Source organism: Aerolutibacter ruishenii (genome assembly GCF_007830115.1).
GTDB classification, from domain to species: domain Bacteria; phylum Pseudomonadota; class Gammaproteobacteria; order Xanthomonadales; family Xanthomonadaceae; genus Aerolutibacter; species Aerolutibacter ruishenii.
Genome location: NZ_VLKP01000010.1, coordinates 55,221 through 110,964, shown reverse-complemented (window position 1 = coordinate 110,964; position 55,744 = coordinate 55,221). Strand labels below are relative to the sequence as shown.

Below are 55,744 nucleotides of genomic sequence, written 5' to 3'. Positions count from 1 at the left end.
CTGGTGGGCTATGGCGCGGACCCGGCGTGGACGGTGGACACCGTACAACGACTGGTCGATGACGGCGGCGTGGCGGTACTGGGCAACCACGACGAAGCCGCCGTGCGCGGCGGCACCGAACACATGCATGCCGAGGCGCGCGCCGCGGTGGCGTGGACGCACCACCAGCTCGACGACGCGCAACGCGCCTTCCTCGCCAGCCTGCCGCTGTCAGTGGAGGACGAGGACCGTCTGTACGTGCACGCCAACGCGTGGGCGCCCGCCAACTGGGGCTACATCACCGGCGCGCGTGCCGCCACCCAGAGCCTGGCCGCAACCGGCCAGCGCATCACCTTCTGCGGGCACATGCACGAGCCTGCGCTGTACCACACCCGACCCGGCGGGCTGGACGCGGGGCACTTCACGCCGCGAAGCGACTTCCCCATCCCGCTGGCGCCGACGCTGCGCTGGCTGGCCATCCCCGGATCGGTGGGGCAACCGCGCGACGGCAACCCCGCCGCGTGCTGTGGCTGGATGGACACCGAACGCAACAGCCTGACCTGCCTGCGCGTGCCCTACGACCACGAGGCGGCCAGCGCCCGCATCCTGCGCGCCGGCCTGCCACCGGCGTTCGCGGCGCGCCTGGGCGAAGGCCGCTGACATGCCCGTGCGCGTGCAACCGGGCATGCAGATCGGCGGCTTCGAGCTGCTGGGCCCGCTGCACGAAGGCGGCATGGCCACGCTGTGGCGCGTGCGCCACCCCGACCACGCCGACGAACTGCTGATGAAGCTGCCGCGCATCGGCTACGGCGAGGCGGCCACGCACATCGTCGGCTTCGAGGTGGAGCGGATGATCCTGCCGGCGCTGTCCGGCCCGCACGTGCCGCGCTTCATCGCCAGCGGTGACTTCGAGGACCAGCCCTGGCTGGTGATGGAACATCTGCACGGCGACACGCTGCGGCCGTTGCTGGAGCACGCGCCGCTGCCGCCAGCGCAGGTCGCCGAACTGGGCATTGCTGCGGCCACCGCCATCCATGCCGTGCACCAGCAGCACGTGGTGCACCTGGACATCAAGCCCAGCAACCTGCTTCGCCGCGCGGACGGCAGCATCGCGCTGATTGACTTCGGCCTGTCGCACCACGCGCACCTGCCAGACCTGCTGGCCGAGCAGTTCAACATCCCCATCGGCACCGCGCCGTACATCGCGCCCGAGCAGGTGCTGGGCGTACGCAACGACCCGCGCAGCGACCTGTTCGCGTTGGGCGTGACGCTCTACCACCTGGCCACCGGCGAGCGGCCGTTCGGCAACCCGACCAGCCCGGCGGGCCTGCGTCGGCGGCTGTACCAGGACCCGGTGCCGCCGCGCGCGCTGCAGAAGGACCTGCCGCGCTGGCTGCAGGAGATCATCCTGCATTGCCTGGAGGTCGACCCTGACCACCGTTACGCCACGGCCGCACAAGTCGCGCACGCGCTGCAGCACCGTGACCAGGTACCGCTGACCGAGCGCGCCGAGCGTGCGCAGCGGGCCGGGCGCTGGACCCGCCTGCAACGCTGGTGGCGCAGCAAGGGCTACGAGCACGACCCGCGCGGCCGCCCCGGCCAGCAACTGGACGAAGCGCCGCTGTTGATGGTGGCCGTGGACCTGAAACACGACGACCCGCGCCTGACCGACGCGCTGCAACTGGCGCTGCAGCGGGTGCTGTCCACTTTCCCGCAGGCGCGGCTGGCATGCGTCACCGTGATGCGCACGCCGCGCATCGGCCTGGACAGCAACATCGATGCCGAAGGCCGCAACCGCCACGTCAAGCGTCTGCTGGCACTGCGCCATTGGGCGCGACCGCTCAAGCTGGGCGACCGCCCGCTGACCGTGCACGTGCTGGAGCACAGCGACCCTGCCGAAGCGCTGATCGAGTTCGCGCGCAACAACCGCGTGGACCACCTGGTGATGGGCGCACGCGGCATCACCGGCGTGCGCCGGTTGCTTGGAAGCGTCTCGGCGCGCGTGGTGGCCGAGGCGACGTGCACCGTGACGGTGGTGCGCGCGCCCCAGCCGGACGATGGCGCCCCCGCTTAGAACTTCATCCAGAAGCGGGCGAAGTAGCTGGCCCCGTTGATACCGAACTGCACGCTCTCGTAGATGTGGCCGTTGTCGGTCTCGTTCGGGTCCTGCCTGGTCGGGTACACATCGAAGATGTTGGACGCACCGACGGTGAACTTCGCCTTGTCGGTGAAGCTGTAGGTCAGGCTGACGTCCGCCGAGGTCTTGGCGTCGTAGTCCTGGTGCACGCCACCACCGGTCCACGTGCCAAGGGTCTGCTTGCCGAAGTGGATGACCTTCAGGCTCGGCGCCCACTTGCCCCAGGTGTAGTCGAAGCCGGCTACCGCCTTCAGTCGCGGCGCGGCGCCTTCGATGAACAGACGCTCGCGCTCGCTCAGCAGGGTGTCCTCGCGGCCGACCAGTTGCGGCGGCGTGTGCACCTGGGTGATCTCGGTCTTGCCGTAGTTCAGGCCCAGGAAGCTGGCCAGCTTGCCGCCGCCCAGCGCCATGTCGTGCGACACGGTCAGGTCCACGCCGGTGGTGCGGGTGTCCACCGAGTTGAAGAAGAACCGCGCCAGGCCGACACCCAGGTCATCCAGCACCGGGCCGATGTTGGGATCGGTGTTGTCGAACTCGCCGCTGAGCACCACGCGGTCGTCGATCTCGATGCGGTAGGCGTCCAGCGTCACCGACAGGTTGTCGCGCGGCGCCCAGGTCAGGCCCAGCGTGACACTGGTGGACTGCTCCTCCACCAGGTTGGGGATGCCCGCCGCCTGCGCCAGCGCGCTGTCGTTGGGCGCGATGACGATGTCGACCGGCTGCCCGCCAATGAAGTCGGTGATGGTCGAGGAGAAGTACTTCTGCTGCAGCGAAGGCGCGCGGAACCCGGTGCTGACCGAGCCGCGCAGCAGCAGGTTGTCGGTGGCGTGGAACGCCGCCGCCAGCTTGCCGTTGAGCGTGTCGCCAAAGTCGCTGTAGTCCTCGTAACGCACCGCGAACGCGGTCATGAAGCGGTCGGTGACATCCAGTTCGAAGTCGGCGTACAGCGCGGTGCTGTCGCGGCTGCGGTCGGTCACGTCGCCCGGCTGGAAGCCCGGGAAGCCCTGGCTGCCGGCGTTGCCGCCCTCGCCCACGCCGTCCACGTCCTGGTACGACCCCGGTTCGCCGGCGCGGATGCGGTAGCGCTCCTCGCGCGCTTCGGCGCCGAACGCCACGTTCAGGCCGTTGAGCACGCCGTCGAAATAACGCGACACGTCGAAGTTGGCGGTGTCCTGCTCGAACGAGAAGCCACCCGCGTCGAACTCGCTCGGACTGATGCCTGCACCACCGTTGGTCCGGTCGAGGTTGGCGATGGACGCATTGAGCGTGTGGCGGATGGTGTACTCGAACTCGTTGTAACCATGCGTGTACGACACATCCCAGTGCCACGCACCCGCGTCGCCCCGCAGGCCGATGATGCCGTAGCGGTCATCCAGCACGCCGTCGATGAAGGGCACGAAACCGTCGGGATACATCGCCTCGGAATTACGCGACGGGATGTCGTCGCTGCCGATGCCGCCACGCGCCCACGCCGCCGACGAGGCGTCGCGGTTCTGCATGCCCGCGGTGAAGTACACCTCTCCGACCTCGCCCAGCGGCGCGTCGCCGTTGAGATAGACCGTGCGGTTTTCCACCTTGGAGTCGCCGATGGTGCGCAGCGGGTTGAAGTCGGTGGCGCGATTGGAGCGGTCGCGATCCTGCCATTCCCCGGTGACCGACAAGCCGCCGCCCATGGCGAAGCCCACGCCGCAGTACGCCGAAGCCAGCAAGTTCTCGCCATCGCCCTCCGAATACTGCCCCCAACCCAGCACCGCCTCGCAGCCCTTGCTGCGCTTGAGCGCGATGTTCATCACCCCGGCGATGGCGTCGGAGCCGTACTGCGCGGCGGCACCGTCGCGCAGGATCTCGATGCGGTCGATGGCCAGCAACGGGATGGCGTTGAGGTCGGTGCCGGTGTTGCCTCGGTCACGCGCGCCGTAGATGTTGACCAGCGACACGGTGTGGTGGCGCTTTCCGTTGACCAGCACCAGGGTCTGGTCCGAGCCCAGGCCGCGCAGCGCAGCGCCATCCACCAGGTCGGCGCCGTCCGCGCCGGTCTGGCGCGTGGAGTTGAACGAAGGTGCGGTGTACTGCAGCGTCTGCGCCAGGTCGAACTGCGCGCCATGCTCGGCCGCGTCGGACATGGGCAATACGTCCACCGGCACCGGGGTGGTGGTGTCCGAGGTGCGGTCGATGCGGCGCGAACCGATGGTGCGTACAGTCTCGAACTGGGTGACCGCTTCATCCTGGGCCGCGGTTGGCGCGGCCTCCTGGGCGAAGGCGGTGGCGGCAACCGGCAGCGAAAGCGCGAGCGCGACGGCCCGGCACAACGTGGTGCGACGTGCGATGGAAAGCATTGGCGATGTCCCCAAAGTGATGTAACCCCCTGTTACACCCCCAATCTAGCCGGCAAATTCATCGCCCGTCCAATCCCCGTGGCCGGTACCCCCGCAGGCACGCCAGCAAGCGTCGCCCGCTGACGCCGTGACAGCGCCGGACATCCGGAGCAGGCTCAGTCGCCTCCACCGCGCCCGCGGCCCAGCACTTCGTGCTGGAACAGGCACATGCGCAACACGTCGTGGTAGCGCCCGTCGCTGAAGAACTCGTCCACCAGCACCCCCTCGCGGCGGAACCCGGCCCCCTCGTAGACACGAATCGCGCGCGCGTTGTCCACATCCACCAGCAGGTAGAGCTTGTAGAGGTTGAGCATCCGGAACGCGTAGTTGATCGCCAGCCGCGTGGCGACACGGGCATACCCTCGGCCCTGGTGCTCCGGCGAGACCATGATCAGGAACTCCGCACGCCGATGCAGGTGGTCGATCTCCACCAGTTCCACCAGCCCCACCCGCTCGCCGGCCCCGTCCTGGATGATGAAGCGGCGCTCGGACTGGTCATGGATGTGCTTGCGGTACAGCTCTTCCAGTTCGACGAACGACTCGTAGGGCTCCTCGAACCAGTAGCCCATGACGCTGCGGTTGTTGTTGAGCACGTGGACGAAGTGCAGGTCGCCGCGTTCCAGCGGGCGCAGGGTCACGATGGGCGAAGTCCGTTCCATGGCACTACCCTACACCCGCCATGCGGGACCCGGATGACGCCGCATCCGTGCCTCCTGCCGCCACCAGCGCCGACCGTGCATTGCCGTTGCGCTGGCGGACCCGCGGGCCGGCCACGCCATCACGCCGCCTTAGCCAATCGCTGCCTAGCCTGACGGCACCCCACACCGGCGAGTGTTGCCATGCCCCTGCTCCGACTGCGCGTCACTGGTAGCGAGGACGACGTCCGCGCCATCGGCAACCTGCTCACCAGCCTGGACGGCATCGAGCACGTGGAGGAGGTCGGCGACCTGATGCCGCACATGGACGACTTCGATTCGAGTTCGGCCGGGCTCAGCGACGTCAGCGGACCCGACATGCACGAGATCGAAATCGACGCCCCAAACCTGTCCACGGCGCAGAAGGTGCGCGAGGCGGTGGAGGCGCTGGCCTTCGAACTGGACGTACTGGTGGAGTTCGAGGAGGAGGACGAATAGCCCTGACCATCGGCGCATGCGGTGCGCCGTTGCTCCGGCTATCCTCGGGCAGTCGCGGCCCTGCCGCCTGTCCGAGTCCCCCATGCGCAATTCGCTCCTGCCCCTGACCGCGGCCGTACTGGCCGCCTCGCTCGCGACCGCCTGCCAGCCCTCTACCCCGCCTGCTCCCGCCACCGACACCGCGACCGCGTCCGCCACCAACGTGCAAGTGGACGAACAATTCGCCGAGCTGTCCAAGCGTTGGCTCGATGGCTGGCTGCCACTCAACCCGGTGGCGGCCACCCAGATCGGCGACCATCGCTTCGACGACCAGCTCGATGACCTCAGTGCCGCCGGCCGGCAGAAGGCCACGGATTTCAGCAGGCGCTTGCTGGCCGAACTGGACGCGCTGGACGCCTCCCGACTCTCGCGCGAGAACCAGATCGACGCGGCCATCCTGCGCAACCAGCTGCAGGCCGACATCTGGAGCATCGAGACATTGCAGGCCTGGGCCTGGGACCCGCAGGCCTACAGCGGCCTGGCCGGGGGCGCGATCTACAACCTGATGGCGCGCGAATTCGCACCGATGCCGCAGCGGCTCAACGCAGCCGCGGCGCGCATGGAGAAGATCCCCGCACTGTTCCAGCAGATGCGCGAGAACCTGGACCCGGCGCGCGTGCCGAAGATCCACGCCGAGACCGTGGCCAGGCAGAACGCGGGCGTGCTGAGCCTGATCGACACCTTCATCACGCCCAACGCCGGCCAGCTCAAGGGCGCCGAGCGCAAGCGCCTGGACGATGCCGTGTCCACGCTGCGCAAGGCCGTTGCCGAGCAGCAGGAGTGGCTGGACAAGACCCTGGTACCGGCGGCCAAGGGCAACTTCCGGCTGGGCCAGACCCTGTACGACGAGAAGCTGAAGTTCTCTCTCAATTCCTCGCTGTCGCGTGCCGAGATCAAGCAACGCGCCGAGGCCGAGATGACCCGCGTGCGTAACGAGATGTACGCCATCGCCCAGCAGGTGCTGAAGGACGAGCCGAACGCACCTTCGTTGGCGGACAAGCCCGATGCCGCGCAGCAGCAGGCTGCCATCGAGGCCGCGCTGGAACTGGCCTACGCCGAGCGCCCGGCGCGCGACAAGGTGGTCGACTTCGCCAAGCAGACGCTGGCCGACGCCACCGCCTTCACCCAGGCCAAGGACCTGGTCACCGTGCCCGCCGACCCGGTCAAGATCATCCTGATGCCGGAGTTCCAGCGCGGCGTCGCGGTGGCCTACTGCGACTCGCCCGGCCCGCTCGACAAGGGATTGGACACTTATTACGCGATCTCGCCGATTCCGGATGAATGGTCGCAGGCGCAGGTGGACTCGTTCCTGCGCGAATACAACAACCGCATGATCCACCTGCTGTCGATCCACGAGGCGATGCCGGGGCATTACCTGGAAGGCGCGCACTCGGTGCAGAACAAGTCGACCCTGCGCGCGGTACTGCGCTCGGGCCTGTTCGCCGAAGGCTGGGCGGTGTACACCGAGGACGTGATGGCCGATGCCGGGTACATGGACAACGACCCGCTGTTCCGCCTGGTGCAGCTGAAGTTCTACCTGCGCACCATCTCCAACGCGATCCTCGACCAGGGCGTGCACGTGGACAACTGGACCCGCGAACAGGCGATGGAGCTGATGACCAAGGGCGCGTTCCAGCAGGAACGCGAGGCCGCGGGCAAGTGGGTACGCGCGCAGCTCACCAGCGCACAGCTGCCGACCTACTTCGTCGGTGCGCAGGAGCACTTCGACATGCGCAAGGCGGTGGAAGCGGAGGAAGGCGCCAACTTCAACGCCAAGCGCTACCACGATGCGGTGCTTTCCTACGGCGCGCCACCGGTGCGCTTCGTGCGGCAGATGCTGCTGGACGAACCGATCAAGTGATCCGGAGGCAGCGCCCGTCAACATCCGGTGACTCGAGCGGCGACCTGTTCGCCGCTCCACCCGCGGATCGCGCTGACCATCCCGCACCGTCCGCGGATGGGCCTGCCCGCGGCGCTCCGCCCATCCGTGTCGGCATCGGCGGCTGGGTGTATGCGCCGTGGCGCGACAACTTCTACCCCAAGGAACTCGTGCAACGGCGCGAACTGGAGTTCGCCAGCCGCCATGTCACCGCCATCGAAATCAACGGCACCTACTACGGCACGCAGAAGCCGGAGACCTACGCCAGGTGGGCGGCGGAGACGCCGGACGGCTTCGTGTTCTCGGCCAAGGCGCCGATGCGGATCATGCAATCCAGGGCGCTGGCGAAGACCGGGCCGCAGGTGGAGGACTTCCTTGGCGGCATCGCGGCACTGGGCGATCGGCTTGGACCAATCGTGTGGCAGTTCGACAGCGGCGTTCGCTTGCAGCGCGACGACTTCGAGGCGTTCCTGGCCCTGCTGCCGACGCGGGCCCACGGCCGCCGCTGGCGCCACGTGCTGGACGTGCGCGACCCCGCGTTCGTCGATGCGGGGTTCATCGCCCTGGCCCGACGCCACGGCATGGCCACCGTGTTCACCGATTCGGACGAGTACCCGTCCTTCGCCGATGTCACCGCGGATTTCGTCTATGCGCGGCTGATGCGTTCACGGCCCGGCGAGGCCACCGGCTACCCCGCCGGTGAACTGGATCGCTGGGCCCGACACGCGCGCACCTGGGGCGGTGGCGGGCAGCCCGAGGACCTGCCCTGTCTCTCCAATGACGCGCCTCCCGAGGTACCGCGGGAGGTGTTCGTCTACTTCATCAGCGCCGCCAAGGAACGCAACCCGGCTGCAGCGATGGCCCTGCTGCAGCGGCTCACTTCGCTGCGCGTTGGCTGATCGCAACGCTGCCCAGGATCAATGCGCCCGCGATGCCCATGGTCAGGGTCAACGGCTCGCCAAGCAGCAGCCACGCCCACGCCACGCCGAACACCGGGATCAGGTAGGTCACCGTCGAAGCGCGGCTGGCGCCGATGCGCGCGATCAGCCGGTAGTACATGACGAAGGCCGCGCCGGTGCAGACCACGCCGAGCATCGCCGCCGAGAACCACGACGCCGCGGGGATCGGCGCCTGCGGCCAGGTGGCCACCGCAAACGGCAGGGTCAGCAGCGCGGACACGCCGAGCGTAGCCGAGGCCACCGCCGCCGCCGGCAGACCGGTCAGGTGGCGGCGCACCAGGTTGATGCCCAAACCGTAGAGCAGCGACGCACCAGCGCCGGCCGCCACTGCCCAGCCGATACTGGCCCCGGCCACCTTGCCACTGGCCAGCACCACCACACCCGCAAAGCCGACCAGCAGCGCCGTTGCCCGCCGCGAGCCGATCTTCTCGCCGAAGAACAGGAAGCCGACCAGCGCGGTGAACAACACCGTCATCGCGTTTGCGATCGCACCGATGCCCGCCGGGGCGCGTTGTGCCGCCCACGCGAACAGCATGAACGGCACCGCCGAGTTGATCGCGCCAATGATCGCCAGCCTGGGCCATAACCGCGCCGGGAACTGCGCACGGGCGCGCCACAGGAACGGCAGCAGCACCAGCGAACCCAGCGCCAGGCGCACCTCCACCAGCGGCATCGCGCCGAAATGCGGAGCCGCCACGCGCATGAACAGGAACGAGGCCCCCCAGATGGCGCCGAGCAGGCCGAGCTCGAGCGGGGTCAACCAGCCGCTGGCCGGATGGGTGTCGAGGGCAGGGACCGCGACGCTGTTCATGGGGAGGCTCCAATCTGACTCTTGTCGAGCGGACATTGTCCTATCGCGCGCGTCAGCCACAAGCGCATACTTTCGAGGTCAGACACAAACCAGATTTGAGGCTCAGATGGCCCTGCGATCGGACTGGCTCCCAGCCTTGGCGGCGTTCGAATCGGCCGCTCGCCACCAGAACTTCGCCCACGCCGCGGAGGAGCTGCACCTGACCGCCAGCGCGGTCAGCCACCACGTGCGCAAGCTGGAGAGTCGGCTGGGCACAGTGCTGTTCCAGCGGCATGCCCGCGGCGTCTCGCTCACCGCCGAGGGACGGCAACTGGCCGATGCCGCCGGCAGCGCGCTGGCCGACATGGAGGAAGCCCTGCGCCAACTGCGCACCGCACGCCACGACACCGAGCGCGTGCGCATCACCACCCTGCACTCCTGGGCCCACGCTTGGCTGTTGCCTCGCCTGCCGGATTTTGCCGCCGCACATCCCGAGATACGCGTCAACATCGACACCGAAATCGCCCTGACCCGTTTCGACGAAGGCGGCCCGGACCTGGGCGTGCGCCACGGTCCCGGCCATTGGCCAGGACTCACCGCGCACCCGCTGATGACCGAATCGCTGTTTCCCGTGGCCGCACCCACCTTGCCGGGCTTGGCGGAGGTGACCGAACCGGCACACGTCGCGCGACTCCCGCTGGTGTCCGACCTGGGGCGCCAAGGCTGGCCCGACTGGTTTCGTGCCGCGGGCGTGCACGGGGTGGACACCGACGCCCGCTACGTCTTCAGCGACTCCACGGACGCATTGGAAGCCGCCGCACGCGGCTTGGGGGCCATGCTCGCGCGCGAAAGGATTGCGACCGATTACCTTGCCAGCGGCCGGCTGGTGCCTCTGCCGGGCCCGGCACTACCGGCCCGATGGAGTTACTACGTCGTGTACCCCTCGCACCGGCGCGTGCGCCCCGCCGCGCGCGCCTTTCTCGACTGGCTGACCGCCCTGCCCACGAATTGACCGCCGCTCGGCGGCGCAGCCCTCGGCGTGGCTCACGCGCTCGCCACGCCGGATGGTTCGAGCCCGTCCCCCAGCACGATCAACCCCTCGCGGACGGAGATTTCCAGATCCTGCGCCAGGATGCGGTCCAGCGCGGCGGTGTCCACCACGTTATCGATGCAGACCCAGCAGTTGCGCCCCTTCCGCTTGCCCAGGTACAAGGCCGCGTCGGCCAGTTGCACCAGGCGCTGCCACGGTACGTCGCTTTCGCCGCCCACCGCGCGCGGATAGACCACCGCGCCAACGGTGCAGGTCACGTCCAGCACGCGCTGGTCCGGCAGCGTGAAAGGCTGCGTCGCCACCACGGTACGGATGCGCTCGGCGATGTGGTGCGACTCGCCGGCATGCGCCAAGCGCGCGAGCAGCAGGAACTCCTCACCGCCCCAGCGCACCAGCAGGTCGGAGTCGCGCGTGACCGCCTTGATGCGCTGTGCGAACTGCTTCAGCACCGCGTCGCCCGCGTCGTGGCCGTGACTGTCGTTGATGCGCTTGAAATGGTCGATGTCGAACAGGCACAGCGCGATCGACTGCCCGGTACCTTCCTGCTGCGCGCGTTTGACGAGGTTGATTTCCCGCTCGACGTGGTGCTCGAAGTGCCGGCGGTTGTGCAGCCCGGTCAGGCCATCGTGCACGCTCATCGACAGGAATTGCCGTGCCAGCCTGCGGTCGTGCCTCAGCCGCAGGGCGATCACCAGGAGCACCAGCAGCAGGATGGCCACCACTGCCGCCGTCAACAGGCGCTGTCCGCGCAGCTTGTCCTGCTCCGCGCGCTTGAGTGCCTGCTCCTTTTCCAGCAACTGGCCGTTCAACTTCGACTCCAACTGCAAGCGGCTGAGCTCGGCACGCGAGGCCGCCCGCATAGAACTCTGCTTGAGCTGGGGCTCCAGCTTGGCGACGAACAGCCCGTGCAACCGCTCCATGCCGGCCTGCCGCCAAGCCGGCTGCGGCAGGTCGGCCATGCGCTTGAAGATGTCCAGGCTGACTTCCAGAGGCGTGTTCTCGGCCAGGTCGCGGCATGGCGCCAGTTGCGCGGTCCCGTTCAACTTCGCCTTGATCAACTCCTGGTAGCACGCCAGGTAGGCGGTATCCATTTCGCTGCTCGCGGGAGCCGCGCGCGAAGCCGCGAGCCATGCGCGAGCCTGTGACGTGCGCCCCAGCTCCGTCGCGGACAGGGCGGAGAACACCAGCGCGGATTTCCGCAATTCGCGGTTGCGCGGATCCAACCGGCCAAACCAGTGCAACGCCCGGGCGTAATCCTGCAGATGCAGCGCATGCGCCACTCCGGCGTTGTACTGCGTCAGCGCGATGACATCGTCGAAGTACGCCGCCGCGTCCGGCCGTTCCGCCTTGAGCTTCCTGAAACGCGCAATGGTCTCCACCTGCAGCGCCACGCCTTTCTGCACGTACTCGCGGTCGCCGTGCATCACGTACAACGTGGCCGTGTTCAGGGTGACATCGTTCAGGGTTTCCGGACTGGCATGCTCCGCCAGCGACAGCGCCTGTTCGTAACTGCGGAAGGCGCCGGCAACGTCGCCGGCCGCGGACTGCACCCAGGCCGCGGTGGACAGGACCTGTACCGCCAGATTGACTTTACCGGCGGCCATGGCGTCGGCATGCACGTCCAGCATCCCCTGGATGCTGCCGGCCGGGTCGCGTTCGTCCGCCGCGGCGCAGACAAAGCGGTACTCCAGATGGAAGGCCTGTGGTGCCACCTCGCGGCAGGCCACCACCACCTCGGCGTTGGCTCCATTGGCGTAGTGCTCGAATGCACGCTCACTGACCAGCTGGTAGCGCCGCACGGGGCTGTCGGCCGCCTCAAGTTGCCGCTGCAGCCAGTCGATCCGCTGCGGATAGGTCAGCGCCTCGAAGTCAGCGGGAAAGCGTGGCTGGCGACGCAGCGCTTCGGCGGTCACGGGCGTGTCCGCGGCCATTGTCCACGGTGCCGCAACCCCCAACAGTGCTGCGATCACCCATGTTGGCCAATGCATGGCCCGATCGTAGGCAGCTCGCCCCGCGGGCGTCAATCGCGCCTTGCCAGCGGCGATGGTCGATAATGCCGCCCATGCCCATGACCCCTGCCGCCAAAGCCCAGTTACAGATCCACTTCTGCGTGTTGTTGTGGGGTTTCACCGCCATCCTCGGCAAGCTGATCACCCTGCCCGCGTTGCCGCTGGTGTGGTGGCGCATGGTGCTGGTGGTGCTCGCCCTGGCGCTGGTGCCGCGTGTCTGGCGCGGGTTGCGGGCAATGTCGGGCCGGCTGATCCTGGTCTATTCCGGCATCGGCGTACTGGTCGCCCTACACTGGCTGACCTTCTACGGCTCCATCAAGCTGTCGAATGCCTCGGTGGGGGCCACGTGCATGGCACTGGCCACCGTGTTCACCGCCCTGGTCGAACCCTGGCTGGCCGGAACCCGCTTCTACAAGCGCGAACTGATCCTGGGCATCGCCGTGCTCCCGGGCGTGGCGCTGGTGGTGGGCGGCGTGCCCCCGGACATGCGACTGGGGATCGCCGTGGGCGCGTTGTCGGCACTGTTCGTGGCGCTGTTCGGCTCGCTCAACAAGCGCATGGTCGAGCACGGCGACCCGCTCACCGTCACCGCACTGGAACTGGGTGCCGGTGCACTGACCCTGACCTTGCTGGCCCCGGTGATGCCGGCCATCTTCCCCGCCTTCGCCGGCGACCTGTTCGTCATGCCCTCCACAAGCGACGCGCTCTACCTGCTGGTGCTCGCCATGGTGTGCACACTGTTGCCCTTCACCCTGTCGCTGGTGGCACTGCGCCACATGAACGCCTTCGCCGCGCAGATGGCGGTGAACATGGAACCGGTGTACGCCATCCTGCTGGCGATCGTGCTGCTGGGCGAGCAGCACGAGCTGACCCCGCAGTTTTATCTGGGTGTGGTCATCATCCTGGCGGCGGTGTTCGCACAGCCACTGCTCAACCGCCTGGCCAACCGCCACCCCGTGGAACACCCGGAGGTGCTGGGCACCGCCGAGGCCAAGCACGTCGCCGACTGACCGGTTTCGTGGCAGGCTAGGCGCCGACACCCGCCACTACGGCAGCCATGTACCTCGAGTATTACGGCCTCAGGGAACCGCCGTTCTCGATTACCCCCGACCCGCGCTTCGTGTTCCTCAGCGAGCGCCACCGGGACGCCTTGGCGCACTTGCTGTACGGCATCGGCCAGGGTGGCGGCGGCGGCTTCGTGCAGTTGACCGGCGAGGTCGGCACCGGCAAGACCACCCTCTCGCGGCTGCTGCTGGAACAACTGCCCGACAACGCGCGCGTGGCGCTGGTGCTGAACCCACGCCTGAGTCCGGTGGAACTGCTGGAAACCATCTGCGAGGAACTGCACCTGGACCTGGACGGCAGGCGCGGCAGCCTCAAGCAACTGGTCGACCTGCTCAACCGCTACCTGCTGGAGGCATACGCGCAGGGCCTGCGCGTGGTGCTGATCATTGACGAAGCGCAGAACCTGTCGGTGGATGCGCTGGAACAGGTCCGCCTGCTGACCAACCTGGAAACCGACACGCAGAAGCTGCTGCAGATCATCCTGCTGGGCCAGCCCGAACTGCGCAGCATGCTGGCGCGCGAAGACCTGCGCCAGCTCGCGCAACGCATCACCGCGCGCTTCCACCTGACCCCGCTCAGCACCGCCGAGACCGATGCCTACCTGCGCCACCGCTACAAGGTGGCCGGTGGCCAGCGCTTCCCGTTCACCGAGGCGGCCACGCGGCGCATCCACACCTGGTCGCGCGGCGTGCCACGTCTGACCAACGTCATCGCCGAACGCGCGCTGCTGGCCGGCTACGCGCACGACGAGAGCATGATCGGGCCGAAATGGGTGGATGCGGCGGCCACCGAGGTCCTGGCGACTGCGGCACCGCGCGGCCGACGCTGGCCGATGGCCTTGGCCGCGGGTGTGGCCGTGCTCGCCATAGGGACCGCCGCGTGGCTGTGGCCGCGCACCCAGGCCGCCACGACGATTGACGCACGGCGGGATGCCGCGCCGGTCCCGACCACGCGTCGAAACGGCGCGGACTTGCCGGCGGCCGACCTCCACAGCAAGACCGGCAGCCGCATGCCCGTCACCCGGGCACAGCAGCTGGACGCCACTGGCCTGACGCTTGCGATTGCCAACATGGCGGGGGCGCCATCGCAGGCATGGCGTCCCCTGCTGCAGGCGTGGTCGCAACCTGCCATCGACGTCGATGCCGCAGCCGCCTGCCCACCACAGCTGGGCAACGGCCTGCGCTGCCTGCAAGGGACGGGCAAACTGGACACCCTGGTCGCACTCGGCCGCCCGTTGATGCTGAAGCTGCAGGCCGATGGCCACACCGCCTGGGCCGCATTGCTGGGGGCCGACGCCGTGCGCCTGCGGCTGCACCTGGGCGCGCGCATCGTGGACATCGACCGCATCGCCCTGGACCGTGTCTGGCGCGGCGAGTACGCCGCGTTGTGGCGCGCGCCCGCACCGGTGCAGCCCCCGTTTACTGGCGGCCAGTACGGACCCGGCGTGGACTGGATCCACGCCCGCCTGCAACCCGCCTACACCGGGCCGGCCGTGCTGGACGCGGCAATGGCCGACGCCATCCGTGCTTTCCAGGCAACGCGCGGTATCGTCGCCGATGGCGTGGTGGGTCCACAGACCCTCATGGCCCTGGCCGCACGCGACCCCGGTCCGCGCCTGCGCACCGTGCTGGAGTAAGCGATGTCCCTGATCCTCGACGCGCTGCGCAAGTCCGAAGCCGAACGCCGCAAGGCGCAGGTCGCCGGCGACGTGTTGGCCGCCGCACCCCGCGCCGATGCCACGCCACTGGCTGGCGCACCCGCCTGGCTGTGGCCGGCAGCGGCAGCGGCCGCGCTGGCCCTTGTCGGCTGGCTGTGGCTGGGGCGCACACCCATCACCGGCGTGCGGCCCCAGACGCCCGAGGCAACCGCCACTGTCAATGCAGTGGATGACACCGCCGTCGAACAGGTACAGGACGCTGCAACCATGCCAGCGCCACCAGCGGCGACTGCCTCAGCGACGCTGGCAGGCGCAACTCCCGCCCCCATCGCGTTGGACACGCGAGCGCAATCCGCCGCGACCATGCCCGCAATCCAGCCGATGACCGCTCCCACCGCGGCTGCTGCCCCCACTGCCATGGTGTCGCCCACGGGTGAAACGGCCGGGCCGTCCCGCACCGCCGTCACCGCTGCAACCACCGCCATCCCCACCGCGACCGCGGCCCCGCCGCGCAATCCGGCAGAGTCTGGCGCATCGCCACCGCAACTTTTGCCAGCCAGTCGCGCACCATCCGTACCGTCATCCGTACCCGCGGCCGCCAGCATCGGCGCCGGCAGTGGCACACTGCGACTCGCCGACCTCGGCATCGCCGACCGCCAGCAACTGCCGCCGCTGAAGATGAGCATGCACATGTGGGGCCCGGACGCCGGCAAGCGCTTCGCCATCATCGACGGCACGCGCGTGGGCGAAGGCGACCGCGTGGGCGAAACGGTGGTTGAATCCATCGACCAGGACGGCGTGGTGCTGGCATGGAACGGCCAGCGCCTGCGCGTGCCGGTACGCTGATCCGCCAAGCCATGGACCAAGCTCCATCCACACATCCATACCTGCGAGAGGGGAACCGCGACATGAATCCGAACACCCAGGCCGACCTTGGCAAGCTCATCCTGCGCATTACATTGGGCGTACTGATCCTGCTGCACGGCATCGCCAAGCTCAAAGGCGGCGTGTCCGGGATCGTCGGCATGGTCGAGGCCCAAGGGCTGCCGGGTTTCCTTGGCTACGGTGTGCTGATCGGCGAGGTGCTGGCACCGGTCATGGTGCTGATCGGTGCCTACGCGCGCATCGGCGGCATCATCATCGTCATCAACATGCTGGTGGCCATCTGGATGGCGCACATGGGCCAACTGGGCCAGTTGAACGAACAGGGTGGCTGGATGCTGGAACTGCAGGGCATGTTCCTCGGTTGTGCGCTGGCCGTGGCGCTGCTGGGCCCGGGCAGCTACAGCGCCAACAACAAGTAATCGCAACGGTTGCCGGGCGGTACCTTCCCGGGTACCGCCCGAATCGCCACGCGGAGGGCAACATGTCCAGGCACCGCTACGCGTCAATGCAGGCGTTCTATCCGTTCTACCTGTCGCAGCATCGCCACCCCACCTGCCGCCGGCTCCACTTCATCGGCACGTCCATCGCCGCGATCCTGATCGTAGTGGCGGTGGTCACCGGGCATTACGGCTGGCTGCTGGTGGCCCTGCTGCAGGGCTACGCCTGGGCATGGACCGGTCATGCATTCTTCGAGCACAACCAGCCCGCCACCTTCACCCATCCGCTCTACAGCTTCCTGGGGGATTGGCGCATGTGGTTCGAGACGCTGACCGGGCGCCTGCGGGACTAGCGCCCTGCCCTGCTGAAGCCATGACCGGGACGCGGCACGCAAGCCACATGCGGTTGCGAAGGCTGGTGCTGGCCAGCTTCGTGATCACGTTCCTGTCGACCCGCATCCTGGTGTACCTGATCATGTCGCGGCAACTGCCGGACCTGTACCTGCACCTGGGTGGCAGCTATTGGCAGCGGTCCAGCTTTGACGCGGTAGTGGCCATCTTCGGGCTGTTGGCCCTGCTGGCCTTTGGCGGCACGTTGCGCCGACTGAGGCCACGACTCGCGTTGCTGCTGCTGGTGACCTTCACGTTGGCGGCGTACTTCGCCTACGTATTCCGTGACTACGAACGGCTGCTCGCCACCACTGGCGTCGAGCACCTGCACCGTGTCGAGGTATCCGGGCCGCGGTGAAGGCCATCCGCGCGCGGCCCAAGCCCGCCCACCATCGTCCGCCCGTCAGCTGCATGGCATCACCGAGCGGATACGCTTGCGCTGCCGCGCCAGCGACCGTTCGGCAAAGTGCCTCAGGACCACGCGCGTGGCCCTGGGGAAGGGCGACCCATCGCCACAGTGCGCAATCAGCAGGCTCAGGTCCTGCATCACGCCCAACTGCTCGGTCAGATGCTTGTCGAATTCGTCGGGCTGCAGCGGCAGGCCCGCCGCCCCGGCCGCCCGTTGCTGCTGGGACAGCCGGCGCATGCTGCGGCGCCAGCGATGCCAGTCCTCGGCATCATCATGCGCGAGGGCATGCTGCCGCATCCGCTTCGCCTTGCGTGCCGCCGCGTCCATCGCATCGACCAGCGCCGGCACGGTGACGTCCGCCCAAGGCAAGCCATGGAGTGCCGCCTGCAGCATGGCCACCACTGCCTCGGCCTCGCCCAGCGCGCGGACAAAATCCGCCTGCCGCGCCAGGGCTGCGCACCGCCTGGCGGCGATCTTCCGTGCGGTGGCCAGGGCCTCACGTGCCTGGGCATTGCGCGGCTTCAGGCCAAGGCGGTCGAGGGTCTCCACCAGCGCATGCGCGTCGCGCAGCGGCGATAGCTGCCGGTTCAAGCGGCGCAGTTGGCGATCGACCAACCCGCCACCCGGTCCCAGTGTCTTGCCGCACAGGGCCAGCATTGCCCGGACGCGGCGAATGGACTTGCGTGCCTGGTGGATGCCCTCATGCGCCTGGCGGCCACGCAGGCCCAGCGACTCACGCGCCAGTGCCAGTTCGGCCACGCCATAGGCCCGCAGTGCGGAGCCAGGGCCGGCAGCGTCAGCGGATAGGTCTTCCACGCGGCGAAGATAGCGGAATTGGCGGTCCGCAACATCCCGGGCCAGGTGTACCCCACCCGGCTCACATCATCGCGGTCGTTCGCACGCGATGTTGTTCAAGGCGACGACTCCGGGCCGGCCACGTCGGCCTGGCGCGGCACCGAGGCCGGCGGCGTCCCCTCGATGCCCGCCCGGCGGTCCCGGAACAGCGACACCCGCGCCAGCAACAGGGTCGTCACCGGCACCGTCAGCGCCAGCAGCGCCGGCAACAGCAACGGGTGCAGCACCAGGCGCCCCCCCAGCACCGACAGGCTCAGCGCCGAAGCGCCGGCCACGCACCAGGTGCTCAACGTGTAGGCCAATGCCGGCGGGTGCATGCGCAGGAAGAAATTCTGCAGCCGCACGAAACCGATCGCCGACACCAGCACCAGCACGCCGCTGAGCACCAGCAGCATGGCCACCACCACGTCCACCCAGACCACCCCGGTACTCATTCGATCACCTCCCCGCGCAGGATGAACTTGGCCATCGCCGAGGAGCTGACGAAACCGAACAGTGCGATCAGCAGCGCCAACTCGAAATAGCGGTCGCTCTGGTAGCGCAGGCCTATCACCATCACCACCAGCATCGCGTGCACGTACAGCAGGTCGAGTGCGAATACCCGGTCCTGAGCGCGCGGACCGCGCAGCAGGCGCAACAGCACCAGCACCGACGCCAGCGCGTAGCAGCCCAGTGCGAAGTTGCTGGCGAAGGACAGCAGCGCGTTCATTCGAAGATCTCCCGAAGCGGTCTTTCGTAGCGGTCCTTGAAGCGCGCGACGTAGCCGGCCTCGTCATCCACGTCCCAGACGTGCAGCAGCAGCGTGCTGCGGTCGATGGCGAGTTCGGACCAGACCGTGCCGGGCACGATGGTGGTGACCAGCGCCAGCATCGCCAGTCCAACCGGGTCGTGCAGTTCCAGCGGGATCACCACGAAAGCCGCCGTCGGCCGGCGCCTGCGGAACAGCAGCACGTCGCGGCCCACGGCCAGGTTCGACGCGACCACGTCGAACGCGACCCGTGCGGCGAAGCGCAGCGCACGGTCCGGACGCCGGATGCGCGCATGTCCGATGCGCAGGCCTGCGGTCAGCGGCGGCACGACCAGTGCCAGGGCGATGCCGAGCACGACCTGCCCCGGCGCCGCGCTACGCGCCAGCAGCAGCCACAGCACGAACAAGGCCAGGCTCAACCACGGCGCCGGAAGTAATCGTCGCAGCATCGTCATGGCGCCGCCCGCCCGGCCGGTGGCGCGGTGGTGGGCCCCGGACGTGCCCGCGCCCCCAGTACCGCATCGATGTAGGGGCGCGGCGCATGCAGCGACGCCGCCGTAGCGGTTGCGTAGCGCATCGCCGGTTCCGCAAAGACCGTCAGCAGGCCCGCGGCGGCAATCAGGAACAATACCGCTCCGCCTTCCGCCGCGCTCAGGTGCGGCACGAACCGCCCCCCCTTGGACCAGAAATGGCGAATGCCGGCGCGCGTCAGCGAGATCGTCGCGAACGCGCTGGACAGCAGCAGCAGCGCGACCAGCACCCAGCGCGCCGTTCCGGGGCCGATGCCCGCCCCCGCATCCCGACCGACTGCCGCCGACAGCAGCCCGACCTTCGCCAGGAAGCCCGACAGCGGCGGTAGTCCGGCCACCAGCAGTGCGCAGGCAACGAAGGCCAACCCGAGCAGGGCCACCGACACCGGGATGGCGACGCCGATCATCGGCAACTGCGCATCGTCCAGGTTGTCCTCCTCGTCGGGCGTGGCATCGACGGCCGGCGGCTGCGTCGGCCCCTGCAGGCCGGTGCGCTTCACCAGTTCGGCCAGCAGGAACAGCATGGCTACCGCGAGCGTGGCGCTGGCCACGTAGAACACCGCCGCGGCACTCAGCGCGGGTGAACCCATGCCCAGCGCCGACAGCAGCGTGCCCGACGAAACCAGCACCGAGTACGCGGCAATCCGCTCCAGGCGGATCGACGCCAGCAGTCCCACCGTGCCGAAGGCCAGTGTCGCCAGTCCGCCGTACAGCAGCACCGTGCCGCCAAAGTGCGCGGACACCCCCGCATCGTCCGAGAACACCAGCGTCCACAGGCGGAAGAGCACGTAGAAGCCGACCTTGGTCATCAGCACGAACAACGCCGCCACCGGCACGCTGGCGGTGGAGTACGCCGGCACCAGCCACGCATTGAGCGGCCATACCGCGGCCTTGATCAGGAACGCGACCGCCAGGATCGAGGCGCCCACGTGCAGCAGGCCACGGTCCTGCGCGGGCACCAGCGCGGCCTTGTCGGCCAGGTCCGCCATCGACAGCGTGCCGGTGACGCCGTACAGCACCGCCAGCCCCACCAGGAACAGCGACGACGCCAACAGGTTCACCGCGATGTAGTGCATGCCCGCGCGCACGCGCGGCCATCCGGAGCCGTGCAACTGCAGGCCGTACGATGCCGCCAGCAGCACCTCGAAGAACACGAACAGGTTGAACAGGTCGCCGGTCAGGAAGACCCCGTTGAGCCCGAGCAACTGCACCTGGAACAGCGCATGGAACCAGACCCCGCTCCGCGCCCAACCGGCTTCGGCGTACAGCGCGGTGGCCACGCCTACCACCCCCACCAGCACCAGCATCAGCACCGACAGCCGGTCGGCGACCAGCACGATGCCGAACGGCGCCTGCCAGTTCGCCGCCAGGTAAACGCCGATACCGCCGCGGTCCACCGCCCACAGCAACGCGAGCGCCACCACCAGGCCTGCCACCGAGGCAGTGACGTTGATCAGCGCGCGCAGGCGCCAGCGGTTGCCATCCACCAGCAGCAGCAAGGCCGCCGTCATCAACGGCAGCACCAGCGGCACGATCATCAGCCCGGGCAGCAGCGACGTCATGGTTCGTCCTGCTCCCCGTCCACGTGGTCGGTGCCACTGAGGCCGCGTGCGGCCAGCAGCACCACCAGGAACAGCGCCGTGGTGGCGAAGCCGATCACGATGGCGGTCAGCACCAGCGACTGTGGCATCGGGTCGGTGTAGTGCTCCAGGTTCGCCGGTACACCGGGGGAGACGATCGGCGGCCGGTCGATCATCAGGCTGCCCATGCTGAAGATGAAAAGGTTGACCGCGTAGGACAGCAGCGCGAGTCCCATCACCACCTGGAAGGTACGCGGACGCAACACGAGCCAGATCCCGGACGCGGCCAGCACGCCGATCACCAGTGCGAGCAGGACTTCCATTACGGCACCTCCGGGTTGGCCGTGGCGTGCGGCGCCTGCTGTTGTCGATGGCCACGGATCGACTGGTGCGCCAGCGCGGTCAGGATCAGCAGGACCGCGCCCACCACCACCGCCAGCACGCCAAGGTCGAAGAAGGTCGCGCTCGGCAGGTGCACCTCGCCGATCCACGGCAACGTGAAGTGGGCGGTGTGGGTGGTCAGGAACGGGTATCCGACCAGCACCGCCCCCAGCCCGGTAACGGCCGCCAGCAACAGGCCCGCGGCGATCCAGCGCGCCGGCCGCACCGGCACGCGCGCCTCCACCCAGCGCGTGCCCGACGCCAGGTACTGCATCAACAACGCGATGGCGACCACCAGACCGGCGACAAAGCCGCCACCAGGCTCGTTATGCCCGCGCAGGAAGAAGTGCGCCGCCACCACCAGCGCCACCGGCAACAGCAGGCGCGAGACCACGGCCGGCACCAGCAGGTAGCCACCGGCATCCTCGTCGCGGCGCGGACTGACCAGGTCGGTGTCCGTGTCGACTGCCACCGCCCGCTGCTGTGCCGGCCGCGCCACGCTCTCCGCCGGCGGGCGGAAACGTCGCAGCAGCGCGTACACCGTCAGCGCCACCGCCCCGAGCACGGTGATCTCGCCCAGGGTGTCGAGTGCGCGGAAGTCGACCAGCATGACGTTGACCACATTGCTGCCGCCGCCCTCCGGCAGCGCCCGCTGCAGGAAGAACGGCGAAATGCTCTGCGGCGCCGGCCGCGTCAACAACGCATACGACAGCGCCGCCATGCCGCTGCCCACGAGTATCGCCAGCAGCAGGTCACGACCACGGCGCAGGCGGCCCAACAGGGGATGGCGCCCGGGCACGCCCTCCATGCGCATCGGCAGCCAGCGCAGGCCGAGCAGGAACAGCGTGGTGGTGACCACCTCGACCACGATCTGCGTCAGCGCCAGGTCCGGCGCCGAGAACCACGCAAACGTCAGGCACGTCACCAGTCCGGCGCCGCCCATCAACGTGATCGCCACCAGCCGGTGGAACTTGGCCATGGCCGCTGCACCCACCGCGCACACCATGCCGATGATCCACAGCAGCACGAACGGTTGCGAAGGCGGCAACCGCGCGCGGTCGCCCCACTCCAGCGGCATGCCACGGGTGGCCAGCAGGGCCAGCAAGCCCGCAAGCGCGATCACCGTGAACAACTGCGGCTGCAGGCGGCGGGTGCCAAACACGCGCAGGAACGCCCGCGACCCGCGGGTCAGCCCCAGAAGCGCGCTTTCGAACAGTTGCCGGCCATTGAGGCGCGAGACACCCGGCGTGTCGAGCAACTGGCCGCGTGCCTGGCGCCGCCGCAACCACCGGTAACCGGCAATGCCACCGGCAATCGCGATCATGCTCATCAGCAACGGCGTGGTGAAGCCGTGCCACACCGCCAGACTGTATTCGGGCAGTTCGCCGCCGACCACCGGGCGCGCCGCCGCCGCAAGCGCCGGACCGATCGACTGCTCGGGGGCGATGCCGACCACCAGGCAGGTGGCCACCAGCAGCAGGATCGGGATGCGCATCCAGCGCGGCGGCTCTTCCGGCTGGCGCGGCAGGTCGGTGGACGGTTCGCCGAAGAAGATGTCATAGCCAAAACGCAGCGAATAGGTGACCGCGAACATGCTCGCGACGGTGGCCACCACCGGCATGCTCCGCTCCACCCACGGGTACGAGCTGACGTAGATGGTTTCGGCGAAGAACATCTCCTTCGACAGGAACCCGTTGAGCAGTGGCACACCCGCCATGGCCGCGGTGGCCACCAGCGCCAGCGCGCCGGTGCGCGGCATCGCGTGGATCAGGCCGCTGAGCCGGGAGATGTCGCGGGTGCCGGTTTCGTGGTCGACGATGCCGGCCGCCATGAACAGCGACGCCTTGAAGGTGGCGTGGTTGACGATGTGGAATACAGCCGCGACCGCCGCCAGCGGACTGTTCATGCCAAGCAGCAGGGTGATCAGGCCGAGGTGGCTGATGGTGGAATACGCCAGCACCCGCTTCAGGTCGTTCTGGAACATCGCCGTGTAGGCGCCCAGCAACAGTGTCACCGCGCCGGTGCCGCCAACCAGCCAGAACCACGCGTCGGTACCGGACAGCACCGGCCACAGCCGCGCCAGCAGGAACACGCCGGCCTTCACCATCGTTGCCGAATGCAGGTAGGCCGACACCGGCGTCGGTGCCGCCATGGCGCGTGGCAACCAGAAATGGAACGGGAACTGCGCGCTCTTGGTGAATGCACCGACCAGCACCAGGCACAGTGTCGGCAGGTACAGCGGGTGCGCACGGATGGCGTCGCCGGAGGCGAGCACGGCATCGAGGTCGTAACTGCCCACGATGTCGCCAATCAGTATCACGCCCGCCAGCAGGCACAGGCCGCCGCCCCCGGTCACCACCAGCGCCATCCGCGCGCCACGCTGGGCGTCCACCCGGTGGTGCCAGTAGCCGATCAGCAGGAAGGAGACGAGGCTGGTGGCCTCCCAGAACAGCACCAGCTGCAGCAGGTTGCCGGACAGCACGACGCCCAGCATGGCGCCCATGAAGGCCAGGAACATCGCGTAGAAGCGCGCCACCGGATCGTCCGGCGACATGTAGTAGCGCGCGTAGATGCAGACCAGCACGCCGATGGTGGTGACGATGGCCGCGAATATCCACGCGAACCCGTCCATCCGCAGCACGATGTCGAGCCCCAGTGAAGGGACCCATGCATACGTCTCCAGCAGCACGTCGCCATCACGTACCTGCGGGAACAGCAGCATGACCTGCACCGCGGCGATTGCCGCGACCAGGCCCGCGACCCCGGCGAGGACCGTGCGGGCACGCGTGGGCAGCAGCGCAGTGACAATGCTGCCGACGAACGGCAACAGCAGCAGCGCCATCAACGACATGCGCGCACCCCGTCCCTCACCGCCCTGCCCCGCGCGTCGCGCGCACGACCAGCACGTCGCCGGGGATGGCGTCGATGATGTTGCGCGAGCGGCCCACGGCCGCGCTGTACAGCAGTCCCCGCGGGTAGGCGCCGATCACGGTCAGGTCGATGTTCGCCGCCAGCACGTGCCGGCGGAGCATCACTTCGGGTGGGCCGGACGCCACGGCATTGCGTATGCCCGCCTGGCGCGCCGCCGGCAACGCCGCGGCCTCGACTTGCTCGCGCAGGCGTGCCAACTGCTGCAACGGCCAGTCACGTCCATCCGGAGTGCCTTCCAGCAAATAGGCATACGCCTCTTCGTAGGCATGCATCAGGGTGATCGCCGCGGTCGGGAACAGCCCGGCGACCGCCACCAGCGCCTGCAACGCCTCGTCCGTGAAGTCTGTCCCCACCAACAGGTTGCGATAGGGGTTGTGCGGGCGGTCGCGCACCACCAGCACCGAGGCCGGCGACTGGCGCACCACGCGGTCCAGGCCGCTCTCGCCCAGCGGGCCGACCAGCCGTCGCCGTGGCTCACCCAGCACCAGCAGGTCGCAGCGCTCGCGTTCGACCACCTCCAGGATCGCGGCGGACGGCGTGGTGCCCTGCTCGATGTGCACCGCCGCGCCCAGGGCGACCGGCAACACGTCGCGGTGCAGCCGGCGCAGCGCCTCATCCTTGGCATCAGGGAAGCGCTGCAGGTAGTGGTCGGCATCAACCCCCAGCGGAATCGCCGGGGGCGGGACCTCGACCACGTGCAGCAGGTGCAGTGCCGCGTCCCAGTGGCGCGCCAGCGCCACCGCGCGGTCCAGCGCCCGATCACAGGCACTGGTCAGGTCGGTCGCAAGCAGGATGCGCCGTGGCGGCGCACTGTCGGCAGGGTGATCGTCCATGGCTCCATGCTACGTCACCTCCCGTGGAGTGACGAGGCTGGTTCGGCACCGTGGCAGCGCGAACCGGCCTAGGATGCCGATTGGATGTGCTGACTGTGGCATTGCCCGCGAAGCGACGATAATGGGCACCGCCAGCGGCTTCCACGCGCGCAGAGGTTTCGCATGACCGACCACATGCCCGACGACCTGTCCGCCACCGGCAGGGACCTGAGGGCTTACACCGACGAACTTCGCCCGCGGCATGGCGTAGTTCGCAACGTGCAGGGTGAATGGGTGCTGCTCAGGCACGACCTGGTCGTGCAGGCCGCCCAGGACGACCAGCGGTTTTCCAGCGCGGTGTCGCGCCACCTGCATGTTCCCAACGGCCTGGACGGCGTGGTGCACAGCAACTACCGCACGGCGCTGGACCGCTTTCTCACCCCGGAGGCCCTCGCCCCCTTCCACGGCGCCTTCCACCGGATGGCAGCCGACGTGGTCGCCTCGCTGCCCCGGGGGATTGCCGTGGATGCGGTGGGCGGGTTCGGCAGCCGGTTTGCCGTGCGTGCGCAGAGCGCGTGGCTGGGCTGGCCAATCACACTCGAAGACCGGCTGGTGGACTGGGTGGCCGAGAACCACGCCGCCACGCGCTTGGGCGACCGGGCATGGACGCGGCAGGTGGCGGAAACGTTCGATGGCTTGATCCACGAGGTGCTCGCGCCACGCCGTGGCACCGCGCACGCGGATGCCCCCGACGATGTCACCACGCGGCTGATGCAGACCGAGGTCAACGGCAGCCTCCTGACCGATGAGGAAATCGTCTCGGTGCTGCGCAACTGGACCGGCGGCGACCTGGGCTCCATCGCACTGTGCGTCGGCGTGCTGGTGCATCGCCTGGCCACGCAACCGGCATTGCAGGACCGGCTGCGCGCGGGTGTATCCGATGCCGAACTCGATGCCATCGTCGATGAGATCCTGCGCATCGACGACCCCTTCGTGTCCAATCGCCGCGTCACCACCTGCCCGGTCACGATCGGCGGCGTGGAACTGCCCCAAGGGGCCCGGGTGAAACTGAACTGGACGTCCGCCAACCGCGACGAAGCGGTGTTCGACGATCCCGACGCCATGGACCCGCAGGGCAATGCCGCGCACAACCTGGTCTACGGCATCGGCCGGCACGCCTGTCCGGGCCGCCTGCTGGCCACGCTGGAACTGCGCATCGCGCTGCGGGCATTGCTGGCGGCGACCACCTCGATCACGTTGGCGGCACAATCACCGGCCGAGCGCGCCGTGGCACCCGTGGGTGGGTGGGCCAGCGTGCCCGTGGTATTGGCGTAAGGCAAGGCTTCGCGCTGGCGGCGATTGAAGCGCCTCCGCCCGACCGCGCGTCAGGGGATGCGTCGTGCAGTGCCCACCGGCAAGTCGCTCACGCGGCGCATCGATGGCGTCTCGAACAGGCCCGGGTTAGCCAGGTAATCCTGGAACATCGCCGTGGCATCCTCACCCCAGAACAGCTGCCCATCGATGGCCAGCGTGGGCACGCCGAACACGCCGGCAGCCACCGCGGCCTCAAAGTTGTCGCGCAATGCTTGCTTGACCTCCGGGGCCTGCGGCGCATGGGCGTCGGCGACACCCAGTTGGCGCGCCACCGGCGCCAGTTCATCGAACGTCTCGCCCGGCTGGCCGCGGCCCCAGATGTGCGCAAAGATCGCGTCCACGGCCTCGCGCCCCGCACCCGCGGCAAGGCACAGGCGCAGCGACGCCAGCGGATTGAAGGGGTGCGCGGGTGGGAACACCATCGGTATGCCTGCGCGCTCTGCGCGCCACTGCGCGTGGCGGTAAGTGAAGCGACGCTTGGCCGGGATCTCCGCCGGCCCCTTGTGCTCCAGTTGCGACAACAGCCCCGCGAACAGCACCGGGCGATAGGTGATGTCCAGCCCGGTGAACTGCTTGACCGCCTGCCATTGCAAGTAGGCGAACGGGGAGATGAAGTCGAAGTACCAGTCGACGTGGCTGGCGGTTGGGCCTGTCGGCACGCGTGTGCTCCTGAAGGTGTACGAACTTTACAGCGGGCCAGCCATCGCCCCCGCCTAGCCCCGGCATCCAGCCACCGATGTCGGGGCGTCGCCCTGCCTGCTGATGTCCTCGCGCAGGATGCGGCGAATCTCGATGATCGCCGGCGCGGTTTCCTGGACGCTATGCGCCGAACGGATGACCTTTTCGGATATGGCGCCGTCCAGATGGGCGCTCCAGTAGGGCACCAGGCCGTCGTCGGACCTGGCCAGCGGCACCTCGGGATCGAGGTGACCGATGATCGAGTGGTAGCGCACGCATGGCGATATCGGCAGTTCGGCGACGGCCCGGATGAACGGGTTGGCGCGATCAAGGTTGTCGATGCTGTTGGGCGGCCTGCGTTTGCGACCGGGCTGCGCCGCGTCGCCATGGGCCAGATCGTCGAGCACGTCGGCGAAGCCTTCCAGCAGGGTCAGCGGCAAGCGCACCAGGCCTCCGACGAAGCGCCCCAATCGGCCACCCGCGACATCGGTACCGCGGTGCGGTGCGGCGAGGAAGATCGCACGTTCCACCTGGGGAACCGGCTCGAAGTGCATCAGCGGGCCGACCCGCACGCGCAACCGCTCCCGCCTGCGATCATCGAGCCGACGGCCGGCCAGAAACTGGTTGAACAAGGCATCGCCCCCCGATGAGGACACCATCAGCCGCGAGATCACCCCGCCCATGCTGTGGCCGATCAGCACGACGTCGCGGGAGGCCACCGCGCGGCCCTGCGGGTCGAAGTGCCGCAGCGCCTCGTCCAGCGTCTGGCGGATCACATGGTGGTTCAGCGCGATCGGCATGTTGGTCGGGTAGTAGAACTGCCAGATCTGGAACCGGCTGCGAATCTCCTCGTCGCCATTGAGTTCGTTGGCCATGTTGACCCAGGCCTCCGGGCTGCTGGCCAAGCCGTGGATCATCACGATGATGCGGCGATCCGGGTCGTAGGGCCGCATCAGGTACAGGTGCGGGTGATCGATGCCCTGCTCACGCCCGAACAGGCTGTAGAGCGATTGTCGATTGAATCCCGAGCGCGCCAGCCACAATCCGTAGCCGGCGGTGAAGTTCCCTGCCAGCGGCACGTCGCGTCCATGCAGGTCGATCTTCGCCTCCCGGAACGGGTCGTGTACGGAAAGCACGGCCTCGTGAGTGGACATCAGTTGGGCGAGGTTCTCCCCCGAAAAGCGCAGCAGCGCGGTGATCGCCGTTGCCGGCATTTCGCTCCAGGCCGGGCCAGGCTGCCACTGCTGTCGCAGCTTCGGTCGTTCGGGCCCAGGGGCGTTCGTGTCGACGTCCGCTGCCGTCATTGTCACCGGATCAACGCCCTTCACCGCCACCAGCTCGGCACCGAAGCCGTCGCGCCGGAACGTGCGGCGCAACCCCGCGAACGATAGCGACGAAGCTGGCAGCAGCTCCTGCGGCAGGGCTTCCCGCGACTGGCCAGAAGCCGCGCCTACCGCCGGCTGGTCCAACTTCACCACCCACAACCCATCCCTGAACTCCCCCGCCGCGCCCGCCGCCGCCTTGCCGTGATCGCTTGCGAACAGCCGCGATGCCGCCTCCTGCACGGCCAGGTTGTAGTAGTCGCGCACCTGGGTCTGGCGATCCTCGAACGCCCGCTCGGCCGGCGTCCGCTCGCTGAAGAACAGATAGGCATAGGCATGCCGGGCCACTTCCATCCAGGCATCCTGCCGCAGGTCGCCGGCAGCAGGCGCGGCGTTCTGTTCGGCCCCCGGCAAGGTCTGTGCCTGCTGGAGCCACAGTTCCGACAAGGCCGACAGGCGCTGCTCGTTGGATAAACCCTGGATATTGGACAGGGCTTGGATGCACCCGGCGGCCTCCGGCTTCGCACAGGCGCCGTCGTCGTCCAGACCGGCAACGCGGATCGTGTCCAGGGTCGCGGCGCTGAGCTTGCCGCTGGTCAGGATGTCGCCACGCTTGAGTGTGATGTACTCCCCGGGCGTCATCGCGGCGACCTCCACCGCCGGGCGGAACTCACGCAGCGCGGCGCAGCCGCTCAGCAGCAGCGAGGCAACCACCAGCACCAACGGCCTTGCGTGCCTGACTTTCATGCCCCTACTTCGGCTCAGGATTTGTCGCGTGCATGCATGCGCTGGTTTTCTCGCTCGAAGATGCGCCCAATGCTGGCGCCATCGGATGGCTCCCTGGCCAGAGTCTCCGGATCCCACTGGCTTCGTGTCGTGTCGAAGAAGTCGCCACCGTAGATATGGATGCCGCCGGTGAATCGCTGCAGCGGGTTGGTCACCGAGTGAATGACATCGACGGGAAGGGCGACGGAATCTCCAGCGAACAGGGCCTTGGCCCCAAATGCCTCAATGCGACCAGGTGTCTGGCGCCAAAGGATATTGTCCTCGCGTCCCGTATAGATACCAATGTTTGCCCACATCAGATGGTTGTGCGGCATGAGGTTCATCTGCGGGGTCCAGGCCGCACTGAATATCGTCAAGGCCTTGGAACGGTGCAGGACTTTGATCTCGGCCTGTGTGGGTTCGCCCACTGCGGCAAGCATTGCATTTGGATTGCGGATCGCTTTGGACAGCACCTCGAGCACGGCGGCCTGAGGATCGTCCTCAGTATTCGCCTTGATGCAGCCATCGACAAAACGTTCAATGTCCATGTTCGCTCCTGTCGGGGCCGCAGCCTCAGATCTGCGTTCCGACCAAGGTGCCGATGCCATAGGTCACAGCCATTGCCAGGATGCCACCGCCCACCGTGCGCGCCATGGCCCTGAGCTTCGGCGCACGGCCGAGATGGGCTGAGACCGAGCCTGTGACGGCGAGCGCGATGATGACGGCAACGGCCGTCACCGGCACGGCCATGTCGCGCGGCGTGAGCAGAATCGCCGCCAGCGGGATCAGACCGCCCACGATGAACGCCAGCATCGAAGCCAGGCCCGCGTGCCAGGGGTTGCTCAGCTCGTCCGGGTTGATGCCCAGTTCGAGCCGTGCGTGCGCGGCCAGCGGGTCGTCTGCCGAAAGCTGCAATGCCACCTTGCGCGCCAGCTCACCATCAATGCCCTGGGCCTGAATCAGCCCGGTAAGCTGCCTGAGTCCATGGTCGGGGTTCTGCGCCAGCTGCGCTCTTTCGATGTCGAGCTCCGCACGCTCCGAGTCGCGTTGGCTGGAAACCGAAACATATTCGCCAACCGCCATCGACAGCGCGCCGGCCACCACCGCGGCGATGCCCGCAACGATGAGCGCCTCGTTGCCCACCTCCGCACCGGCGACCCCGACCACCATGCCGGCCGTGGACACGATGCCGTCGTTGGCCCCCATCACGCCAGCGCGCAGCCAGTTCAGCCTGCTGGCAATCGCTCCGGACTGCGCATCTTCGGCGTAGCTCGGGTCCGTCGTCGACTCGGTCATCGCTGCTCCTTTCCGCTTGTGCAGCACGCTGAAACTGCCGGTTCGACTTCGGTTAGCGGGAATGCCGGTGGCCATGCTCATGGTGGCCACCACGCTCGATTTCAGTTCTTCGGCCAGGGCGGCATCTTCTTCACGGGCGCTCATGATCTTCTCCCAATGGCGCTCGCAGTGGCTTTGCTGGCCTCAGCAATGGGAGCAGTTCCTTGTAACACGGAGGTGCCCGGCCAGGTCACGCGCTTCACCCCGGCAATCCCGCTTACGCCATTTCCCGGATGGCATTTCCCGCCTGGGCCTGCACCGGCACTGAGTGGGAAAGCCAGGTAGCCCGCCTCGCCCTTCACTGGCTGGCGGGCGGCGCGCGTCTTCCATCATCACGTTCCGCGTTCCCACGACTTTGCACGAACTCCGGGAAGGTCTCCGCTAGCGGCGCCGTGTCCGGCAAGATGTAGAACACCCCGCCTCTCTCGAACATCGGACGCATGATCCCCTCGTAAAAATCGGGCGAAACGTTGATGCAGCCATGACTGACACGGTTGTCGTCGGGCGAAGGCGACGCAAGGCGTTGGGCGCGTCTCTCGGCAGGTACGCCAGTAGCGGTGGGGTGGATGGAGACCGCGGAATCGTAGTCCACCCACAGCACGCGCCCAGCGTCGCTTGAAGGGCCGAAGCCGCCCACAAAGCGACCAGCAGGCGTTGTGCGGTCCCGGCCCGGAATCTCGCGAAGCGCGAGACCGGCGATACCGGGGGCCGTGTGATCGCCGATCGCCGAGCCAAAGAGCCCCGGTGCCGCGCCGCGAAGCCGGCCGTCGCCGCCGAACACCAGGACCTGTGCAGCGGCCTTGTCCATGATCGCGAACGGATAGCCTTGGCTGTCCCTGGTTGCGACAACCCAGCCCGCGAGCTCAATCACCGTGTTGGACACTTCCTGGCCCGGCGGAAGCTGGTCGACGGCGGCCACCGGTTGGGCGGCGGCATCCTCGGCGGCGGCCACGCCGAAGCTCGCGAATGCCAGCGCCAACACCAGCGCGCCACAAGCGGCCTGGATGACGGGGTGTATGCGCCTAGAGATAGGGCGGCTCCCTGGAACGAATGATTGAGTGATCAAAGAAGACTGGTGGCCAGCAAAGGCCACCGGGTCCTGGATTGAAACCGTTCGTCACGAATAGTGCAAAAGCGACTAACCGCGCGGCTTTCGGCGCGGTCCCGCTTCAAGCTGCTGGACGCGGCCTTCGATTTGATCCAGCCGTTGATTGGCCTGCTGCGCGGACTGATTGGCGGATTCGGCGCTCTGGGCCGCGTTCTGCACCTTCATGTCGAGTTGATCGAGGCGCGAGTTGATTGTTGCGAACTCGTCCTTATAGGTGGCGCAACTGGCAAGGCCCAGGGCGGCGACAATCGCCACGCCGAGCGTACGCGCCGTCGTGAGATGTTGCTTGGTCGGGAACATTCCAATTTCTCCTTCGTCTGGGGTCCCGGAAATATGGGGGCTTTTTTGCCGGAGCCATGACCCTCCTTTAGCTAACGTCGGAATACGTAATTGGATTGTGAAGGCGCGGAAAAAAGTGAGTGTTGCGTCTCCAATCCATCCGTCCCCACGAAAATTCGCAGCACTTGATCGACCACCACGACCTCATCCCCAGTCACCGCCCCCCATCCGGGTGAACAGTAGACCTTGAAAAGCGAGCCGTTCTTGCGCCGACCGAGCTTCAGGGACTTCGTCGATGCCTCCCAATTCATCTGCAAGGAAAGCCATACCAGTCCTCCGCTGCTCCGGCGTCGAAGCCCCCCATGCCCCGGCAAACGGGGATCCGGCAGATGGAAACGCCCCAGGGCACGGTGGAATCCGGCGCACTGGAGAGTAGGCTGTGTCGACGAGCGTGACCGCTCCTCGTTCCCTTCCCCCGGAAGCATGGGCATGACCAACCGGTTGCACATCGGCGAGCACCAGACGTCAATCCAGGTCGACGACGGCCCGGGTGAACCGGATACGGTGGTGCTCCCGCTCGGCGCACTGGCCCTGGCGCGTCGCCATTTCCACCACCAGCCACCCACGGCCACGGAACTCGAATTGGCCATCGAGGCGGTCGAGGACGCGCTGATGCCATTGGTTCCGCGCCTGCGTGGACCGGGTACGCTGCTCACCAGTGACGATGAATCCATCGCCTTGGCGGCCTTCGCAGGCCGGCCTACCCACGCCGCGGTGGAGCTCGATCTGGACACCGTGGAGCGTCAGTTCAACCGGCTGGCCGACGTCGCCAATGGCCGACCCGCCAGCAGTGAGGGGTTGCCCCCGCGCGCCACGTTCGCGGCCCACCTGCTGATCCTCCGGGAGTTGATGCACCACGCCGCGCGCAGGTCACTCACGGTGGTGGCCACTGCCCCACCCGCAGCAGGCCCGTGAGTCAATCCGTTGGTTGGGGGCCTTCGTCCGCCCCCGTCCACGGCCCAGGCATCACGGCCCGCATACCCCGCGCCGCACACCATGGAACTCGTACCACGCACCACATACCGGCCTGCTTCAACAACCAGTGGAGGAAACATCGTGAAGAATCCAAGTGTTGTTCTGTGCATTGCCATCGTGAGCGCCTCACTGGCGGCGTGCACGCAGAAGTCCGGCGAAACGCCGGACACTGCGAGCACGGCCCCCGCAGCTGCGCCACAAACAGCGCCTGCAGCGAGCGGGGACGCACAGGTGGAAGCCAACCTGAAGCGTTTCGACCAGCTCGATTTTGACGCCTACAGCCTCCGCAAGGACATGGACCTGTTCCGGCGGCTGCATTGTCACGACGTCAAAGTCGTGTTCCCGGATGGACGTGTCACGAACGGCATCGATGCGCATGTCGACGACATCAACAACATCCTCTTCAACGGCACGCCAGACTCGCGGATCACGTCGCACCCGATTGCCTTCGGTTCGGGCGAGTGGACGGTTGCGACCGGGGTACTGGAGGCCACGTTCTCCGAACCCATGAAACTTCCCGACGGCAAGACCCTGCCCCCCACGGGCAAGCAGGTGAAAATGTCCATGGCCACCATCGCCAAGTGGACGGACGGGTGCATTGCCGAGGAACACCTGTTCTGGGACAACGCGGAATACATGAAACAGCTGGGGCTGTCGCAATAGCGCGACAGGCGCGTCCGTCAGGTGGGCGCCCCGCCCGGGTGCCCGCCCTGGATGCGGGGTACGCCGCCGAATCCGACCGGTTTTGGTGACGCGGTGCGTAGTGCACTGGTGCAAGGTGGGCTGCAGGCAGGTTGTTTCCACCCCGCGTCGCAGGTGCGGCGGCGTGGGTGGGGCCGGCTCCATCCGGCGCCCACCAGGCTCCGGTTTACCGCGGACCACGCGCGCCAATCCGTCGACCCGTGGCTTCAAAGGGAACACGAACATGCCACAGCGCGTCCTCATCACCGCCGGTGCCGCCGGCATTGGCCGGGCGATTGCCGAAGCTTTTGCCGCCAACGGCGCCCGCGTGCACATCGCGGACATCAATGCCGACGCGGTGCAACGGCTCGTCCGCGACAATGCCGCCATCAGCGGTAGCGTGGGCGACGTGCGGGTGCCCGAGGACCTGGACGCGCTGTTTGACGTGGTGCAGCACGAGATGGGCGGCCTGGACGTGCTGGTCAACAACGCGGGCATCGCCGGCGCCACCGCGCCGGTCGCGGACTACCCCGTCGACGCCTGGCACGAGGTGCTGGACGTCAACCTGACGGGCACGTTCCTGGTCACCCAGCGCGCCATCCCGTTGCTGGAGCAGTCCGCCGCGGCGTCGATCATCGTGATCTCGTCGGTGGCAGGGCGTTTCGGCTACCCCAATCGGGTGGCCTACGCGACCAGCAAGTGGGGGCTGGTGGGCTTCACCAAGACCCTGTCGATGGAACTGGGGCCACTGGGCATCACCGCCAACACCATCCACCCCGGCGTAGTGGAGGGCCCGCGGATCAAGGCGGTGTTCGAGGGGCGGGCCGAGGTCTCCGGTCGTAGCATCGAGGAGGAAGCGGAACTGGCGATGGCCAACCAGTCGGTGAAGAAGTTCACCAGCGCGGCCGACATCGCGGCCCTGGCGGTATTCCTGGCCGGTCCGCATGCGCGCACCATTTCCGGGCAGATGATACCGATCGACGCGGATTCCAAGTCATCGGTCTGACCACCGGTTTGGGCCTGAACCACGTCGGCGATCACGGGCGGCACGCGTGGGTACGCACCGCAGCAGCGAGGCGGGTTTCAGCACGAGCCACTGACCCTCGCTCAGTCCGCCACTTCGGACCATGAGGCCTTGTCGGCGGTTGTCGCGCGGGGATCCAACCCGTAAGGCCGTGTGAAAGGCATCCTCCGCCCGGGCGTACAGTGGCGCGACCCACGCCCCTTTCCTGGCCAGGACTCGCCCCGCCCATGATGACCGCCAGTTCTGCAGGTTCCGCGACCGGCCTCCCGTATGCGCATGTCTCCCCCGGGATCTGGGCACTGACCCTTGCACTGATCGGCGCGCTGCTGCTGTTCGACTACTTCTTCCACGTGCGCAAGGCGCACGTGCCATCGCTGCGCGAGTCCGCGACCTGGACGGCGGCGTACATCGGCATCGCGCTGCTGTTTGGCGTGGCCACTGTGGTGTGGGGGCGGCCCGGGATGGGCACGGAGTATTTCGCCGGCTACATCACCGAGAAGGCGCTGTCGGTGGACAACGTCTTCGTGTTCCTGGTGGTCATGACCAGCTTCCGCGTGCCGCGTCCGTACCAGCAGAAGGTGCTGCTGTTCGGCATCGTGTTCTCGCTGGTGGCGCGCATCGGCCTGATCTTCCTCGGCGCGGCGCTGCTGGAGCGGTTCTCGTGGGTGTTCTACGTGTTCGGCTTCCTGTTGCTGATGACCGCCGGCCACCTGCTCACGCCGCAGACCAAGGAGCATGAGAATCTGGTGATGCGGCTGGCGAAGCGCTGGCTTCCCACCACCGAGCACTACGACGGCCAGCGGCTGTTCACCCGCGAAAACGGCCAGTGGAGGATGACCCCGCTGATGCTGGTGATGATCGTGATCGGGGCCACCGACGTACTGTTCGCGCTGGACTCGATCCCGGCGATCTTCGGCCTGACCCAGGACACCTACGTGGTGGTCACCGCCACGGCGTTCTCGCTGCTGGGCCTGCGCCAGCTGTACTTCCTGGTGGACCACCTGCTGGAGCGGCTGATCTACCTGTCCTACGGCCTGGCGGCGATCCTGGCGTTCATCGGCGCCAAACTCATCCTGCACGCACTGCACGAGAACAACCTGCCCTTCATCAACGATGGTGCGCCGGTGAACGTGATCGAGATCAGCACGGGCACCTCGCTGGCCGTCATCGCCGCGATCCTGGTGGTCACCGTGATCGCGTCACTGACCAGCGAGAAGGGCAAGGCCAAGGCGGCGGTGGCGAACCTGCGCCAGCTCGCGACTGAGTACATGGACCTGGACGATGCCGCCTTCGCGCACGAGCGCGAGCAGCTCTACGCCCGCCTGGTGGCCGCCGAACAGCGGGTCATCGGCCTGGACGAAGCGTTGCGCAAACTGATCCAGGACCGTGCCGACCTGAAAGCCACGCTGGCGAGCGCGCATGCCCGGCATGCGCAGCTGGCCGGCGCCGGGGCTTCAGGCGTTCCCTGACCGCACCACGCAGGAGTCCGTGCCATGCTCGACTGGAATGGTTATCGCGAAGAACTGAAGGGCCGCATCGGTGAGATCGGCAAACTCTCGCCCGACACCGTGCGCGGCTACAGCGTGCTCAGCGGAGCCGGGGCCAAGACCGGCCACCTGGACGCCAAGACCCGCGAGCTGATCGCGTTGGCGGTGGCGGTGACCACGCGTTGCGACGGCTGCATCACCGTGCACGTGGATGCCGCGCTCAAGCACGGTGCCAGCCGCGACGAGATCGCCGAGGCGCTGGGCGTGGCGGTGGCGCTCAATGCCGGCGCGGCGCTGATCTTCTCGGCGCGTGTGATGGATGCGGTCGCGGCGCATCCGGGCTGACGGTGCTCATGCCGGGTCGGCAGGCTTGCGTCCGGGTTCGACGGGCGCGACGGCGTCTGCCGGGTCGGCGGGTTTGGCCCCTTCGCGCGCGGCGCGCTTCTTCGCCTGCTTTTCGTCCTGCTGCTTCTTCTTGGCGATCTCGCGCTGGCGCTTTTCGAATGAGTAGTTGGGCTTGGCCAAAGGGTCCTCCTGGCGTCAATGAAAGGGGTGGTGGACTGTGGACTCACGCTTTCCTGCGCGGCGTGCCCTTACTGGCGATGACCGGCGTTATCGGGGTTTCCCCGTTGCGGCGCAATGGAGTGTGCCCGAGCACTTCCACCTTGCCGCCCGCCTTGCGGAACGCCGCGATGTCTTCCGCCAACCGTTCGTGGGTCAGGGCCTTGTCCTGACCGGGCTTGGTGAACACGGAGGCAGTGCTGGGCTTGCCTGTGTTCGCACGTGGACGTGGGCTGGACATGATCGCGTTCCTCCTGGTCGGGGCGGGTGTCATCTAAGGGCGAGTGGGATCCCACCGTCACGCTGCTCGAAATACTCCTCGCGCACCGCATGGCAGTAGGGGCCGTCCATGACGAAGCGGCGGCAGACGGCCGGCCGGCTGTCGTAGATGCCGCAGTTCATGCGCGCACCGTCCAATGCGACGCACCAGCCCTCTTCGTCCTGGGCCATGACGCGCAAGCCGCTGGGCAGCGTCGTGGTCAGGTGCGCCGGAAACTGCTCTTCGGGCTGCAGCACCACGGTCAGGCGGCAGCAGACGGCATCGCACTGGGCGCAGTTGGCCGGCGGGGTGTCGATTCGTCCGTGTCCGTCGTTCAAGACGACACACGTATCTGGATAGCGGATGGCATGGTGTCGCTCCTCGGGCATCACCCCTGGCGGGGTGGATCACGCATGAAAGGGAGCGAAGCGCGCGCCGCTGGGCGGCCGCACAGGCATGGGGGTATGGCGTCCAACGCCTCATCTTACACCACGGGCGTGGGCCGGACCTGACTACATCCGGCTGACGCGGAACTTGCGACCCTTGATCTTGCCCTCGCGCAGCCGCATCAGGGCCTTGTCGGCCTGCCCGCGGGCGATGGCCACGTACGAGCGCGTGGCGAACACGTCGATCTTGCCCACCGCGGCCACCGGCAGCCCGGCGTCACCGGTCAGCGCGCCGACAATATCGCCAGGGCGAAGCTTGTCGGTCTTGCCCGCGTCGATACGCAAGGTGGTCATCGCCGCCACCGGCGCATTCCTGGCCTTGCCGGCCAGCGGCGTGGCCTTGTCCCAGCGCAGCGGCTTGCCACCCTGCCGGGCCTGGATGGGCTCAGTACGGCCGACCTCGCGCGGGGCCACCAGGCTCAGCGCCAGGCCCGCCTTGCCGGCACGGCCAGTGCGGCCGATGCGGTGCACGTACACGTCCGGGTCGGTGGGCAGTTCGTAATTCACCACGGCGGCCAGGTCGTGCACGTCCAGCCCGCGTGCGGCCACGTCGCTGGCCACCAGCACGTTGCAGCTGCGGTTGGCGAAGCGCACCAGCACCTCGTCGCGGTCGCGCTGCTCCATGTCGCCGTGCAGCGCCAGCGCGGTGAAGCCGTAGTGGCTCAGCGAACCGACCACTTCCTCGGTATCGCGGCGCATGTTGCAGAACACCACGCACGACTCGGGGCGGTATTCCAGCAGCAGCGCGGCCAGCAGCGGGGTCTTCTGCGCCGGCTCCACCTCGAAGAAGCGCTGCTCGATGGCCGCGTGCTGCTCGCCGCCTTCCACCGTCACTTCCACCGGCTCGCGCAGCATGGCGGTGGCCATGGCGCGGATTTCCTCGGGGAACGTGGCGGAGAACAGCAGGCCCTGCCGCTCCTTGGGCAACTTGCCGACGATTTCCCTGATCGGTTCCTCGAAGCCCATGTCGAGCATGCGGTCGGCTTCGTCCAGCACCAGCGTGCGCACGCCGCGCAGGTGCAACGCCTTCTTGCGCAGCAGCTCCTGCAGACGGCCGGGGGTGCCGACCACCACCTGCGGGTCGTGGGTTTCCAGCGAGGCCAGCTGCGGTCCCAGCGGCATGCCGCCGCACAGCACCGACACCTTCAGGTTGGGGATCCCGACGGCCAGCTTGCGCAGCTGTTTGCCGACCTGGTCGGCCAGTTCGCGCGTGGGGCACAGCACCAGCGCCTGGGTCTGGATCTTCGTGGCGTCGATGGTGTGCAGCAGGCCCAGGCCGAACGCGGCGGTCTTGCCGCTGCCGGTGGGCGCCTGCGCCAGCACGTCGCGGCCGGCGAGGATGGCCGGCAGGCTGTGGGCCTGCACCGGGGTCATGGCGGTGTAGCCCAGCGCGTCAACGCCCTGCAGCAGGGCGGGCGTGAGCGCGAGGGCGGCGAAGTCGGTGGCGGCGGCGCTGGACGGGGCGGCCGACGCGTCGGCGGGCGTGGTGGGGTCGGTCATGCGGCATTTTCGCAGCAATTGGCGCCACGTGCGCCCGGCCAATGCCGCGCGGGCACCGTAGCGGTGCTGCCGCGCGCCCGCCACCGGCCCGGCGGCGACTTCCAGGATCGCCGCCGCCGAACCGCCGCGTCAGTCGTTGAGCACGATGCGGAAGATCGCGGTGGCGCCGCTGACCTCGGTCCTGCGTGTACATCGGCTACGCTGGCGCATGGCCGACTGGCACCTGTACATCCTGGAATGCCGCGACGGCAGCCTGTATACCGGCATCACCGTGGACGTGGAGCGTCGCTTCGCCCAGCACGTGGCCGGCAAGGGTGCGCGCTACACGCGCTCGCGACCGCCGCTGCGGGTGCTGGCCGCCTTCCCCTACCCCGATCGGGCCACCGCCAGCCGCGCCGAGCACGCGGTCAAACGCCTGCCGCTGTCGCGCAAGCGGGCGTTGTGTTCGGAGGGTGCTGCTTCGCCGGACCTGCCGCGTTTCGGGCTAACCTGAGCGCCGTTCCCACGGCCCACGCCCATGCAGCAGATCGATTTCCCCCTCGACCGCGACTTCGTCGAACTCAACCAGCTGCTCAAGCTGGTGGGCCTGTGCGACAGCGGCGGCGCGGGCAAGGCCATCGTCGCCAGCGGTGTGGTGCAGGTGGATGGCGTCACCGAACTGCGCAAGACCTGCAAGATCCATGCGGGTCAGGTGGTGACGCTGGACAACGTCGCGATCCACGTCATCGCGGACTGATTCACATCGCGGAACGCGAGGCAGCAGGTTCCCTGCGATCCCGCCATCGGCCGGCACCGCACCCGCGGCACCGGCCCTGTTACGAAATGGGTGCGGATTACGGCTCGCGCACCGGCATGCGCGGCAGCTTCTCGTCACGCATGGCCGCATGCCACGCGAACGTAGCCACCACCGCGGCCGACTGCTTCAGGTCTTCCGGCACCACGTGGTCCAGCACGTCCAGATGGCTGTGGTGGACGTTGCTGAAGTAGTCCAGCCGGTCCTGGATGAACTGGAAGCCCGGCAGGCCGATGCGGTCGAACGGGATGTGATCGGTGCTGCCGGTGTTGCGGTGGGTCACGGTGGTGGCGCCCACGTCGTTGAGCGGCGCCAGCCACGCGGCAAAGATCGGCGCCACCGCGGTGTTCTCCTGGGTGTAGATGCCGCGGATGCGGCCGCCACCGTTGTCGTAGTTGAAGTACGCGGCGACCTTGCCGTGCGCGGGCTTGCGCTGCAGCGGGCCGGTGGGTTCGCGTAGCGACAGCGGGAGCTTCTTCTGCTGCGGGTCGGTAGGCTCCGGCCAGCCGCCGTAGTGGCGGGTGACGTAATCGCTGGAGCCCAGCAGACCCTGCTCCTCGCCACCCCACAGCGCGATGCGGATGGTGCGGCGCGGTTTGGCGCCGACGGCCTTGAGGATGCGCATGGCCTCCATCATCACCGAGACACCGGCGGCGTTGTCGGCCGCGCCGGTGCCGGCGTGCCACGAGTCCAGGTGCGCGCCGATGATCACCACCTCGTCCTTCAACGCGCCCTGGCCCGGGATCTCGGCGAAGGTGCTGTGGCCCATCTCGTCGGTGTCGCCGGTGAAGCGCGCATCCACGTTCACCCGCAGGCGCATGGGCTGCTTGCGCTCCAGCGAACGCATCACCGCGTTGTAGTGCTCGGCCATCATGGTCAGCGCCGGCACGCCCGCCGGCTCACCGGCCTTGCGCGAACCGCCGCCCCCCAGGCGGATGATGCCGTTGTCCCAGGTGCTGATCGACACGGTGGCCAGCACGCCCTCCTCGGCGAGGAACCTGTTGGTCGCCTCGGTCAGCGCGATCTGCTCGAGGCGCTCCTTGGCGTCCTTGGCCCGCTTGGCAGGATCGCGGTCCTTGGGCACCGTGAACGCGCGCAGTTCCTCCAACTCATGATCGTCGTAACGGTCACTGTCGGGCTTGTCGCCGGGCTTGTACTCGCGCGCGGCGTCGAGGAACACGATCTTGCCGCGCAGCTTGCCGCGCTGTTTGTCCAGGTCGGCCTGGGTCTTGAGCGTGGCCGCGACGGCCTCGCCTTCCACCGGACCGTTGGTGCCAGGGGTCCAGGCCTTGGGCAGCGCGTGCAACGGGAACGGGCGCGGGGCCAGCACTTCGACGCTGGCGTTGCGGAACTCCCAGCCGCGGCCGAACGGGCCGTAGGCTTCATCGTGCACGTTGGACAAGCCCCAGCCATCCATGCGCTCGCGCGCCCACGCGTTGGCCTTGGCCATGCCCGGTGAGTTGGTCAGGCGCGGGCCGACGTCTTCAGTCAGCTGCGACAGGGTCTGCATGACCTGCGAGCGGTGGAAGGCTTCCTGCCGGATCTTGCCGACCATGGCGTGGTCGACGGCTTCGGTGGCGCGCGCGGCGCCGACCAGGCCCAGGCACGCGGCCAGGGCGATGAGGCAATGCTTCACGGAGGTCCCCTGTGGATCGACTGACTCCCCGATTCTAGGGGCAGGACCGCCGGGGGCACGTGTGTCGATGGTTGGGGCCGTGCTGGCAGGCGGGGCGGTTCCCGTTCAACCAGGTCGCAATTGGCGCACCCGTTCATACAGGCACACCGCCGTCGCGGCACCCACATTCAGCGACTCCACGCCCGGATGCATGGGGATGCGCAGCCGCACGTCGGCGCGCTGGAACACCGCATCGGACACACCCGCGCCTTCGCTGCCCATGGCCAGTACCAGGTCACCGCGCAGGTCGGTTTCGTAAAGGTCGCTCGCCTGCGCCAGCGTGGTGATGGCCACACGGCCGATGAAGGCCGCCAGCGCCGGCTGCGGGTCCACGCGCTCGATCACCGGTACCACGAAATGCGCGCCCATCGCCGCCCGCAGCACCTTGGGCGACCAGGCATCGGCGGCACCCAGCGCCAGCCACACCTGGTCCACGCGTGCGGCGGCTGCGGTGCGCAGGATGGACCCAATGTTGCCCGGGTCCTGCACGCCGTCCAGCAACAGGCAACAGCCGTCGGTGCGCAATGCGGGCGGCTCGGGGATGCCGGTCAGCGCCAGCAGGCCGGTGGTGCTGGGCAACTGCTCGATGGCATCGAACAATTCGACCGCCAACACCGTGGCCGGTGCGAACTGCGCGGCCAGCAACCGGGCAATCTCGGCGCGCTGCTCGCTGCCCTCGCGCACGAACAGGCGCTGCAGCGGCCAGCCCGCGTCGCGCGCTGCCGCCGCCAGGTGCGTGCCGACCAGCAACGTCTGCTGCGACGTGTGTCGCTCGCGGCGCTGTTCCGCCAGTTTGATCAGGTGCTTGACCACCGGGTTCTGTCGGGAGCGGATGATGTCCAAGGGCGCCGGCCTGATGAATGGGAATACGCGATTGTCGCCGCGCGGCGGCGGCATCGCCAGCCACGATGGCGGCAAGCTGAATGCGCAGGCTGCACGGACATCTTCGCTTCACGCGTCGTCAACCCGCGCCGCGCGAGTCTGTCTCCACCTTCCCTTCCCCAAGGAGTTGCCGATGAACGTCCAATCGGTCATGACCGCCAATCCCGCCTGCTGCACGCCGCAGACCCCGTTGCGCGACGTGGCGCAGATGATGGTCAAGCACGACTGCGGGCAGATCCCGGTAGTCGACAAATCCGGTGCACCCGTCGGCGTGGTCACTGATCGCGACATCACCGTGCGAATGGTCGCGTCCGGCCGCGACACGCTGCACGGCTGCGCGGCCGACGCGATGAGCAGTCCGGCACAGACCGTGCGTTCGGACAGCCCGTTGAAGGATGCCGTCTGCCTGATGGAGGCATCCAGGATCCGCCGCGTGCCCGTGGTGGACATGAAGGGCCGCCTCACTGGCATGGTGTCGATTGCGGACCTGGCACTGCATGGCAAGGACCAGGCCACCATGGAAGTGGTGAAGGAAGTCTCCGAGCCCAAGCACTGAGCCGCCGGACGCTTTCGCTCGTGCTTTCGAGCGCGGCAGGCCCTTTGAACGAAAATGGCCCGGATATCCCGGGCCGTTTTCATCGTGCATTCCGCAGGATTCAGAGCATCGGCAATTTCAGCCCCTGCTCCTTCGCGCACTGCTTGGCGATCTCGTAACCCGCGTCAGCATGGCGCATCACGCCGGTGCCCGGGTCGTTCCACAGCACGCGGGCGAGTCGCTTGTCGGCTTCTTGCGAACCGTCGCAGACGATCACCACGCCGCTGTGCTGGCTGTAGCCCATGCCCACGCCACCGCCGTGGTGCAGCGACACCCACGTCGCGCCGCCGGCCACGTTGAGCATCGCGTTGAGCAGCGGCCAGTCGGACACGGCATCGGAGCCGTCCATCATCGCCTCGGTCTCGCGATTGGGCGAGGCCACCGAACCGCTGTCCAGATGGTCACGACCGATCACCACCGGCGCCTTCAACTCACCATTGCGCACCATCTCGTTGAACGCCAGGCCCAGGCGGTGGCGGTCGCCCAGTCCCACCCAGCATATGCGCGCCGGCAGGCCCTGGAAGCTGATGCGCTCGCGCGCCATGTCCAGCCACTTGTGCAGGTGCGGATCGTTGGGGATCAACTCCTTCACCTTGGCATCGGTCCTGGCGATGTCCTCCGGGTCGCCGCTCAGCGCCACCCAGCGGAACGGGCCCACGCCGCGGCAGAACAGCGGGCGCACGTACGCCGGCACGAAACCCGGGAAGTCGAACGCATCCTTGCAGCCCATGTCGAAGGCCATCTGGCGGATGTTGTTGCCGTAGTCGAAGGTGGGCACGCCCATGTCCTCGAAGCGAAGCATCGCCTCCACGTGCACGCGCATGGCGTGCTTGGCCGCCTCGACCACTTCCTGCGGTTCGGTCTTCTGCTTGTCCAGCCACTGCTCCAGCGTCCAGCCGGCCGGCAGGTAGCCGTGCAACGGGTCATGCGCGCTGGTCTGGTCGGTGACCGCGTCCGGGCGCACGCCTCGGCGCACCAGCTCCGGCAGGATCTCGGCGGCGTTGCCCAGCAGTGCGATCGACCTGGCCTCGCCCGCAGCGGTGTATTTTTCGATGCGCGCCAGCGCGTCGTCCAGGTCGCTGGCCTGCTCGTCCACGTAGCGGGTGCGCAGGCGCATGTCGATGCTGCTCTGCCGGCACTCGATGGCCAGCATGCACGCGCCGGCCATCGTCGCGGCCAGCGGCTGCGCACCGCCCATGCCACCCAGTCCCGCGGTCAGGATCCACTTGCCGGTCAGGTCGCCGCCGTAGTGCTGGCGGCCCATCTCCACGAAGGTCTCGTAGGTGCCCTGCACGATGCCCTGGCTGCCGATGTAGATCCACGAGCCGGCCGTCATCTGGCCGTACATCATCAGGCCCTTCCTATCGAGCTCGTTGAAGTGCTCCCAGGTGGCCCAGTGCGGCACCAGGTTGGAATTGGCCAGCAGCACGCGCGGCGCATCCGGGTGGGTGGGGAACACGCCGACCGGCTTGCCTGACTGCACCAGCAGGGTTTCGTTGTCCTCCAGCTCGCGCAGCGACTTGAGGATGGCGTCGTAGCTCTCCCAGTCGCGCGCGGCGCGGCCGATGCCGCCGTATACCACCAGTTCGGCGGGATTCTCGGCCACGTCGGGGTCGAGGTTGTTCTGGATCATGCGGTACGCGGCTTCGCTCAGCCACGACTTGCAGGATTTCTCGGCGCCACGCGGGGCGCGGATGGTGCGGGAGGGGTCACGACGGGTGGACATGGGCCAGTTCCTGCGGCGGCGGGGATGGATGAATTATTGCCCCCGGACCGGCGGTGCGACAGCGCCGCACGGGTGCACGGCGGCGTTTTGCGTATCCGGCCGGCGGTATTTCCACCCGCTGACGCCCAATTGTTTACGCTGTACACATCGAATGGCTCCATGGCCGCTGCAGAACCGTGGGCATCCACGGAGCCATCGGCCACAGGTCGAAGGCCCGCCCCGCCCACGCATCCCGCCATCCCAGCCCTGTCCGCGTCTCCTTCGCCCCGCCCTTACGCACAGCCGCGCCTCGCCAACCAACCCCGACCGATGCCTGCGCCTTCCACCACCGCCGACCGCCTGCTGCGCGCCGCCCGCACCCTGTTCGAACGCGAGGGTGCCGAGGCGGTGAGCATGCGCAAGGTGGCGGCCAAGGCCGGGGTCACGCCGATGGCCATCTACCGCCATTACGACAGCCGCGACGCGCTGCTGTGGCGCATCTGCGATGACGCCTTCGAGGAAATCACGCGGCACTGGCAGGCACGTGCTCAGGTCAGCGATCCGTTGCAACGCGTGCTGGCCACGCAGCGCATCTACCTGGACTTCGCCCTCGCCCATCCGCACCTGTTCGACTATGCCTTCGGCATCCAGCGCGGGCAGGCACGGCGCTTCCCGGAAGACTTCCGCGAACGGCGCTCGCCAACGCTGACGGTGGTGGCCGATGCGGTCGCGGAAGCGATGCAGGCCGGCGCGCTGCGCCGCGACGATGCGTGGGACGTGGCGATGACGCTATGGGCGCACACCCACGGGCTGGTCGCGCTGTACCGCGCCGGCCGCTTCAGCCTGGACGAGGCCGGCTTCCGCGCCTTCTACGAGGCGTCATTGCACCGGTTGTTGGGCGGCCTGCAAGCCTGAGCGGTACCGGCCTGCCACAACGCAACAGGCCCGGCGACACGCGGAGTCAGTGCACCGCGGGGTCCAGCATGCGCAGCGCATCGGCGATATCGACCTGACCGGTACGGTCCAGGTCCTCGCGGGTGTAGGCGCGGCCGGGCATCCCATTGCAACGTTTCTGGCCCTTGGCGTTCTGCCGGGCGACGATGCGCGAACCGGTTTCCCGCAGGCAGTAACTCTCGGACAACGGCGTCTTCGCGCTGTCGGCAAGCGACGCGGCCGGCGCAGTCACAGGCGCCTCGGGAGCCGCCTGGGCGAAAGCGACCGGCACCACACCGGCCAACAGGGCGGTCAGCAACAGGCGTTTCATGGCGGCACCTCCAAGGATTGGCCGGCGACCTCCGCCGGTCTTCAAGTGCAGGTATACGCCTGACGCCGGGGGCGCGCATGTGCCGCGGCGCGGCCATTCAAGCACGCGTCAGCAATCGCCGAAGCCTCGACCAAAGTCAGCGGTTCACTGACATCGGCTGCAACACTCGGCCGCTTATCATCGCATCCATGCATTGTCGCCTTCGTTCCGCCGCGCTCGCGGCCACCCTCGCCTTCTTCGTTACCGCCTGTGCCAGTTCGGGCCACCGCTCAGCCAGTGCGACCGCCGCTGTCCAGGCCCCTCCGGTCCCCGTGCTGCTGGTGTCGATTGACGGCTTCCGCGCCGACTACCTCGATGCGGGCCTCGCACCGCAGTTGCGCCGGTGGGCCAACGAAGGCGTGCGCGCGCAGTGGATGACGTCGTCCTACCCGTCGCTGACATTCCCCAACCACTACACGCTGGTCACCGGGTTGCGCCCGGACCGCCACGGCATCGTCCACAACACCATGTGGGACGAATCGCTGGGTGGCTTCGCGCTGTCGAAGCGGGAGGCCGTGGGTAACGGCGCCTGGTGGCAAGGCGAGCCGGTCTGGGTGGGCGCCGAGAAGGCCGGACTGCGCACCGCGACGATGTTCTGGCCCGGCAGCGAGGCGGAGATCCAGGGGGTTCGTCCGCAGCGCTGGCAACCGTACGACGGGGCGGTGGGCAACGAGGCACGCGTCGATACCGTGCTGGGCTGGCTGTCCGAGCCCGAAGCCACGCGCCCCCGGCTGAGCACCCTGTATTTCGACCGGTTGGACAAGGCGGGGCACGAACATGGCCCCGACTCGCCGGAAGCCCACCAGGCGTTGCGCGACATCGACGCCGCCCTGGGAAAGCTGCACGACGGCCTGGCCGAACGCGGCCTGCTCGATCGCATCAACGTGGTGGTGGTCTCCGACCACGGCATGGCGCCGGTGCCCGCCAACCAGGTGCTCGATGCCGAGTCCATGGTGGGGCCCGACGACGCGCGGCTGGTCGCATCCGGCGAATCGCTGGGCTTTGAACCGCTGCCGGGGCGTCAGGCCGCCGCGGAAGCGCGACTGCTGGGTCGGCACGCGCATTACCAGTGCTGGCGCAAGCAGGCGCTGCCGGCACAGTGGCACTACGGACGCCATGCGCGCGTGCCCTCGATCGTCTGCCAGATGGACGAAGGCTGGTCGGCCCGGCCGCGTGCCTATGCGGAGAAGCGCCGGCAGATGGGTCTGGGTGGCGCGCACGGCTTTGATCCCGCGCTGCCCTCGATGCGCGCCACGTTCATCGCCCGCGGCCCGGCGTTCGCGCCCGGCCGGGTGCTGCCGCCGGTGGACAACGTCGACGTCTACCCGCTGCTGACCCGCCTGCTCGGCATTCCCGCCGCGCCGCATGACGGCCGCGCGGACGCCTTTGACGCCGTACTGGTCGCGCCGTAACCGCTGCCGTCGCCCGCTCTTGAAGGCCGACTCAGTCGGCCAGCAGTTCGGCCATCGTCGCGCGGTAGCGGGCTTCGATGGCCTCGCGCCGCACGTGCTGACCACCGGCCACCACCCGGCGGCCGCCCACCCAGGTATCGCGCACCAGGTTGCGATTGCCGCTGAACAGCCAGCGATCCACCGCATCCTCGTCGCGTGCGCCGGCGAAGGCCGGCGCGTCGGTATCCAGCACCAGCCAGTCGGCATGGTGGCGGTCATCCAGCCATCCCACCGCATGCCCGCTGGCATCGCCCGCGCTGGCCAACACGCCGTGCAACAACGTCTCGCCCACGCTGGTGGAGGCGCTGCCCACGGCGATGTTGCGTCGGCGCGTGGCCAGGCGCTGGCCGTACTCCAGCCAGCGCAGTTCCTCCACCGGCGATACCGAGATGTGCGAATCCGAGCCCACGCCCCAGCGGCCACCGGCATCGAGGTAGTCGCGCAGCGGGAACAGGCCATCGCCGAGGTTGCCCTCGGTGGTGGTGCAGATGGCGACGGTGGCGCGACTGCCCGCGACATCGCGCACTTCGCCAGCATCCAGGTGGGTGGCATGCACCAGGGTCCAGCGCGTATCGACGTTGGCGTTGTCCAGCAGCCAGCGCACCGGGCGCGCGCCACGCACCGCCACGCACTCGTCCACCTCGGCGGTCTGCTCGGCGACGTGGATGTGGATGCGGCTGTCGGCCGGCAGCGCATCCAGCACGGCGCGCATCGCATCGGGCGGTACCGCGCGCAGGCTGTGCAGGGCGCAGCCCACGCGCAGGGCGTCGCCTTCATCGGCGCGCAGGGCGTCGAGCAGGCGCAGGTAGGCGTCCACGCCGTGGCCGAAGCGGCGCTGCCGCTCCGACAATGCGCGGCCATCGAAGCCGCCGGTCATGTACAGCACCGGCAGCAGCGTCAGGCGGATGCCGGTATCGCGGGCGGCCGCGATCAGCGCACGCGACATCGTCGCGGGATCAGCGTAAGGGCGGCCGTCAGGCGCGTGGTGCAGGTAATGGAACTCGCAGACGGTGGTGTAGCCGGCTTCCAGCATCTCCGCGTACAGTTGCGAAGCCACTGCATGCAGCCGCTCCGGAGTGAATCGTGCGGCGAAGCGGTACATCGTCTCGCGCCAGGTCCAGAACGAGTCGGCCGGGTCGGTCTGGCGTTCGGCCATGCCCGCCATAGCGCGCTGGAAGGCATGCGAGTGCAAGTTGGCAATGCCCGGCACGATGCGTGGCACGCCCGTCGTCAGTGGCGGCAGTGTCCCCGCCGGGCCTACCGCCATCTCCTGCGGCGCACTCCAGCCGGCCGCCATCCATACCTTCGCCTGGGGAATCGTCTGCATGGCGCGAATTGTCGCCGCTGGGCCGCGGCTTGGCGATCCCCGGCACCGCCGTCCGGGTTTGGCATTGATGTCCGAATCCGGCGAGTCAGTACCCCCGGCCGGTGCTAGCCTGCAGACATGTCCAGTGCCGTGCCGCTCGCGACCATGCCTCCCTCCGCCCTGCCCACGCCGCAGGTCTGCGAGCAGGCGCGGCTGAGCCGCGACGCGCGATTCGACGGGCTGTTCTTCACCGCGGTGTCCAGCACCGGCATCTATTGCCGGCCGGTGTGCCCGGCACCGCCGCCCAAGCGCGAGAACGTCGCCTACTACCCCAGCGCGGCCGCGGCCGAAGCCGCCGGCTACCGCCCATGCCTGCGTTGCCGGCCGGAGTTGTCGCCCGGCGATGGCGCGTGGCGCCGCGGTGATGCGGTCATCGCCCGCGCGCTCAAACTGATCGACGAAGGCGCATTGGCCGAGCAGCCGCTGGCGGTGCTGGCCCAACGCGTCAACCTGGGCGAACGACAGCTTCGGCGGCTGTTCGTGGAGCGCCTGGGCGCGGCGCCCATCGGCGTGCATGGCACCCGCCGCTTGCTGTTCGCCAAGCAGTTGCTGACCGAAACCGACCTGCCGATCACCGACGTGGCCATGGCGGCGGGCTTTGGCAGCCTGCGCCGCTTCAACACCACGTTCCGCGATGCGTACCGCATGGCGCCACGTGAACTGCGCAGGCGCCCGGCATCGTCCGGAACAGAATCGCTCACCCTGCGATTGGGCTACCGCCCGCCATACGATTTCGCGGCGATGCTCGACTTCCTGCGCGGCCGCGCATTGCCTGGCGTGGAGCGCATGGACCCGCACGCCTATGCGCGCGTGGTCGCCACGGGCGCCGGGCCCGGCTGGCTGCGAGTGGGCGCATGGCCCGGCGACGAACCGGCGCTCAAGCTGGAACTGCACGGCATTCCGGCCAGCGCACTGCTCGATACGGTCAACCGCATCCGTCGCATGTTCGATCTCGATGCCGATCCACAAACCATTGCGGAAAACCTGGGCCGCAGCCCGCGCCTGCGGCCGCTGCTCGCACGCAACCCTGGCCTGCGCCTGCCCAGCGGCTGGGACGGCTTCGAGATCGCGGTACGCGCGATCCTGGGCCAGCAGGTCAGCGTGGCCGCTGCGCGTACGCTGGCCACCCGCCTGGCGCAGCGCTTCGGCCAACCGCTGCCTGCACCGCTGGCCGATGGGCTGGCGTATCTGTTCCCCACGCCGGACGCGCTGGCCGACGCCGATCTGGCCAGCATCGGCCTGACCCGCAGCCGCGCCGACACAGTCCGCGGCGTGGCCCGCGCGCTGCTCGATGGCCGGGTCGACTTCCGCGCCGAACGCACGCTTGACGACTTCGTTGCCCGCTGGACCGCACTGCCCGGCATCGGCCCATGGACCGCGCAGTACATCGCGATGCGCGCGCTGGGCCACCCGGATGCCTTCCCCACCGACGACCTGGTGCTGCGCCAGCGGGCCAGTGGCGATGGCAACACCATCAGCGGCAAGTCACTCGCGCAACTCGCCGAGCACTGGCGGCCGTGGCGCGCATACGCGGTGATCCACTTGTGGCGCGATGCGGCAACACGGAACGACGCTCCCACACGAGCGGCATCGCGCATCCATGCCGCGCATGCTGGCGACTCCACCTCCACTTCCTCCTCCACGCCACCCGCCACGGGCGTCCCCGCCGCATCCGCGCGCCGGTCCCGTCGCACGCAAACCGGAGCAGACACATGATCCATTTCACCACCATCGACAGCCCGGTCGGCCCGCTGCTGCTGGCGGCCAGCGACGAGGGCCTGCACGCCATCGAATTCCACCAGTCGCGGCATCCGGTGCGGCGTGACGGCTGGCAACCCGGCGACCACACGCTGCTGGGCGAAGCCACGCGCCAGCTGGGTGAATACTTCGCCGGCACCCGCCACGCCTTCGACCTGCCGCTGGCGCCGCGCGGCACCGAGTTCCAGCGCACGGTGTGGCATGCGCTGGCGACGATCCCGTTCGGCGAAACCATCAGCTATGCGCAGCTGGCCGGCCGCGTCGGCAAGCCCACCGCGATGCGCGCCGTCGGTGCCGCCAACGGCCGCAATCCGCTGCCGATCGTGCTGCCGTGCCACCGCGTGATCGGCGCGGACGGCAGCCTGACCGGCTTTGGCGGCGGCCTGCCGACCAAGCGTTTCCTGCTCCAGCTGGAAGGCGCGTTGCCGCGCGACGACCTGTTCGCCGCCTGAATCCGTTCGACGGCGGACGAAACGGCGGAGCCGACCTGCCCGCCATGCGCGCCTGAAACGACGGGATCGACATGGCCCTCGATGCGGCCGAAAAGGCATGTCGGCAGGCTTAGAATGCGCCGATGACCGACACCGCCACGCTTGCATCCACGCGCCCCTGGGATGGACTGATCCTCGGCGCCGCCCTGGCCACGCTTGACGACGACACCGGCTACGCCGAAATCACCGACGGCGCCCTTGGCTGGCGCGACGGCGTGCTCACCTTCGTCGGCCCGCGTGATGCATTGCCCGATGCACCCAGCCGCCTCGCCCGCGAAGTGATCGAGGCGTCCGGCTGGATCACCCCCGGCCTGGTCGACTGCCACACCCACCTGGTATTCGCCGGCGACCGCGCACGCGAATTCGAGATGCGCCTGCAGGGCGCCAGCTACGAGGCCATTGCCCGCGCCGGTGGCGGCATCCTGTCCACCGTGCGCGCCATCCGCGAGGCCGGCGAAGACGAACTGCTGCGCCAGTCCTTGCCGCGCGCCCGCGCCTTGCTGGCCGATGGCGCCACCACGCTGGAGATCAAGTCCGGCTACGGCCTGGACTTCGACAACGAACGCAAGATGTTGCGCGTGGCGCGCCGGGTCGGCGAGGTGCTGGGCGTGACCGTGCGCACCACCTACCTCGCCGCGCATGCGTTGCCGCCGGAGTACAACGACCGCGCCGACGACTACATCGATGCCGCCTGCGAGTGGTTGCCACGGCTGCACGCTGAAGGCCTGGTCGATGCGGTGGACGCCTTCTGCGAGGGCATCGGTTTCAGCCCTGCACAGACCCGCCGCATGTTCGATGCGGCCCGCGCCCTGGGCCTGCCGGTGAAACTGCATGCCGACCAGCTGAGCGATCTTGGCGGCGCGGCGCTGGCGGCGGAATTCGACGGCTTGTCGGCCGACCACGTGGAGCACACCAGCGATGACTCGGTGCGGGCGATGGCCGCGCACGGCACCGTGGCGGTGTTGCTGCCGGGCGCTTTCCACGTACTGCGCGAGACCAGGTTGCCGCCATTGGAGGCGTTCCGCGCGCACGGCGTGCCAATGGCCGTGGCCACCGACTGCAACCCCGGCACGTCCCCGCTGCTTTCGCTGCGCCAGGCCATGCAGCTGTCCTGCACCCACTTCCGCCTGACACCCGAAGAGGCCTTGCGCGGCGCCACCGTGCACGCGGCACGCGCGCTGGGGCTGGCGGACCGCGGCGTGCTGCGCGTGGGCGCGCCAGCCGACTTCGTGCAATGGCAGGTCGGGCATCCCGCCGAGTTGTGCTACTGGCTGGGGGGCGGACTGGCCCGCGGCGTGTACGCTGGCGGTTGCCGTGTTGCCTGACGCGCGCAAGCCCTTCCGTCCCACGAGACAAGCCCTTCCATCCCGCGAGGTGTCCAATCCCATGCAATCCGCCACCGCCCTCCGCCTGACCCTGTGCCTGTTGGCACTGTGCGCGGCGTCCACCCTGCCCGCGATGGCCGGTGACCTCGGCAAGGCACGGCGTCTCGCCGATGATGCGCTGCTGGTCGACACGCACATCGATGCGCCGGGCGAGCTGGTCAAGCGCTGGGCCGACCTGGGCCAGGCCACGCCGTCGGTCGAGTTCGACTACCCGCGCGCACGCGCGGGCGGACTCGACGTCGCCTTCATGTCGATCTATACCTCGCCCGGACAGGACGCCGACGGCAGCGCGCCGCAGGTGGCCCATCGCCAGATCGACGCGATCGAGGCACTGGCCGGCCGCCATCCCGACAAGTTCGCCCTGCTGCGCTCACCCGCGGACGTCGAGCAGTTGCGCAAGGGCGGACGCGTGCTGCTCGCCTTCGGCATGGAGAACGGCGCGCCGATCGGCGACGACCTCGCGCAACTTGCCGCCTTCCACGCGCGCGGCGTGCGCTACATCACCCTGGCCCACAGCGACAACAACCGGATCAGCGACTCGTCCTATGCGCTGGTGAAGCGGTGGAATGGCCTGAGCCCCTTCGGCAAGCAGGTGGTGGCGGAAATGAACCGGCTGGGCATCATGGTCGATGTCTCGCATCTGTCGGACGCGGCCGTGCGCGACGTGCTCGCGCTCAGCCAGGTCCCGGTGATCGCCAGCCATTCCGGGCTGCGCCACTTCACCCCCGGCTTCGAGCGCAACCTCAGCGACGAACTGGCGCGGGCGATCGCCGCCAAGGGGGGCGTGATCCAGCTGGTGTTCGGCACCGGCTTCGTCAACGCCCAGGCCGCCGCCGACACCCAGGCCTACTTCCGCGCGCATGCCGACTTGCAGCGGGACAACGCGGCCGCCGAGGCCGCGGGCCGGCCCACGCGCAAGGTCAGCGACTTCGACCGCGAATGGGAGGCGGCACATCCGGTACCGGCCACCACGATCGATGCGGTGCTGGACCAGATCGACCATGGCGTGAAGCTGGTCGGCATCGACCACATCGGCATCGGCTCGGACTTCGACGGCGTGGGCGGCGCGCTGCCCGAAGGCCTGCGCTCGGTGGCCGACTATCCCAACCTGGTCGCGGGCCTGCAGGCGCGTGGCTACCGCGACGACGACATCCGCAAGATCCTCGGCGCCAACCTGTTGCGCGTGTGGTCGCAGGTGGAGGCGGCGGCACGGCGCTGACCCGCGACCCGGCCCAAACGAAGAAGCCCCGCCGGAGCGGGGCTTCTCGCTGGAATCGCGCCTGGCGCGTATTCCTCAGCCAGCGGTCTTCTTGGCCACGACCTTCTTGGCCGGGGCCTTGGCCACGGTCTTGGTCGCCTTCTTGGCGACCGGCGACGCGGCGTTGCCGGTGGCCTTGGTCACGGCCTTGGCCGCACGGGCGTTGCCGTAGCTGGAGTTGTAGCGCTTGCCCTTGGCGGTCTTGCGGTCGCCCTTACCCATGGTCGTGCTCCTGAACTGTTACTCAAAGTTGAACAAAGATGCCGCGCCGGGACGCCAAGCCCCACCGCAGGCACCAAATCGGGATCGCGGCTGTCGCGCGCGAGGCCGCAAAGCCTAGCACAAGCCGGCCCCCCGCCGCCTCAGTGGGCGCACTGGGCGTTGTGGAAATGGACGTGGTTCAGCCGCAGGTTGACCAGATGGGCCAACCCCACCAGCGTGCCGCCCAGGGTCATCGCCACCGCGTGCGGCACCAGCGAGTGATGCAGCGGCGCGTACAGCACCCCCGTCCACAATACGACCAGGCCCGGAGCCAACAACAGGAGCGCGCGGATGCCGTGGTGTCGGCGATACCCCCAGACAACGCTGAACAGCCCCAGCAACGAAGCGAACGCCACGAACGCAAATTCGAAGGCGTCGTTGTTCAGACTGGCCAGCCCCAGCGCCGGCAGCAGCGCAATGGCCACCGGGATCAGCGCGCAGTGGACCGCACACACCAGCGACCCCATGGCACCAAAGCGGTCGATCAGATGACGGACGCGATGAGGAGGCATGACCGTGACTTCCGGGTGGGTGAATCTGTAATTGCAATACTATAACATTCCGTCGCCACCGTCATCTGGAACCTCCTAGTCGCATGAAGCGCTCCCGCCTGCCGCATCGCCTCCCCTTGGCCATGGCCCTTGCCATGGGCCTGTCGACCCTCCACGCCGCCGAACCATCCCAGGTGCAGACCCAGCATGACCACGATGCCGTCGACCTGGACGCGGTGGTGGTGAGGGCCAACCCGTTGGCCGCCACTGCCGAAGACCTTACCCGCCCGGTCGAAGTGCTCACCGGCGAGCGGCTGGACGAGGCCAAGGCCAGCTCCCTCGGCGAAACCGTCAACAAGCTGCCCGGCGTGCAGTCCTCCTATTTCGGCCCCGGTGTCGGCCGCCCCATCGTGCGCGGCTTTGATGGCGCGCGCGTGCAGGTGGTGAGCGACGGCCTGGGCAGCGGCGACGTGTCCACCGTCAGCGTCGACCACGCGGTCAGCATCGAACCGTTCCTGGCCGACCAGATTGAAGTGCTGAAGGGCCCCGCCACACTACTGTTTGGCAGCGGCGCCATCGGCGGTGCGGTCAACGTGATCGATGGCCGCGTGCCCGAAGCCGTCACCGAACAGCCGCTGCAGGGCCGCGCCGAGCTGCGCACGGGCAGTGTCAACGACGAGAAGACCGGCATGGTGCGGCTGGACGGCACCTCCGCCTCGGGCAACCTCGTGTTCCATTTCGACGCGTTGCATCGTGAAACCGGCGACATCGACATCCCCGGCCAGGCCGAGAGCGCGTGGCTGATGGCCGAACACGGCGAAACGCCCGATCCGGCCGAAGCAGGCCGGCTGCCCAACAGCTTCGTGCGCACCGACAGCGGCGCGTTGGGCGTGTCGTGGGTGGGCGAGCGCGGTTTCATCGGCGTGGGCTACAGCCTGTTCAATTCGCGCTATGGCATTCCGGGCGGCGGTCACGTCCACGAAGAGGAAGGCCACGAGGAAGAAGCAGGCCACGAGGGCGAGGAAGAGGCCGATGCCCACGGCAGTGACGTGCGCATCGCCATGGACCAGCGCCGCACCGAACTGCGCGCCGGCCTCGATGACCTGGGCGCGTTCCAGTCACTGCGCGCCAAGGTGGCCCGCACCGAGTACACGCACACCGAGTACGAAGGCGATGCGGTTGGCACCGTGTTCGACAACGACAGCACCGAGGCGCGCCTGGAACTGGTGCACCAGCCGCTGGCCGGCTGGAACGGTGCGCTGGGCCTGCAGTGGGCGCAGCGCGAATTCGTGGCCGTGGGCGACGAGGCCTTCGTGCCCGGCTCCAATTCGCGCGACGCCGGCCTGTTCTGGATCGGCCAGCGCGACGTCGGCCCGCTGAAGCTGGAACTGGGCGCACGCCACGACCGCAGCCGCGTGGACGTGGACGACGCCGTGGCGATCGGC

The 55,744-nt window shown here is 68.4% G+C and carries 56 protein-coding genes and 1 pseudogene (2 of these 57 only partly in view); 28 read left to right on the top strand and 29 right to left on the bottom strand.

Translation table 11 applies throughout. The annotated features are described in order from the left end of the window. Together IP93_RS12210 and IP93_RS12205 are read left to right on the top strand one after the other, a co-directional pair. On the top strand, positions 1-639 hold the 3' portion of the coding sequence (locus tag IP93_RS12210; protein ID WP_144816103.1) for a metallophosphoesterase family protein. It extends 108 nt beyond the left edge of the window; only the last 639 of its 747 coding nucleotides appear in the window; its start codon lies off the left edge, out of view; the stop codon is at positions 637-639. Position 640: 1 nt separating this feature from the next. After that, positions 641-2,053 (top strand): serine/threonine protein kinase, encoded by a 1,413-nt coding sequence (locus IP93_RS12205; protein WP_144816101.1) that lies wholly within the window; start codon positions 641-643, stop codon positions 2,051-2,053. Here IP93_RS12205 and IP93_RS12200 read toward each other — a convergent pair. Both IP93_RS12200 and speG read right to left on the bottom strand, forming a co-directional pair. Then, positions 2,050-4,452 carry a TonB-dependent receptor plug domain-containing protein gene (locus IP93_RS12200; protein ID WP_144816099.1) on the bottom strand — a complete coding sequence of 801 codons (2,403 nt, stop codon included), beginning with the start codon at positions 4,450-4,452 and terminating at the stop codon, positions 2,050-2,052. The genes IP93_RS12205 and IP93_RS12200 overlap by 4 nt on opposite strands. Before the next feature lie 155 nt (positions 4,453-4,607). After that, a complete protein-coding gene (gene speG / locus IP93_RS12195) occupies positions 4,608-5,150 on the bottom strand; it encodes a spermidine N1-acetyltransferase (protein ID WP_144816097.1) in 543 nt (180 codons plus the stop codon). 180 nt (positions 5,151-5,330) lie between these two features. Between speG and IP93_RS12190 the strand changes: the two genes are divergently transcribed. The 3 genes from IP93_RS12190 (at position 5,331) to IP93_RS12180 (ending at position 8,441) form a co-directional block, all read left to right on the top strand. Beyond that, positions 5,331-5,624 carry a hypothetical protein gene (locus tag IP93_RS12190; RefSeq protein WP_144816096.1) on the top strand — a complete coding sequence of 98 codons (294 nt, stop codon included), beginning with the start codon at positions 5,331-5,333 and terminating at the stop codon, positions 5,622-5,624. An 82-nt stretch (positions 5,625-5,706) separates the two neighbouring features. Then, positions 5,707-7,524, top strand: coding sequence for a DUF885 domain-containing protein (locus IP93_RS12185; protein ID WP_144816094.1), 1,818 nt, complete (start codon positions 5,707-5,709; stop codon positions 7,522-7,524). Continuing rightward, positions 7,521-8,441, top strand: a complete 921-nt coding sequence (locus IP93_RS12180; RefSeq protein WP_425480047.1) for a DUF72 domain-containing protein — start codon at positions 7,521-7,523, stop codon at positions 8,439-8,441. The genes IP93_RS12185 and IP93_RS12180 overlap by 4 nt, the downstream gene beginning before the upstream one ends. On the opposite strand, the gene IP93_RS12175 is transcribed toward IP93_RS12180, so the two are convergent. Continuing rightward, positions 8,419-9,312: a DMT family transporter gene (locus tag IP93_RS12175; protein WP_144816092.1), complete on the bottom strand. Its 894-nt coding sequence runs from the start codon at positions 9,310-9,312 to the stop codon at positions 8,419-8,421. The two genes, IP93_RS12180 and IP93_RS12175, sit on opposite strands and share 23 nt — an antisense overlap. A gap of 106 nt (positions 9,313-9,418) precedes the next feature. Here IP93_RS12175 and IP93_RS12170 point away from each other — a divergent pair, with 106 nt between their 5' ends. Beyond that, a complete protein-coding gene (locus IP93_RS12170) occupies positions 9,419-10,303 on the top strand; it encodes a LysR substrate-binding domain-containing protein (RefSeq protein WP_144816091.1) in 885 nt (294 codons plus the stop codon). Positions 10,304-10,335: 32 nt separating this feature from the next. Here the strand turns inward: IP93_RS12170 and IP93_RS12165 are convergent, their stop codons facing one another. Next, complete coding sequence (locus tag IP93_RS12165; RefSeq protein ID WP_144816089.1) at positions 10,336-12,330, bottom strand: GGDEF domain-containing protein; 1,995 nt, start codon at positions 12,328-12,330, stop codon at positions 10,336-10,338. 74 nt (positions 12,331-12,404) lie between these two features. Between IP93_RS12165 and IP93_RS12160 the strand changes: the two genes are divergently transcribed. The 6 genes from IP93_RS12160 to IP93_RS12135 all read left to right on the top strand — a co-directional run bounded on the left by IP93_RS12160 (position 12,405) and on the right by IP93_RS12135 (position 17,143). After that, positions 12,405-13,361: a DMT family transporter gene (locus IP93_RS12160; protein WP_144816087.1), complete on the top strand. Its 957-nt coding sequence runs from the start codon at positions 12,405-12,407 to the stop codon at positions 13,359-13,361. A gap of 47 nt (positions 13,362-13,408) precedes the next feature. Further along, positions 13,409-15,052, top strand: a complete 1,644-nt coding sequence (locus IP93_RS12155; protein ID WP_144816085.1) for an ExeA family protein — start codon at positions 13,409-13,411, stop codon at positions 15,050-15,052. A 3-nt stretch (positions 15,053-15,055) separates the two neighbouring features. Further along, positions 15,056-15,919, top strand: a complete 864-nt coding sequence (locus IP93_RS12150) for a general secretion pathway protein GspB (protein WP_144816084.1) — start codon at positions 15,056-15,058, stop codon at positions 15,917-15,919. A gap of 62 nt (positions 15,920-15,981) precedes the next feature. Further along, complete coding sequence (locus IP93_RS12145; protein WP_144816082.1) at positions 15,982-16,377, top strand: DoxX family protein; 396 nt, start codon at positions 15,982-15,984, stop codon at positions 16,375-16,377. Between the two features lie 62 nt (positions 16,378-16,439). Further along, on the top strand, positions 16,440-16,748 hold the full coding sequence (locus tag IP93_RS12140) for an Mpo1-like protein (protein ID WP_144816080.1): 309 nt from the start codon (positions 16,440-16,442) through the stop codon (positions 16,746-16,748). Between the two features lie 47 nt (positions 16,749-16,795). Next, positions 16,796-17,143, top strand: a complete 348-nt coding sequence (locus IP93_RS12135; RefSeq protein WP_144816078.1) for a hypothetical protein — start codon at positions 16,796-16,798, stop codon at positions 17,141-17,143. Between the two features lie 45 nt (positions 17,144-17,188). On the opposite strand, the gene IP93_RS12130 is transcribed toward IP93_RS12135, so the two are convergent. The 8 genes from IP93_RS12130 to IP93_RS12095 all read right to left on the bottom strand — a co-directional run bounded on the left by IP93_RS12130 (position 17,189) and on the right by IP93_RS12095 (position 25,052). Further along, on the bottom strand, positions 17,189-18,010 hold the full coding sequence (locus tag IP93_RS12130; protein WP_158636338.1) for a CHAD domain-containing protein: 822 nt from the start codon (positions 18,008-18,010) through the stop codon (positions 17,189-17,191). Positions 18,011-18,105: 95 nt separating this feature from the next. Further along, positions 18,106-18,483 (bottom strand): monovalent cation/H(+) antiporter subunit G, encoded by a 378-nt coding sequence (locus IP93_RS12125; protein ID WP_144816075.1) that lies wholly within the window; start codon positions 18,481-18,483, stop codon positions 18,106-18,108. Next, a complete protein-coding gene (locus IP93_RS12120) occupies positions 18,480-18,758 on the bottom strand; it encodes a K+/H+ antiporter subunit F (RefSeq protein WP_144816073.1) in 279 nt (92 codons plus the stop codon). The genes IP93_RS12125 and IP93_RS12120 overlap by 4 nt, the downstream gene beginning before the upstream one ends. Further along, positions 18,755-19,252 (bottom strand): Na+/H+ antiporter subunit E, encoded by a 498-nt coding sequence (locus IP93_RS12115; RefSeq protein WP_199747212.1) that lies wholly within the window; start codon positions 19,250-19,252, stop codon positions 18,755-18,757. Before IP93_RS12115 ends, IP93_RS12120 begins: the two co-directional genes overlap by 4 nt. Continuing rightward, positions 19,249-20,889, bottom strand: a complete 1,641-nt coding sequence (locus IP93_RS12110; protein ID WP_144816071.1) for a monovalent cation/H+ antiporter subunit D — start codon at positions 20,887-20,889, stop codon at positions 19,249-19,251. The genes IP93_RS12115 and IP93_RS12110 overlap by 4 nt, the downstream gene beginning before the upstream one ends. After that, on the bottom strand, positions 20,886-21,230 hold the full coding sequence (locus IP93_RS12105) for a Na+/H+ antiporter subunit C (RefSeq protein WP_144816069.1): 345 nt from the start codon (positions 21,228-21,230) through the stop codon (positions 20,886-20,888). Before IP93_RS12105 ends, IP93_RS12110 begins: the two co-directional genes overlap by 4 nt. Continuing rightward, positions 21,230-24,139, bottom strand: coding sequence for a monovalent cation/H+ antiporter subunit A (locus IP93_RS12100; protein ID WP_144816066.1), 2,910 nt, complete (start codon positions 24,137-24,139; stop codon positions 21,230-21,232). Before IP93_RS12100 ends, IP93_RS12105 begins: the two co-directional genes overlap by 1 nt. Positions 24,140-24,155: 16 nt before the next feature. Continuing rightward, entirely contained in the window at positions 24,156-25,052 is an 897-nt protein-coding gene (locus IP93_RS12095; RefSeq protein ID WP_144816063.1) for a universal stress protein, read from the bottom strand. A gap of 162 nt (positions 25,053-25,214) precedes the next feature. Between IP93_RS12095 and IP93_RS12090 the strand changes: the two genes are divergently transcribed. Continuing rightward, a complete protein-coding gene (locus IP93_RS12090) occupies positions 25,215-26,366 on the top strand; it encodes a cytochrome P450 (protein ID WP_144816062.1) in 1,152 nt (383 codons plus the stop codon). A 50-nt stretch (positions 26,367-26,416) separates the two neighbouring features. On the opposite strand, the gene IP93_RS12085 is transcribed toward IP93_RS12090, so the two are convergent. The 6 genes from IP93_RS12085 to IP93_RS12060 form a co-directional block, all read right to left on the bottom strand. After that, positions 26,417-27,064 (bottom strand): 2-hydroxychromene-2-carboxylate isomerase, encoded by a 648-nt coding sequence (locus IP93_RS12085; RefSeq protein WP_144816060.1) that lies wholly within the window; start codon positions 27,062-27,064, stop codon positions 26,417-26,419. 54 nt (positions 27,065-27,118) lie between these two features. After that, entirely contained in the window at positions 27,119-29,152 is a 2,034-nt protein-coding gene (locus IP93_RS12080) for an esterase/lipase family protein (RefSeq protein ID WP_144816057.1), read from the bottom strand. Between the two features lie 14 nt (positions 29,153-29,166). Beyond that, positions 29,167-29,718, bottom strand: coding sequence for a hypothetical protein (locus tag IP93_RS12075; protein WP_144816055.1), 552 nt, complete (start codon positions 29,716-29,718; stop codon positions 29,167-29,169). Positions 29,719-29,743: 25 nt separating this feature from the next. Further along, positions 29,744-30,610, bottom strand: coding sequence for a VIT1/CCC1 transporter family protein (locus IP93_RS12070; protein WP_199747210.1), 867 nt, complete (start codon positions 30,608-30,610; stop codon positions 29,744-29,746). 193 nt (positions 30,611-30,803) lie between these two features. Continuing rightward, entirely contained in the window at positions 30,804-31,484 is a 681-nt protein-coding gene (locus IP93_RS12065) for a L,D-transpeptidase (RefSeq protein WP_144816052.1), read from the bottom strand. 159 nt (positions 31,485-31,643) lie between these two features. After that, positions 31,644-31,913 (bottom strand): hypothetical protein, encoded by a 270-nt coding sequence (locus IP93_RS12060; protein WP_144816049.1) that lies wholly within the window; start codon positions 31,911-31,913, stop codon positions 31,644-31,646. Between the two features lie 468 nt (positions 31,914-32,381). Here IP93_RS12060 and IP93_RS12055 point away from each other — a divergent pair, with 468 nt between their 5' ends. The 5 genes from IP93_RS12055 (at position 32,382) to IP93_RS12035 (ending at position 36,464) form a co-directional block, all read left to right on the top strand. Next, positions 32,382-32,867: a hypothetical protein gene (locus tag IP93_RS12055; RefSeq protein WP_144816047.1), complete on the top strand. Its 486-nt coding sequence runs from the start codon at positions 32,382-32,384 to the stop codon at positions 32,865-32,867. Positions 32,868-33,008: 141 nt separating this feature from the next. Continuing rightward, positions 33,009-33,590, top strand: a complete 582-nt coding sequence (locus IP93_RS12050; protein WP_158636337.1) for an ester cyclase — start codon at positions 33,009-33,011, stop codon at positions 33,588-33,590. Between the two features lie 262 nt (positions 33,591-33,852). Further along, on the top strand, positions 33,853-34,614 hold the full coding sequence (locus IP93_RS12045; protein WP_144816042.1) for an SDR family oxidoreductase: 762 nt from the start codon (positions 33,853-33,855) through the stop codon (positions 34,612-34,614). Positions 34,615-34,859: 245 nt separating this feature from the next. After that, on the top strand, positions 34,860-36,101 hold the full coding sequence (locus IP93_RS12040) for a TerC family protein (RefSeq protein ID WP_199747208.1): 1,242 nt from the start codon (positions 34,860-34,862) through the stop codon (positions 36,099-36,101). 24 nt (positions 36,102-36,125) lie between these two features. Further along, positions 36,126-36,464 (top strand): carboxymuconolactone decarboxylase family protein, encoded by a 339-nt coding sequence (locus tag IP93_RS12035; protein ID WP_144816039.1) that lies wholly within the window; start codon positions 36,126-36,128, stop codon positions 36,462-36,464. 6 nt (positions 36,465-36,470) lie between these two features. Here the strand turns inward: IP93_RS12035 and IP93_RS15785 are convergent, their stop codons facing one another. From IP93_RS15785 to dbpA, 4 genes are all read right to left on the bottom strand, one after another. Then, on the bottom strand, positions 36,471-36,644 hold the full coding sequence (locus IP93_RS15785; protein WP_199747207.1) for a hypothetical protein: 174 nt from the start codon (positions 36,642-36,644) through the stop codon (positions 36,471-36,473). Between the two features lie 43 nt (positions 36,645-36,687). Further along, positions 36,688-36,870 (bottom strand): hypothetical protein, encoded by a 183-nt coding sequence (locus tag IP93_RS12030; protein ID WP_144816037.1) that lies wholly within the window; start codon positions 36,868-36,870, stop codon positions 36,688-36,690. An 80-nt stretch (positions 36,871-36,950) separates the two neighbouring features. Next, positions 36,951-37,277 (bottom strand): YkgJ family cysteine cluster protein, encoded by a 327-nt coding sequence (locus tag IP93_RS12025; RefSeq protein WP_242006855.1) that lies wholly within the window; start codon positions 37,275-37,277, stop codon positions 36,951-36,953. Between the two features lie 174 nt (positions 37,278-37,451). After that, on the bottom strand, positions 37,452-38,885 hold the full coding sequence (gene dbpA, locus IP93_RS12020; protein ID WP_144816031.1) for an ATP-dependent RNA helicase DbpA: 1,434 nt from the start codon (positions 38,883-38,885) through the stop codon (positions 37,452-37,454). Between the two features lie 208 nt (positions 38,886-39,093). Between dbpA and IP93_RS12015 the strand changes: the two genes are divergently transcribed. After that, the gene (locus IP93_RS12015) at positions 39,094-39,378 is read left to right on the top strand and encodes a GIY-YIG nuclease family protein (RefSeq protein ID WP_144816194.1); all 285 of its coding nucleotides are present in this window, start codon (positions 39,094-39,096) and stop codon (positions 39,376-39,378) included. Between the two features lie 24 nt (positions 39,379-39,402). Continuing rightward, the gene (locus IP93_RS12010) at positions 39,403-39,621 is read left to right on the top strand and encodes an RNA-binding S4 domain-containing protein (protein ID WP_144816029.1); all 219 of its coding nucleotides are present in this window, start codon (positions 39,403-39,405) and stop codon (positions 39,619-39,621) included. A 97-nt stretch (positions 39,622-39,718) separates the two neighbouring features. On the opposite strand, the gene IP93_RS12005 is transcribed toward IP93_RS12010, so the two are convergent. After that, a complete protein-coding gene (locus IP93_RS12005; RefSeq protein WP_242006854.1) occupies positions 39,719-41,314 on the bottom strand; it encodes a M20/M25/M40 family metallo-hydrolase in 1,596 nt (531 codons plus the stop codon). A 105-nt stretch (positions 41,315-41,419) separates the two neighbouring features. Further along, on the bottom strand, positions 41,420-42,196 hold the full coding sequence (locus tag IP93_RS12000; protein WP_199747205.1) for a TrmH family RNA methyltransferase: 777 nt from the start codon (positions 42,194-42,196) through the stop codon (positions 41,420-41,422). Between IP93_RS12000 and IP93_RS11995 the strand changes: the two are divergent. Then, positions 42,186-42,716, top strand: a pseudogene (locus IP93_RS11995) (CBS domain-containing protein); the annotation flags it as partial. The gene IP93_RS12000 and the pseudogene IP93_RS11995 sit on opposite strands and share 11 nt — an antisense overlap. 175 nt (positions 42,717-42,891) lie before the next feature. Here the strand turns inward: IP93_RS11995 and hutU are convergent. Then, on the bottom strand, positions 42,892-44,556 hold the full coding sequence (gene hutU, locus IP93_RS11990) for a urocanate hydratase (RefSeq protein ID WP_144816021.1): 1,665 nt from the start codon (positions 44,554-44,556) through the stop codon (positions 42,892-42,894). Between the two features lie 309 nt (positions 44,557-44,865). Between hutU and IP93_RS11985 the strand changes: the two genes are divergently transcribed. Beyond that, complete coding sequence (locus tag IP93_RS11985; RefSeq protein WP_144816019.1) at positions 44,866-45,450, top strand: TetR/AcrR family transcriptional regulator; 585 nt, start codon at positions 44,866-44,868, stop codon at positions 45,448-45,450. A 46-nt stretch (positions 45,451-45,496) separates the two neighbouring features. Here IP93_RS11985 and IP93_RS11980 read toward each other — a convergent pair whose 3' ends face one another. Then, complete coding sequence (locus tag IP93_RS11980) at positions 45,497-45,799, bottom strand: hypothetical protein (protein ID WP_144816017.1); 303 nt, start codon at positions 45,797-45,799, stop codon at positions 45,497-45,499. Positions 45,800-45,987: 188 nt separating this feature from the next. On the opposite strand from IP93_RS11980, the gene IP93_RS11975 reads away from it, so the two are divergent. Then, on the top strand, positions 45,988-47,250 hold the full coding sequence (locus IP93_RS11975; RefSeq protein WP_144816014.1) for an alkaline phosphatase family protein: 1,263 nt from the start codon (positions 45,988-45,990) through the stop codon (positions 47,248-47,250). 31 nt (positions 47,251-47,281) lie between these two features. On the opposite strand, the gene IP93_RS11970 is transcribed toward IP93_RS11975, so the two are convergent. Then, the gene (locus IP93_RS11970; RefSeq protein WP_144816013.1) at positions 47,282-48,616 is read right to left on the bottom strand and encodes a formimidoylglutamate deiminase; all 1,335 of its coding nucleotides are present in this window, start codon (positions 48,614-48,616) and stop codon (positions 47,282-47,284) included. Between the two features lie 144 nt (positions 48,617-48,760). Here IP93_RS11970 and IP93_RS11965 point away from each other — a divergent pair, with 144 nt between their 5' ends. The 4 genes from IP93_RS11965 (at position 48,761) to IP93_RS11950 (ending at position 53,508) form a co-directional block, all read left to right on the top strand. Then, complete coding sequence (locus tag IP93_RS11965; RefSeq protein ID WP_199747203.1) at positions 48,761-50,371, top strand: DNA-3-methyladenine glycosylase 2 family protein; 1,611 nt, start codon at positions 48,761-48,763, stop codon at positions 50,369-50,371. Then, the gene (locus IP93_RS11960; RefSeq protein WP_144816010.1) at positions 50,368-50,865 is read left to right on the top strand and encodes a methylated-DNA--[protein]-cysteine S-methyltransferase; all 498 of its coding nucleotides are present in this window, start codon (positions 50,368-50,370) and stop codon (positions 50,863-50,865) included. Before IP93_RS11965 ends, IP93_RS11960 begins: the two co-directional genes overlap by 4 nt. Before the next feature lie 122 nt (positions 50,866-50,987). After that, entirely contained in the window at positions 50,988-52,229 is a 1,242-nt protein-coding gene (gene hutI, locus IP93_RS11955) for an imidazolonepropionase (protein WP_144816006.1), read from the top strand. A gap of 61 nt (positions 52,230-52,290) precedes the next feature. Beyond that, the gene (locus tag IP93_RS11950; RefSeq protein WP_144816003.1) at positions 52,291-53,508 is read left to right on the top strand and encodes a dipeptidase; all 1,218 of its coding nucleotides are present in this window, start codon (positions 52,291-52,293) and stop codon (positions 53,506-53,508) included. A gap of 75 nt (positions 53,509-53,583) precedes the next feature. Here the strand turns inward: IP93_RS11950 and IP93_RS11945 are convergent, their stop codons facing one another. Together IP93_RS11945 and IP93_RS11940 are read right to left on the bottom strand one after the other, a co-directional pair. Beyond that, positions 53,584-53,769, bottom strand: a complete 186-nt coding sequence (locus tag IP93_RS11945) for a 30S ribosomal protein THX (RefSeq protein WP_144816001.1) — start codon at positions 53,767-53,769, stop codon at positions 53,584-53,586. A gap of 140 nt (positions 53,770-53,909) precedes the next feature. Next, on the bottom strand, positions 53,910-54,320 hold the full coding sequence (locus tag IP93_RS11940; protein WP_144815999.1) for a MerC domain-containing protein: 411 nt from the start codon (positions 54,318-54,320) through the stop codon (positions 53,910-53,912). Positions 54,321-54,403: 83 nt separating this feature from the next. Between IP93_RS11940 and IP93_RS11935 the strand changes: the two genes are divergently transcribed. Beyond that, on the top strand, positions 54,404-55,744 hold the 5' portion of the coding sequence (locus IP93_RS11935) for a TonB-dependent receptor (protein ID WP_144815996.1). 852 nt of this gene lie beyond the right edge of the window; 1,341 of the gene's 2,193 nt are visible here — the first part of the coding sequence; the start codon lies at positions 54,404-54,406; its stop codon lies beyond the right edge, outside the window.

What these genes read in the sequence shown, in the direction of transcription:
- IP93_RS12070 (WP_199747210.1), bottom strand. Translation starts at nt 30,610, where the DNA reads ATGAGCGCCCGTGAAGAAGATGCCGCCCTGGCCGAAGAACTGAAATCG.
- IP93_RS11985 (WP_144816019.1), top strand. Translation starts at nt 44,866, where the DNA reads ATGCCTGCGCCTTCCACCACCGCCGACCGCCTGCTGCGCGCCGCCCGC.
- IP93_RS12160 (WP_144816087.1), top strand. Translation starts at nt 12,405, where the DNA reads ATGCCCATGACCCCTGCCGCCAAAGCCCAGTTACAGATCCACTTCTGC.
- hutU (WP_144816021.1), bottom strand. Translation starts at nt 44,556, where the DNA reads ATGTCCACCCGTCGTGACCCCTCCCGCACCATCCGCGCCCCGCGTGGC.
- IP93_RS12045 (WP_144816042.1), top strand. Translation starts at nt 33,853, where the DNA reads ATGCCACAGCGCGTCCTCATCACCGCCGGTGCCGCCGGCATTGGCCGG.
- IP93_RS11950 (WP_144816003.1), top strand. Translation starts at nt 52,291, where the DNA reads ATGCAATCCGCCACCGCCCTCCGCCTGACCCTGTGCCTGTTGGCACTG.
- IP93_RS12035 (WP_144816039.1), top strand. Translation starts at nt 36,126, where the DNA reads ATGCTCGACTGGAATGGTTATCGCGAAGAACTGAAGGGCCGCATCGGT.
- IP93_RS12060 (WP_144816049.1), bottom strand. Translation starts at nt 31,913, where the DNA reads ATGTTCCCGACCAAGCAACATCTCACGACGGCGCGTACGCTCGGCGTG.
- IP93_RS12040 (WP_199747208.1), top strand. Translation starts at nt 34,860, where the DNA reads ATGATGACCGCCAGTTCTGCAGGTTCCGCGACCGGCCTCCCGTATGCG.
- IP93_RS12185 (WP_144816094.1), top strand. Translation starts at nt 5,707, where the DNA reads ATGCGCAATTCGCTCCTGCCCCTGACCGCGGCCGTACTGGCCGCCTCG.
- IP93_RS12110 (WP_144816071.1), bottom strand. Translation starts at nt 20,889, where the DNA reads ATGACGTCGCTGCTGCCCGGGCTGATGATCGTGCCGCTGGTGCTGCCG.
- speG (WP_144816097.1), bottom strand. Translation starts at nt 5,150, where the DNA reads ATGGAACGGACTTCGCCCATCGTGACCCTGCGCCCGCTGGAACGCGGC.
- IP93_RS12100 (WP_144816066.1), bottom strand. Translation starts at nt 24,139, where the DNA reads ATGTCGTTGATGGCGCTGCTGCTGTTGCCGTTCGTCGGCAGCATTGTC.
- IP93_RS12190 (WP_144816096.1), top strand. Translation starts at nt 5,331, where the DNA reads ATGCCCCTGCTCCGACTGCGCGTCACTGGTAGCGAGGACGACGTCCGC.
- IP93_RS12115 (WP_199747212.1), bottom strand. Translation starts at nt 19,252, where the DNA reads ATGACGATGCTGCGACGATTACTTCCGGCGCCGTGGTTGAGCCTGGCC.
- IP93_RS12125 (WP_144816075.1), bottom strand. Translation starts at nt 18,483, where the DNA reads ATGAGTACCGGGGTGGTCTGGGTGGACGTGGTGGTGGCCATGCTGCTG.
- IP93_RS12200 (WP_144816099.1), bottom strand. Translation starts at nt 4,452, where the DNA reads ATGCTTTCCATCGCACGTCGCACCACGTTGTGCCGGGCCGTCGCGCTC.
- IP93_RS12145 (WP_144816082.1), top strand. Translation starts at nt 15,982, where the DNA reads ATGAATCCGAACACCCAGGCCGACCTTGGCAAGCTCATCCTGCGCATT.
- dbpA (WP_144816031.1), bottom strand. Translation starts at nt 38,885, where the DNA reads ATGACCGACCCCACCACGCCCGCCGACGCGTCGGCCGCCCCGTCCAGC.
- IP93_RS11980 (WP_144816017.1), bottom strand. Translation starts at nt 45,799, where the DNA reads ATGAAACGCCTGTTGCTGACCGCCCTGTTGGCCGGTGTGGTGCCGGTC.
- IP93_RS12120 (WP_144816073.1), bottom strand. Translation starts at nt 18,758, where the DNA reads ATGAACGCGCTGCTGTCCTTCGCCAGCAACTTCGCACTGGGCTGCTAC.
- IP93_RS12090 (WP_144816062.1), top strand. Translation starts at nt 25,215, where the DNA reads ATGACCGACCACATGCCCGACGACCTGTCCGCCACCGGCAGGGACCTG.
- IP93_RS12055 (WP_144816047.1), top strand. Translation starts at nt 32,382, where the DNA reads ATGACCAACCGGTTGCACATCGGCGAGCACCAGACGTCAATCCAGGTC.
- IP93_RS12155 (WP_144816085.1), top strand. Translation starts at nt 13,409, where the DNA reads ATGTACCTCGAGTATTACGGCCTCAGGGAACCGCCGTTCTCGATTACC.
- IP93_RS12170 (WP_144816091.1), top strand. Translation starts at nt 9,419, where the DNA reads ATGGCCCTGCGATCGGACTGGCTCCCAGCCTTGGCGGCGTTCGAATCG.
- IP93_RS12095 (WP_144816063.1), bottom strand. Translation starts at nt 25,052, where the DNA reads ATGGACGATCACCCTGCCGACAGTGCGCCGCCACGGCGCATCCTGCTT.
- IP93_RS11940 (WP_144815999.1), bottom strand. Translation starts at nt 54,320, where the DNA reads ATGCCTCCTCATCGCGTCCGTCATCTGATCGACCGCTTTGGTGCCATG.
- IP93_RS11945 (WP_144816001.1), bottom strand. Translation starts at nt 53,769, where the DNA reads ATGGGTAAGGGCGACCGCAAGACCGCCAAGGGCAAGCGCTACAACTCC.
- IP93_RS12140 (WP_144816080.1), top strand. Translation starts at nt 16,440, where the DNA reads ATGTCCAGGCACCGCTACGCGTCAATGCAGGCGTTCTATCCGTTCTAC.
- hutI (WP_144816006.1), top strand. Translation starts at nt 50,988, where the DNA reads ATGACCGACACCGCCACGCTTGCATCCACGCGCCCCTGGGATGGACTG.
- IP93_RS11975 (WP_144816014.1), top strand. Translation starts at nt 45,988, where the DNA reads ATGCATTGTCGCCTTCGTTCCGCCGCGCTCGCGGCCACCCTCGCCTTC.
- IP93_RS12165 (WP_144816089.1), bottom strand. Translation starts at nt 12,330, where the DNA reads ATGCATTGGCCAACATGGGTGATCGCAGCACTGTTGGGGGTTGCGGCA.
- IP93_RS11970 (WP_144816013.1), bottom strand. Translation starts at nt 48,616, where the DNA reads ATGCAGACGATTCCCCAGGCGAAGGTATGGATGGCGGCCGGCTGGAGT.
- IP93_RS12135 (WP_144816078.1), top strand. Translation starts at nt 16,796, where the DNA reads ATGCGGTTGCGAAGGCTGGTGCTGGCCAGCTTCGTGATCACGTTCCTG.
- IP93_RS11960 (WP_144816010.1), top strand. Translation starts at nt 50,368, where the DNA reads ATGATCCATTTCACCACCATCGACAGCCCGGTCGGCCCGCTGCTGCTG.
- IP93_RS12175 (WP_144816092.1), bottom strand. Translation starts at nt 9,312, where the DNA reads ATGAACAGCGTCGCGGTCCCTGCCCTCGACACCCATCCGGCCAGCGGC.
- IP93_RS12150 (WP_144816084.1), top strand. Translation starts at nt 15,056, where the DNA reads ATGTCCCTGATCCTCGACGCGCTGCGCAAGTCCGAAGCCGAACGCCGC.
- IP93_RS12015 (WP_144816194.1), top strand. Translation starts at nt 39,094, where the DNA reads ATGGCCGACTGGCACCTGTACATCCTGGAATGCCGCGACGGCAGCCTG.
- IP93_RS11965 (WP_199747203.1), top strand. Translation starts at nt 48,761, where the DNA reads ATGCCTCCCTCCGCCCTGCCCACGCCGCAGGTCTGCGAGCAGGCGCGG.
- IP93_RS12080 (WP_144816057.1), bottom strand. Translation starts at nt 29,152, where the DNA reads ATGAAAGTCAGGCACGCAAGGCCGTTGGTGCTGGTGGTTGCCTCGCTG.
- IP93_RS12075 (WP_144816055.1), bottom strand. Translation starts at nt 29,718, where the DNA reads ATGGACATTGAACGTTTTGTCGATGGCTGCATCAAGGCGAATACTGAG.
- IP93_RS12205 (WP_144816101.1), top strand. Translation starts at nt 641, where the DNA reads ATGCCCGTGCGCGTGCAACCGGGCATGCAGATCGGCGGCTTCGAGCTG.
- IP93_RS12105 (WP_144816069.1), bottom strand. Translation starts at nt 21,230, where the DNA reads ATGGAAGTCCTGCTCGCACTGGTGATCGGCGTGCTGGCCGCGTCCGGG.
- IP93_RS12010 (WP_144816029.1), top strand. Translation starts at nt 39,403, where the DNA reads ATGCAGCAGATCGATTTCCCCCTCGACCGCGACTTCGTCGAACTCAAC.